The sequence below is a fragment of the Nesterenkonia sp. K-15-9-6 genome (genome assembly GCF_052656005.1).
Genome location: NZ_JBQYEY010000024.1, coordinates 1 through 50,554 on the forward strand (window position 1 = coordinate 1; position 50,554 = coordinate 50,554).

44 protein-coding genes and 1 pseudogene are annotated in these 50,554 nt (G+C 70.4%); 17 read left to right on the plus strand and 28 right to left on the minus strand.

Features of this window, described 5'->3' with window-relative positions; translation table 11 throughout:
* Positions 1-418: 418 nt before the first annotated feature.
* Together SD455_RS13315 and SD455_RS13320 are read right to left on the minus strand one after the other, a co-directional pair.
* On the minus strand, positions 419-1,705 hold the full coding sequence (locus SD455_RS13315) for an adenylosuccinate synthase (protein ID WP_445508405.1): 1,287 nt from the start codon (positions 1,703-1,705) through the stop codon (positions 419-421).
* Positions 1,706-1,892: 187 nt separating this feature from the next.
* Positions 1,893-2,546 (minus strand): thymidine kinase, encoded by a 654-nt coding sequence (locus tag SD455_RS13320; protein WP_085437562.1) that lies wholly within the window; start codon positions 2,544-2,546, stop codon positions 1,893-1,895.
* Between the two features lie 159 nt (positions 2,547-2,705).
* Here SD455_RS13320 and SD455_RS13325 point away from each other — a divergent pair, with 159 nt between their 5' ends.
* From SD455_RS13325 to SD455_RS13350, 6 genes are read left to right on the plus strand one after another with little or no spacing between them, the layout of a single operon-like run.
* Positions 2,706-3,449, plus strand: a complete 744-nt coding sequence (locus tag SD455_RS13325; RefSeq protein ID WP_070158760.1) for a GntR family transcriptional regulator — start codon at positions 2,706-2,708, stop codon at positions 3,447-3,449.
* Positions 3,446-4,696 carry an anhydro-N-acetylmuramic acid kinase gene (locus SD455_RS13330; protein WP_445508406.1) on the plus strand — a complete coding sequence of 417 codons (1,251 nt, stop codon included), beginning with the start codon at positions 3,446-3,448 and terminating at the stop codon, positions 4,694-4,696. The genes SD455_RS13325 and SD455_RS13330 overlap by 4 nt, the downstream gene beginning before the upstream one ends.
* An 18-nt stretch (positions 4,697-4,714) precedes the next feature.
* Positions 4,715-6,238, plus strand: a complete 1,524-nt coding sequence (locus tag SD455_RS13335; RefSeq protein WP_445508407.1) for a sodium:solute symporter — start codon at positions 4,715-4,717, stop codon at positions 6,236-6,238.
* A complete protein-coding gene (locus SD455_RS13340; protein WP_445508408.1) occupies positions 6,235-7,176 on the plus strand; it encodes an N-acetylmuramic acid 6-phosphate etherase in 942 nt (313 codons plus the stop codon). The genes SD455_RS13335 and SD455_RS13340 overlap by 4 nt, the downstream gene beginning before the upstream one ends.
* Positions 7,173-8,234: a BadF/BadG/BcrA/BcrD ATPase family protein gene (locus SD455_RS13345; RefSeq protein WP_445508409.1), complete on the plus strand. Its 1,062-nt coding sequence runs from the start codon at positions 7,173-7,175 to the stop codon at positions 8,232-8,234. The genes SD455_RS13340 and SD455_RS13345 overlap by 4 nt, the downstream gene beginning before the upstream one ends.
* Complete coding sequence (locus SD455_RS13350; protein ID WP_445508410.1) at positions 8,225-11,164, plus strand: FAD-binding and (Fe-S)-binding domain-containing protein; 2,940 nt, start codon at positions 8,225-8,227, stop codon at positions 11,162-11,164. The genes SD455_RS13345 and SD455_RS13350 overlap by 10 nt, the downstream gene beginning before the upstream one ends.
* Positions 11,165-11,335: 171 nt before the next feature.
* On the opposite strand, the gene SD455_RS13355 is transcribed toward SD455_RS13350, so the two are convergent.
* From SD455_RS13355 to SD455_RS13370, 4 genes are all read right to left on the minus strand, one after another.
* Positions 11,336-12,841: a lipase family protein gene (locus SD455_RS13355; protein ID WP_445508411.1), complete on the minus strand. Its 1,506-nt coding sequence runs from the start codon at positions 12,839-12,841 to the stop codon at positions 11,336-11,338.
* Between the two features lie 135 nt (positions 12,842-12,976).
* Positions 12,977-13,402 carry a DUF3151 domain-containing protein gene (locus tag SD455_RS13360; RefSeq protein ID WP_070161401.1) on the minus strand — a complete coding sequence of 142 codons (426 nt, stop codon included), beginning with the start codon at positions 13,400-13,402 and terminating at the stop codon, positions 12,977-12,979.
* A 29-nt stretch (positions 13,403-13,431) separates the two neighbouring features.
* A complete protein-coding gene (locus tag SD455_RS13365) occupies positions 13,432-14,124 on the minus strand; it encodes a response regulator (RefSeq protein ID WP_070161392.1) in 693 nt (230 codons plus the stop codon).
* Positions 14,112-15,470 carry a sensor histidine kinase gene (locus tag SD455_RS13370; protein ID WP_445508412.1) on the minus strand — a complete coding sequence of 453 codons (1,359 nt, stop codon included), beginning with the start codon at positions 15,468-15,470 and terminating at the stop codon, positions 14,112-14,114. Before SD455_RS13370 ends, SD455_RS13365 begins: the two co-directional genes overlap by 13 nt.
* 203 nt (positions 15,471-15,673) lie before the next feature.
* On the opposite strand from SD455_RS13370, the gene SD455_RS13375 reads away from it, so the two are divergent.
* Together SD455_RS13375 and SD455_RS13380 are read left to right on the plus strand one after the other, a co-directional pair.
* On the plus strand, positions 15,674-16,756 hold the full coding sequence (locus SD455_RS13375) for an ABC transporter permease (RefSeq protein WP_445508413.1): 1,083 nt from the start codon (positions 15,674-15,676) through the stop codon (positions 16,754-16,756).
* A 46-nt stretch (positions 16,757-16,802) separates the two neighbouring features.
* Complete coding sequence (locus SD455_RS13380; protein WP_083277659.1) at positions 16,803-17,594, plus strand: ABC transporter ATP-binding protein; 792 nt, start codon at positions 16,803-16,805, stop codon at positions 17,592-17,594.
* Between the two features lie 56 nt (positions 17,595-17,650).
* On the opposite strand, the gene phnE (SD455_RS13385) is transcribed toward SD455_RS13380, so the two are convergent.
* The 6 genes from phnE (SD455_RS13385) to SD455_RS13410 form a co-directional block, all read right to left on the minus strand.
* On the minus strand, positions 17,651-18,616 hold the full coding sequence (phnE, locus tag SD455_RS13385; RefSeq protein WP_070161386.1) for a phosphonate ABC transporter, permease protein PhnE: 966 nt from the start codon (positions 18,614-18,616) through the stop codon (positions 17,651-17,653).
* Positions 18,613-19,641: a phosphonate ABC transporter, permease protein PhnE gene (phnE, locus tag SD455_RS13390; protein ID WP_170922642.1), complete on the minus strand. Its 1,029-nt coding sequence runs from the start codon at positions 19,639-19,641 to the stop codon at positions 18,613-18,615. Before phnE (SD455_RS13390) ends, phnE (SD455_RS13385) begins: the two co-directional genes overlap by 4 nt.
* On the minus strand, positions 19,638-20,510 hold the full coding sequence (gene phnC, locus SD455_RS13395) for a phosphonate ABC transporter ATP-binding protein (RefSeq protein ID WP_445508414.1): 873 nt from the start codon (positions 20,508-20,510) through the stop codon (positions 19,638-19,640). Before phnC ends, phnE (SD455_RS13390) begins: the two co-directional genes overlap by 4 nt.
* A gap of 114 nt (positions 20,511-20,624) precedes the next feature.
* A complete protein-coding gene (gene phnD / locus SD455_RS13400) occupies positions 20,625-21,611 on the minus strand; it encodes a phosphate/phosphite/phosphonate ABC transporter substrate-binding protein (RefSeq protein ID WP_070161382.1) in 987 nt (328 codons plus the stop codon).
* Between the two features lie 331 nt (positions 21,612-21,942).
* The gene (locus tag SD455_RS13405) at positions 21,943-22,782 is read right to left on the minus strand and encodes an HAD family hydrolase (protein ID WP_070161380.1); all 840 of its coding nucleotides are present in this window, start codon (positions 22,780-22,782) and stop codon (positions 21,943-21,945) included.
* 10 nt (positions 22,783-22,792) lie between these two features.
* Complete coding sequence (locus SD455_RS13410) at positions 22,793-23,524, minus strand: aspartate/glutamate racemase family protein (RefSeq protein ID WP_445508415.1); 732 nt, start codon at positions 23,522-23,524, stop codon at positions 22,793-22,795.
* Between the two features lie 129 nt (positions 23,525-23,653).
* On the opposite strand from SD455_RS13410, the gene SD455_RS13415 reads away from it, so the two are divergent.
* Complete coding sequence (locus tag SD455_RS13415; RefSeq protein WP_445508416.1) at positions 23,654-24,826, plus strand: LysR family transcriptional regulator; 1,173 nt, start codon at positions 23,654-23,656, stop codon at positions 24,824-24,826.
* Positions 24,827-24,979: 153 nt separating this feature from the next.
* Here the strand turns inward: SD455_RS13415 and fbaA are convergent, their stop codons facing one another.
* Entirely contained in the window at positions 24,980-26,002 is a 1,023-nt protein-coding gene (gene fbaA, locus SD455_RS13420) for a class II fructose-bisphosphate aldolase (protein WP_070161376.1), read from the minus strand.
* A 198-nt stretch (positions 26,003-26,200) separates the two neighbouring features.
* On the opposite strand from fbaA, the gene SD455_RS13425 reads away from it, so the two are divergent.
* Positions 26,201-26,980: a GntR family transcriptional regulator gene (locus SD455_RS13425; RefSeq protein ID WP_070161374.1), complete on the plus strand. Its 780-nt coding sequence runs from the start codon at positions 26,201-26,203 to the stop codon at positions 26,978-26,980.
* A 20-nt stretch (positions 26,981-27,000) separates the two neighbouring features.
* On the opposite strand, the gene SD455_RS13430 is transcribed toward SD455_RS13425, so the two are convergent.
* Both SD455_RS13430 and SD455_RS13435 read right to left on the minus strand, forming a co-directional pair.
* Positions 27,001-28,293 (minus strand): MFS transporter, encoded by a 1,293-nt coding sequence (locus tag SD455_RS13430; RefSeq protein WP_083277656.1) that lies wholly within the window; start codon positions 28,291-28,293, stop codon positions 27,001-27,003.
* Positions 28,294-28,449: 156 nt separating this feature from the next.
* Positions 28,450-30,213 carry a PucR family transcriptional regulator gene (locus SD455_RS13435; protein WP_445508417.1) on the minus strand — a complete coding sequence of 588 codons (1,764 nt, stop codon included), beginning with the start codon at positions 30,211-30,213 and terminating at the stop codon, positions 28,450-28,452.
* 143 nt (positions 30,214-30,356) lie between these two features.
* Here SD455_RS13435 and SD455_RS13440 point away from each other — a divergent pair, with 143 nt between their 5' ends.
* Genes SD455_RS13440 through SD455_RS13450 form a run of 3 tightly spaced genes read left to right on the plus strand, consistent with a single transcriptional unit; the run spans position 30,357 to position 34,509 of the window.
* On the plus strand, positions 30,357-31,853 hold the full coding sequence (locus SD455_RS13440; RefSeq protein WP_070161162.1) for a sodium:solute symporter: 1,497 nt from the start codon (positions 30,357-30,359) through the stop codon (positions 31,851-31,853).
* The gene (locus tag SD455_RS13445) at positions 31,850-33,550 is read left to right on the plus strand and encodes a thiamine pyrophosphate-binding protein (RefSeq protein WP_070161164.1); all 1,701 of its coding nucleotides are present in this window, start codon (positions 31,850-31,852) and stop codon (positions 33,548-33,550) included. Before SD455_RS13440 ends, SD455_RS13445 begins: the two co-directional genes overlap by 4 nt.
* Complete coding sequence (locus tag SD455_RS13450) at positions 33,550-34,509, plus strand: NAD(P)-dependent oxidoreductase (RefSeq protein ID WP_445508418.1); 960 nt, start codon at positions 33,550-33,552, stop codon at positions 34,507-34,509. The genes SD455_RS13445 and SD455_RS13450 overlap by 1 nt, the downstream gene beginning before the upstream one ends.
* A 104-nt stretch (positions 34,510-34,613) precedes the next feature.
* On the opposite strand, the gene SD455_RS13455 is transcribed toward SD455_RS13450, so the two are convergent.
* Complete coding sequence (locus SD455_RS13455; RefSeq protein WP_085437548.1) at positions 34,614-37,061, minus strand: ATP-binding cassette domain-containing protein; 2,448 nt, start codon at positions 37,059-37,061, stop codon at positions 34,614-34,616.
* Between the two features lie 132 nt (positions 37,062-37,193).
* Positions 37,194-38,072 (minus strand): helix-turn-helix domain-containing protein, encoded by an 879-nt coding sequence (locus SD455_RS13460; RefSeq protein ID WP_445508419.1) that lies wholly within the window; start codon positions 38,070-38,072, stop codon positions 37,194-37,196.
* A 94-nt stretch (positions 38,073-38,166) separates the two neighbouring features.
* On the opposite strand from SD455_RS13460, the gene SD455_RS13465 reads away from it, so the two are divergent.
* On the plus strand, positions 38,167-38,820 hold the full coding sequence (locus SD455_RS13465; RefSeq protein ID WP_085437546.1) for an NAD(P)-dependent oxidoreductase: 654 nt from the start codon (positions 38,167-38,169) through the stop codon (positions 38,818-38,820).
* 24 nt (positions 38,821-38,844) lie between these two features.
* Here SD455_RS13465 and SD455_RS13470 read toward each other — a convergent pair whose 3' ends face one another.
* From SD455_RS13470 to SD455_RS13500, 7 genes are read right to left on the minus strand one after another with little or no spacing between them, the layout of a single operon-like run.
* Positions 38,845-39,696, minus strand: a complete 852-nt coding sequence (locus tag SD455_RS13470) for a carbon-nitrogen hydrolase family protein (protein ID WP_311026226.1) — start codon at positions 39,694-39,696, stop codon at positions 38,845-38,847.
* The gene (locus tag SD455_RS13475) at positions 39,693-41,045 is read right to left on the minus strand and encodes a benzoate/H(+) symporter BenE family transporter (protein WP_445508420.1); all 1,353 of its coding nucleotides are present in this window, start codon (positions 41,043-41,045) and stop codon (positions 39,693-39,695) included. The genes SD455_RS13470 and SD455_RS13475 overlap by 4 nt, the downstream gene beginning before the upstream one ends.
* A gap of 9 nt (positions 41,046-41,054) precedes the next feature.
* A complete protein-coding gene (locus SD455_RS13480) occupies positions 41,055-41,573 on the minus strand; it encodes a flavin reductase family protein (RefSeq protein WP_445508421.1) in 519 nt (172 codons plus the stop codon).
* A 21-nt stretch (positions 41,574-41,594) separates the two neighbouring features.
* Positions 41,595-41,939, minus strand: a complete 345-nt coding sequence (locus tag SD455_RS13485; RefSeq protein ID WP_445508422.1) for a cupin domain-containing protein — start codon at positions 41,937-41,939, stop codon at positions 41,595-41,597.
* A gap of 15 nt (positions 41,940-41,954) precedes the next feature.
* Positions 41,955-43,448 (minus strand): 4-hydroxyphenylacetate 3-hydroxylase family protein, encoded by a 1,494-nt coding sequence (locus tag SD455_RS13490; protein ID WP_445508423.1) that lies wholly within the window; start codon positions 43,446-43,448, stop codon positions 41,955-41,957.
* Positions 43,449-43,455: 7 nt separating this feature from the next.
* Positions 43,456-44,136, minus strand: coding sequence for a DUF2848 family protein (locus SD455_RS13495; RefSeq protein WP_445508424.1), 681 nt, complete (start codon positions 44,134-44,136; stop codon positions 43,456-43,458).
* 52 nt (positions 44,137-44,188) lie between these two features.
* Positions 44,189-44,827 (minus strand): GntR family transcriptional regulator, encoded by a 639-nt coding sequence (locus tag SD455_RS13500; RefSeq protein ID WP_070161178.1) that lies wholly within the window; start codon positions 44,825-44,827, stop codon positions 44,189-44,191.
* Positions 44,828-45,091: 264 nt separating this feature from the next.
* On the opposite strand from SD455_RS13500, the gene SD455_RS13505 reads away from it, so the two are divergent.
* A complete protein-coding gene (locus SD455_RS13505; RefSeq protein ID WP_311026233.1) occupies positions 45,092-45,484 on the plus strand; it encodes a DoxX family protein in 393 nt (130 codons plus the stop codon).
* A gap of 10 nt (positions 45,485-45,494) precedes the next feature.
* On the opposite strand, the gene SD455_RS13510 is transcribed toward SD455_RS13505, so the two are convergent.
* Positions 45,495-45,893 carry a YciI family protein gene (locus tag SD455_RS13510; protein ID WP_445508425.1) on the minus strand — a complete coding sequence of 133 codons (399 nt, stop codon included), beginning with the start codon at positions 45,891-45,893 and terminating at the stop codon, positions 45,495-45,497.
* Between the two features lie 73 nt (positions 45,894-45,966).
* Positions 45,967-46,767, minus strand: a complete 801-nt coding sequence (locus SD455_RS13515) for a class I SAM-dependent methyltransferase (RefSeq protein WP_445508426.1) — start codon at positions 46,765-46,767, stop codon at positions 45,967-45,969.
* Positions 46,768-46,927: 160 nt separating this feature from the next.
* On the opposite strand from SD455_RS13515, the gene SD455_RS13520 reads away from it, so the two are divergent.
* Positions 46,928-47,650: a class I SAM-dependent methyltransferase gene (locus SD455_RS13520; protein WP_445508427.1), complete on the plus strand. Its 723-nt coding sequence runs from the start codon at positions 46,928-46,930 to the stop codon at positions 47,648-47,650.
* 21 nt (positions 47,651-47,671) lie between these two features.
* Here the strand turns inward: SD455_RS13520 and SD455_RS13525 are convergent, their stop codons facing one another.
* Complete coding sequence (locus tag SD455_RS13525) at positions 47,672-48,280, minus strand: TetR/AcrR family transcriptional regulator (protein WP_445508428.1); 609 nt, start codon at positions 48,278-48,280, stop codon at positions 47,672-47,674.
* A 190-nt stretch (positions 48,281-48,470) separates the two neighbouring features.
* Here SD455_RS13525 and SD455_RS13530 point away from each other — a divergent pair, with 190 nt between their 5' ends.
* Entirely contained in the window at positions 48,471-49,082 is a 612-nt protein-coding gene (locus SD455_RS13530; protein WP_445508429.1) for a hypothetical protein, read from the plus strand.
* A 134-nt stretch (positions 49,083-49,216) separates the two neighbouring features.
* Here the strand turns inward: SD455_RS13530 and SD455_RS13535 are convergent.
* A pseudogene (locus SD455_RS13535) lies at positions 49,217-50,554 on the minus strand (hypothetical protein); the annotation flags it as partial.

The following is a 50,554-nucleotide window of genomic DNA, read 5'->3' on the forward strand; positions in this document are numbered from 1 at the left end:
GGCAGCGCATAAGCACCGACCGAGATCGTCGATGCCGCACCGACCGCGAGAGCACGTTTCAGAACGCCTCTCCATGGAGACCGAGGTCTCCCCCTTCGTACAGACCGGGGATTCCCCCCGCTTGTGTCGTGCGTAGATTCCGCGTCCATTGGAGTGTCCTATTCATTGACGAAAACCGTGGACCGGCGCAGGTGCGATGCATCACACCTCGCCATCCCCCTAGCCAAGACGAGGCGGGGTGGAGTGTCAAGGGTTTCGTCAGCTGACGAGCAGGAAATCCAAGGATTCACGGGCGAATCACTCGGCCGGTCGGAGCAGAGCCGCGCAGGCGGGCACGCCGACCCTGTGACGCCGAAGAAAGCAAGCCCTACCGGCCGGGCGGCGCTGCCTCGTAGAGGGAGCCCCGCCTCGACGCGGATCAGTCGATCAGGTCACGCACGGCGATGACCTCATCCCGGCCCGGGCCCACGCCCACACCGGAGATCCGCGTGCCGCTCATCTTCTCCAGGGCCAGCACGTAGTCGCGGGCGTTGACCGGGAGATCATCCAAGGTCCGAGCTCCGGAGATGTCCTCCGTCCACCCGTCGAAGTGCTCGAAGATCGGCTTGGCGTGGTGGAACTCCGTCTGCGTCATCGGCATCTCGTCATACCGCACGCCGTCGACGCCATAGGCCACGCACACCGGGATCCGCTCGATGCCGGTCAGGACGTCCAGCTTGGTGAGGAAGTAGTCGGTGAAGCCGTTGATGCGGGAGGCATGCCGGGCCATGACGGCGTCGAACCACCCGCAACGACGCGGGCGACCGGTGTTCACGCCGAACTCCCCTCCGGTCTTCTGCAGGAACTCGCCCCACTCGTCGAACAGCTCCGTGGGGAACGGACCCGCGCCCACCCGGGTGGTGTAGGCCTTCACGATGCCGATGGACCGGTTGATGCGCGTGGGACCGATGCCGGTCCCCACCGAGGCGCCGCCGGCCGTGGGGTTCGACGACGTCACGAACGGGTAGGTGCCGTGGTCGACGTCGAGGTAGGTCGCCTGGCCGCCCTCCATGAGCACGACCTTGCCCTCGTCGAGCGCGTCGTTGAGCAGCAGCGTGGTGTCCACGACCATCGGACGCAGGCGGTCCGCGAAGGACAGGAAGTATTCGGCGATCTCATCGACCGTGATGGAACGCCGGTTGTACAGCTTGACCAGCAGTTCGTTCTTCTGCCGCAGAGCGCCGTCGATCTTCTGGCGGAGGATGGACTCGTCGAAGATGTCCTGCACCCGGATCCCAAGGCGGCCCACCTTGTCCATGTAGGTGGGTCCGATGCCGCGGCCTGTGGTGCCGATGGCCCGCTTGCCCAGGAACCTCTCGGTCACCTTGTCCATGGTCTGGTGATACGGAGCCACCAGGTGCGCATTGGCGGAGATCCGCAGGCGGGAGGTGTCCGCGCCGCGGGCCTCCAGCCCTTCGATCTCCTCGAAGAGCGCCTCCAGGTTCACCACCACGCCGTTGCCGATCACCGGCACCGCGTTCGGGGAGAGGATGCCGGCCGGCAGGAGCTTCAGCTCGAACTTCTCCCCGCCGACGACCACCGTGTGGCCCGCATTGTTCCCACCATTGGGCTTGACCACATAGTCGACGCGCGAGCCGAGCAGGTCCGTCGCCTTGCCCTTCCCCTCGTCTCCCCACTGGGCACCGACGATCACGATGGCTGGCATGTCGCTCCTTCAGGGTCCCGGCTCTGCGTCGGGACGTCTCGACGTCAGTGCCGTCTCCTTGCGCCGACGACACCGTCGGAAAGTCTACCAACGCGGGTATGACAGCCTGATGACGCCGTCGCGACGCTCCGCAGCCCTCAGTCCTGGACCGCTGCCTCTGCCCTGGCCCGCGACGCCGACGCCTGGTTCAGCCCAGCCGCCCTCCGGAGGCCTCCAAGTAGCAGCCCGCGCACAGCGACTCGTACCAGACATCCTCCCCGTCGATGGCCACCTGGTCACCGTCGAAGATGATCCTGTCCCCCGCCCGGCGGGTGTTGAAGACCGCCTTGGCGCCGCAGCGGCAGATGGTCTTCAGCTCTTCGAGGGAGTGCGCAATGTCCATCAGCCGGGCCGAGCCGGGGAAGGATCGGGTGCGGAAGTCGGTGCGGATCCCGTAGGCCAGCACCGGGACACCGTCCAGCACTGCGATCCGCAGCAGATCGTCCACCTGTTGCTCGGTGAAGAACTGGGCCTCATCCACCAGCAGGCACGCCACCGGCTTCACACCCCGGCGGAGCGCACGGGACTCCGCGTCGTCGACGCCGTCCAGCAGGGTGCCGGGAGCGTTGGCCTCCGCATGCTGGCGGAACAGCTCCCGCAGGGCGGCCCGAGGAGGGACCAGGAAGTCCACCGACCGGGTCACTCCGAGCCGGGAGACGATCTCGTCGGCACCTTTGGTGTCCAGCTCCGGCTTGGCGAGCAGCACCCGCTGCCCGCGCTCCTCATAGTTGTAGGCCGCCTGGAGAAGGCCGGTGGACTTCCCGGAGTTCATCGCTCCGTACCGGAAATAGAGCTTGGCCACCTTCGTCCTCTCTGATGCGGCTGCGGGCCCGCTCATTCTACGAGGGCCGCTCCCGCAGAGACCGTACCCACCGTCGCCCTGCCTCGCGGCAGAGTCCTCAAGGACAAAAGTTAGTCCAGTGGTCTTGATTCTGAGGGTGGCCTGTGTCTCAATGGACCCGTGACCAAATACCATGCAGTTCGCGACCAGCTCCTGGACCGCCTGGACGGCATGGCCGCCGGCGACCAGTTCCCCCCGGAGCGGGACCTCGCCCAGGAACTCGGCGTCTCCCGGATGACGCTGCGGCGAGCCATCGACGAGCTCGTCGCCCGCGGAGCGGTGCGCCGACGCCACGGGTCCGGCGTCTTCGCCCTGGGGCCGAAGCTCGACCAGGCCCTCGTCGCCAGTTCCTTCACCGAGGACATGCGCGCCCGCGGGCTCACCCCCGGCGCCCACACGCTGTCCCTCGAGGTCTCCCCCGCGGGACCCCGGATCCGGCGGCAGCTGCAGCTGGACGAGGGCGAGGAGATCGTGACCATTTCGCGGCTGCGCCTGGCGGACGACGAGCCGATCGCCCTGGAGGATCTCACCGTGCCCCGCACGCTGCTTCCGCACCTGCGTGCCGAGCACCTGGAGAACCGCTCGTTCTACGAGCTCCTGCGGGAGCAGCACGGCATCCACGTGGCCCACAGCGTACAGACCATCGAACCCACCGTGCTCGACGACGAGGAGGCGCGACATCTCGACGTGCCCGTCCACACGCCGGCCCTGCTGTTCGAACGGACCTCGCGCAGCGCGGACGGCACCCCGATCGAGTTCGTACGATCGGTCTACCGGGGCGACCGGTACAAGATCCGCACCGAGCTGACCGTGCCCGCCGCACCGGACACCGCAGAGGACGCCGGCGGCGGGAGGCAGCCATGATCATCGCCGGGCTCATGGCGGGTACCTCTGCCGACGCGCTCGACGTCGCCCTGGTGGAGTTCCGAGCAGAGGAGGAGCCCACCGCCGACGAGCAGACCGGCGGCCTCTCGCTCACGATGCGCCTGCTCGCCTCCCGTGAAGTGCCCTTCGAGCAGCAGCTGGCCCTGGACATCCTGCGGCTGCTCGAGCCCGCAGACGTCCCCCTCCAACTGGTCAGCAGCGTGGACGCCCGCCTGGGCCAGACCAGCGCCGAGGCGGTCAGCACCCTCTGCCGGGACGCCCAGACCAGCTGCGACCTCGTCGTCTCCCACGGCCAGACCGTCCGGCACGACGTCGTCGACGGGGTCGTCACGTCCACCCTGCAGCTGGGCCAGCCCGCGTGGATCGCCGCGGCCACCGGCCTGCCCGTGCTGTCCGACGTCCGGGCTCGTGACGTCGCCGCAGGCGGGCAGGGCGCACCGCTGGCGAGCATCCTCGACCATCTCCTGCTGGCCGGAGGGCGCACCCCCACGGCGATGCTGAACCTCGGAGGCATCGCCAACATCACGGTGGTCTCCCCCACCGCGGAGACGATCGCCTTCGACACCGGGCCCGCCAACGCCCTGATCGACCTGATGGCCCGCCGTATCACCGGCGACCCCCGCGGCTTCGACCGCGACGGCGCCCTCGCCGCCCAGGGGACCGTGGACCCTGTGCTGCTGGCGGACCTGCTCTCCGATCCCTACTACACCCTGCCCGCACCGAAGTCCACGGGCAAGGAGCACTTCCACGCCGACTACCTGGACCGGCATCTCAACCGCCGCCGGGCCGCCGGCACCGCCCCGGACGACGTCGACGTCATCGCCACACTGACGACGCTGACCGCCCGCACCGTCGCCCAGGCCTGCCGGGCCCACGGGGTCCGCGACGTCGTCGCCTCCGGAGGCGGGACGCGGAATCCCACGCTGATGACGCAGCTCCGAGCCGAGCTGCACACTGAGCTGCACTCGGGGCCGCACACCGGGCCGGACGCCGGCGTCGAGCTCCGCACCACGGACGAGGTCTTCGGTCTCCCGGAGGGTGCCAAAGAGGCCTGCCTGATGGCATTGCTCGGCTGGCTCAGCTGGCACGGCCTCCCCGCCACCCTGCCGAGTGTCACGGGAGCGGCCCACCGCAGCATCGCGGGCCGTCTCACTCCGGGCCGCCGGCCGCTCCACCTTCCTGCCCCCTCGCCCCTGAGGCCGACGCGCCTCCGCGTGGTCGGATGACCCTGAAAGAGAGCTGACATGCAGACCATCGACCTCCTGGTGATCGTGGCCTATCTGGCCGCCACCGCCTGGCTGGGCCTGAAACTCAGCGGACGCCAGTCAGGACTGAAGGACTACTTCGTGGGCGGGCGCAATCTGCCCTGGTGGGCCGTGTGCCTCTCCGTGGTGGCCACCGAGACCAGCGCCCTGACCGTCATCGGCATCCCGGTGATGAGCTACCTGGGCGACATCAACTACCTGCAGCTCGGCCTCGGGTACATCCTGGGCCGCATCATCGTGGCCTTCTTCATGCTGCCGAGGTACTACGACGGCGAGATGGTCACCGCCTACGCCTACCTGGGCAAGAGATTCGGCCAGTCCACACAGACCACCGCGGGGATCACCTTCCTGTTCACCCGGCTGCTCGCCGACGGGATCCGGGTGCTGGCCGCCGCCATCCCGGTGAACATGATCTTGCAGGGCCTGGGGCTCAACACCACCTACTTCACGATCATCGTCGTCCTGGCGGTGGTCACGATCCTCTACACTTTCATCGGCGGCATCAAGGCCGTGGTGTGGGTCGACGTCGCCCAGATGTTCCTCTACGTCGCCGGCGGAGTCCTCGCGATCATCATCATCACCGCCGCCACCGGAGGCGGCTGGCTCGGTGACGCCGCCGAGGCGGGGAAGCTCACCATGATCGTGCTGGAGGGCAATCCGCTCTCCAACAACGCCTCCTTCGTCGCCTCCCTGCTGGGCGGCATGGTCTTCGCCATGGCCTCCCACGGCTCCGACCAGCTGGTGGTCCAGCGGCTGCTGGCCTGCCGCACCAAGGCGGAGGCGCAGAAGGCCATCATCGTCTCTGGCGTCGTGGTGTTCGTGCAGTTCGCGATCTTCCTGCTGGTCGGGCTGGCGCTGTGGGGCTACTACGAACACGCCTCGCCGGAGTCGCTCGGCCTGACCCGCGACGACGAGATCTTCCCGCTGTTCATCATCGAAGGTCTTCCCCCGGGCATCTCCGGCCTCCTCCTGGCCGGCATCATCGCCGCCGCCATGTCCACCCTGTCTTCGTCGCTGTCCGCACTCTCCTCCTCCACGGTCACCGACGTCTACGCCCGCTTCCGCAAGACCCCGGTGACGGACCAGGAGGGCCTGAAGGTCGGGCGCTGGGCGACCATCGGCTGGGGGCTGGCCTTCATCGCCCCGGCCGCTGTGTTCCAGTCCGACGAGGGGAACATCGTGGTCCTCGCACTCGGAGTCGCCGGCATCACCTACGGCGGGCTGCTCGGCGCCTTCGTCTTCGGGATCCTCAACCGGCGGGCGCGCGCTGCGGACGCCAACATCGCCTTCCTCGCCGCCGTCGGGGTCAATGCGTTCTTCTTCGTGATGGAGAAGTACGTCACCGGCGAGGTGTGGGTGGCCTGGCAGTGGTACCCGCTGCTGGGTGTCCTGGTGACCTTCGCCGTCGGGGGCACGCTGTCCCTGCGGCACCCCGCCCGGCCGAAGCTGCCGGCGGCCCCCGGCCAGCAGCACAACGATCAGGAGAGGACCCCCGGACGATGACCGCTGACGACGCCGACGCCATGCCGGACCGTCCCCTCCCGCCCACGGAGCGGCGCAGTCCGCGCAGCCGCCACCTCGACGAGCTGGACACCCTGGGAGTGCTGCAGCTGCTGACCGCCGAGAACGAGGCGGCCGTCCAGGCCGTCACGGCGGTGCTGCCACAGCTGGCCGAGGTGGTCGACGCCGCCGCCGCACGGATGCGCCGCGGCGGCACCGTCCACTACTACGGGGCCGGCACCTCCGGACGGCTCGGAGTGCTCGACGCCAGCGAGCTCAAGCCGACCTTCAATCTGGAGCCGCACCGGGTCGTGGGGCACATCGCCGGCGGACGGGAGGCCCTGGTGGAGGCCGTGGAGAACGCCGAGGACTCCGCGGAGGAGGGCCGGCGGGACGCCTCGCAGCTGGGCCCCGACGACGTCGCGATCGGTCTGGCGGCCAGCGGCTCCACCCCCTATGTGGGCGGGGCCCTTCAGACCGCCCGCGCGGCAGGGGCCCACACCGTGCTGGTCTCCAACAATCCGCACGCGCCGCTGGCAGGCTCAGCCGACGTCCACCTGACTCTCGACACCGGACCCGAAGTGGTGACCGGCTCCACCCGGCTGAAGGCCGGCACCGCCCAGAAGCTCGTGCTCAACGGGTTCTCCACGGCACTGATGATCGCTCTGGGCCGCACGTGGCAGAACCTCATGGTCTCCGTGGTGGCCACCAACGCGAAGCTGCGGGACCGCACCGTGCGCATCCTGTGCGAGGCCGTGGGCCTCGAGGAGGCTCCCGCACGGGAGCTCCTGGAGCACGCCGGCGGAGACCTCAAGTCCGCCATCGTCAGCTCGCTGGCGGACGTCCCGGTCACGCGGGCCTCGGCCCTGCTCGACGCCCATTCCGGATCGGTGCGGGACGCGATCGCCGCCGGTCTGCGGCCCGAGGAGCGCGGCTCGTGACCGCCTTCCCCTCAGAGGCCGGGGTCCTCGGCCTGGACATCGGCGGATCCGGAAGCCGGATCGCCTGGGCCGGACTCGAACCCGGACCGCGAGAGGTCCTGACAGGCCCCCGGGTGCGGGTCAGTGCCTCGGGAAGCTCCGTCCCCCAGCTGGCGCGGGAGCTGCTCGACACCGCCGCACGCACCTGGCCCGAGCGCATGCGCGCCCTGCACGGCGTCGGCGTCGGCGCCACCGGTGTGGCCTCGCTGGTGAGGGACCCCGCCCGCCTGGCGGCCCAACTCACCGGAGAGACCGCGTGCCCCGCGGCTGTGGCCGTGGACGCCGTCACGGCACATCTGGGAGCCCTGGGCGGAGCGGGCGGCGCCGTCGTCGTGCTGGGCACCGGGGCGATAGCCGTCGGGCACCCCGGCCAGGATGCGACGGGGCTGCATCCCCCGCAGTGGCGCCGTGTGGACGGATGGGGCCACCTGCTCGGAGATCGCGGCGGCGGAGCCTGGGTGGGCAGGCGCGGCCTGGAGCTGGCGATGCGCACCCACGACGGCGTCGACGCCCCAGACGCGCACGACCCTCCGCAGCGGCGTGCCGGAGAGGCGCTGCTCGCCGCGGCGCGGAGGCGCTTCGGGGAGCCGGCCACCTGGCCCGGGCAGCTCTACACCCGCGAGGATCGCGCGGGCGTGCTCGGTGAGTTCGCCCGCGACGTCATCGAGCTGGCCGACGGCGGCGACCCGGCTTCGGACCAGCTTCTGCGGCAGGCTGGGAGGGAGGCCGCGCAGAGCGCCCTGGCCGCACTCGTCACCGACGGCGACCTCCACGACGACGGCGCCCCCTCCTCCGATGTCACCCCCTCCCCCTCCGTCCCCGCTGACGTGGTGCTCACCGGAGGGCTCGCGCGCGCCGGCGGCGCGCTGACGGACGGCTTCGCCGCCAGGATCACCGAGCACTCCCGCACCGTCACGGTCCGTCAGGCGGCAGGCGACCCCCTGGACGGTGCGCTCACACTGGCCCGGCTCGCCGCAGGCGACCGCCTCTCACCCCAGGACGGTGCCGTATGGATCTGAGGGGAACCCCGGAACTCAGCCCCTCCGCCCGCCGTCGTCTGCTGGCCGACCTCACCGGCGCCGTCGGCAGGGACAGGGTCCTGGACCGGGCGATCGATCGACATTCCCGGGCCCATGACGCCTCGCACTACCTGCTGGTGCCCCTGGTGGTGGTGATCGCGGAGAGCATCGAGGAGGTCGCCGCCGTGATGGCCGTCGCCGCCGCGCACCACGTGCCGGTGACCTTCCGCTCCGGGGGCACCAGCCTCTCCGGCCAGGCCTCCGGGGCCGGCATCCTGGTGGACACCCGCCGGGGGTTCCGCCGCATAGAGGTCCTCGACGACGGCGAGCGCGTGCGCGCCCAGGCCGGTGCCACACTGCGGGCGGTCAACACGCATCTGGCCCGCCACGGACGCGCTCTGGGCCCGGACCCCGCCAGCGAGGCCGCCTGCACGATCGGCGGCGTCATCGCGAACAACTCCTCGGGGATGGCCGCCGGGATCGAGCACAACTCCACACGGACTCTGGAGTCACTGGTGGCGGTGCTGCCCTCCGGAACGGTGGTCGACACCGCCGCCGAGGACAGTCTGCTCCACCTGCGCCGCCACGAGCCCCGGTTGGTGGCCGACCTCGAACGGCTGCAGGATCGGATCCGTCACGACCCCGACGCCGTCGCGGAGATCCGCGAGCGCTTCTCCCTGAAGAACACCATGGGATACTCGCTCGACGCGTTCTGCGAGGCCGAGGGTCTGCTCCAGCTGCTGAACCGGCTGCTCATCGGCTCGGAGGGCACGCTCGGCTTCGTGGCCGACGCCGTGTTCCGCGCCGTGCCGGTCCAGCCGGCTGCGGCGACCGGCCTGCTGATCTTCGACTCCGTGGACGCCGCCGCCCGGTCCCTGCCCGATCTGGTGGGCACCGGGGCGAAGGCGCTGGAGCTCATGGACGCCGAGTCCCTGCGGGTGGCCCGGCGCCTCCCCCAGGCGCCGTCCGCCGTGGACGGGTTCGAGGTCCGGGACCATGCCGCGATCCTCGTGGAGTATCGGGGAGACGATCCCGCCGAACTGGACGGCGTCCTCGGCACCGCTGCGCCCGTGATCAGCGCCCTGCCCACCGTGCGGCCTGCTGAGCTGAGCCGAGACCCGGCCGCGCGCGCCGCGCTGTGGAGCGTCCGCAAGGGCCTGTACGCAGCCGTCGCCGAGGCCCGCCCTCCGGGCACCACCGCGCTGCTGGAGGACGTGGTCGTGCCGGTGGAGCGCCTGGCAGCCGCCTGCCGGGAGCTGGCAGGGCTCCTGGCCGAGCACGGTTACACAGACCCGGTGATCTTCGGACACGCCAAGGACGGCAATCTCCATTTCATGATCACCGAGGACACGGAGGACCCCGCGGACCTGGCCCGTCTGGAGGCCTTCACCGAGGACCTGGTGCGGCTCATCCTGCGGCACGGCGGCAACCTCAAGGCCGAGCACGGGACCGGGCGCGCGATGGCGCCGTTCATCGACCGTCAGTACTCGGCCGCCCTGGTGGAGGTGCTGCACGGCGTCAAGCGCGCCTTCGACCCCGCCGGGGTGCTGAATCCCGGCGTGGTGCTGACCGCGGACACCCGAGCCTACCTGCAGGATCTCAAACCCGTGGACCGGGTGGACGACGAGGTCGACCGCTGTGTGGAGTGCGGATACTGCGAGCCGGTCTGTCCCAGCCGGGACCTCACCCTGACCCCGCGGCAGCGGATCGTGGTGCGGCGGGCGCGCGCCCGGGCGGAGGCCGACGGGGATCTCGCACTCGTCGCCGCGCTGGACGAGCAGCAGCAGTACGAGAGCATCGACACCTGCGCCGTCGACGGCCTCTGCGCCTCCGCCTGCCCGGTGGGGATCGACACGGGCGCGCTGGTGAAGCGCCTGCGCGGTGAACGTCGCGGGCGGCTCAGCGCGGGCCTGTGGAGGGCCGCCGCCCGGCACTGGGACACCGCCACGGCGGCAGCGGGCCGCACCCTCGACGCCGCGGCTCATGTGCCTCCCGGACTGATCACCGCCCCCAACCGTGCCGCGCGCGCCCTCATCGGTCCTGACACCGTCCCCCTGTGGTCCACGGACCTGCCCTCCGGGGGCCGACGGCGCAGCCTGCTGACGCCCCCGGCTGACGACGGAGAGGCCGACGGCGGGGCACGGGGCACCGGGGAGGGTGACGCCGCCGTCGGCCAGGCGGCGGCGATCTTCCTGCCCAGCTGCCAAGGCGCGATGTTCGCCCCCGCCGGATCCGCAGGCACCGAGGGCTCCGGCGTGCAGCAGGCCGTGTCCCGGCTGTGCGCCGCGGCCGGCCTGCGGCTGCTCGTGCCCGAGGAGATCGACACGCTGTGCTGCGGCACCCCGTGGTCCTCCAAGGGCTTCACCGCCGGACAGGACGTGATGGCAGAACGGGTGCTCACAGCCGTGGCCGCCCTGCAGAGGCCTGAGGCCGGCACCGTCGGACATCCGCCCGTGATCGTGGATGCGACCTCCTGCACCGAAGGTGTCCAGACGATCATGACCGACGCCAGGGCACGGCAGGACCCCCGGGCCGTGTCCGTGGTGGACGCGGTGAGCTTCGTGGTGGAGCACGTGCTGCCGCGGCTGACCGTGGATCCGAGGCGCAGGGTCGAGTCGCTGACCCTCCATCCGACCTGTTCGTCGCAGAAGGCCGGGGTCTCTGCCGACCTGCAGACGCTGGCCGAGGCCGTCGCCGTCGAGGTGCATGTTCCGGCCGACTGGGGGTGCTGCGGCTTCGCCGGTGACCGCGGGATGCTCCATCCGGAGCTCACGGCGTCGGCGACTGCCGCCGAGGCGCGGGAGGTGCGGCAGCTCGACGCCGTCGACCACGCGTCCTGCAACCGGGCCTGCGAGATCGCGATGACCCGGGCGACGGGCCGCGTCTACCGGCACCTTCTCGAGGTGGCCGCCGATGTCCTGGCGGTGTGAGCGAACCGGCGTCGCGTCGGGAGCTCACCGACTACTGCCGCCAGACCTTCGCGACCAAGCCCGGCTGGCAGGGACTCTGATCTCCCCCGACAGGGTCATCCCCCAGCCGGGGAGGGCTCCGACCGCACCGCCGGGAGGTCGGAGCCCTCCTCGCCCGCGCTGACGGAAGCCTCAGAGCCGCCAGCAGCTGCTCACCGGAGTGACTCCGTTCAGCGTCGCCGCCGTGAACAGCGCCACACCCGGCATGCTGGCCACGTGCCCGCCCACATGGGTGGGCGCCACGTTCGATTCGAACGTCACCCTCGCCCCCTCGCCGCACCACCGCTGCGCCAGGCCACGGCCGGTGGAGTAGGGGATGACGTCATCGAGCAGCGAATGGTTGATCTGCACAGGCACGTCCGGGGCGCGACCGTCCCCGATACGCTGCGCCGCCAGCGCCGAGGCGAAGGGCTCATCCTGGATGAGCTCGGTGAAGGCGCGGCCGTCCACGGTCAGCGTGGCCGTGTCCACGAACATGTGACTGATCAGCGCGGAGACCGTGCACTGGCCGGAGGCCTGCTCCAGCCGGGCCAGCCCTTCGTCATTGAGGAACTCGGCGGGGTCCAGCCCCTCGGACTCCACCAGCCCGCCGAGCGCAAACAGGAGGAACGCGTTGTACAGGCTGCTGTCGATCATGTCCCCGACCTCAAACAGGTCTGCCGGCACCGCCCCGGCCGCCCCGGAGATCAGGTTCAGCTCCGGCGCGTGCTCATGCGCCGACTCCAGGGCCGCGGCCGCCGCGCCCCCGCCCTGCGAATAGCCACGGATGTGCACGGGGCTGTCCGGACCGAGCGCCACACCCTCGGCCTCCTGGGCCGCGCGAGCGGCGTCGAGCACCGCATGGGCCTGGTCCACGCGGTTCATATAGGTGTGCATGCCCTCGGTCCCCAGCCCGATGTAGTCCGGCATCACGACGGCGTAGCCCGCCTCCAGCGCCGCGGCCACACCCAGGCCCTCATACTCGGTGCCGGCGGCCAGCTGCCGGCTCGGGGCGCACTGATCGCCCAAGCCTTGGGTGCCGGGCGCGTGGACGATCAGCGGTCGCTGCGGATCGTCGCCGCCGCGGCGCGGCTCCAGGACGGTGGCGACGGCGGCGCGGGCCTGCCCGTTGGAGTCGGTCGTGCGGTACATGATGCGGGTGACCTCGGCGTCGTGCTCGATCAGCCCGACGGGGTCCAGGTAGAAGGTGGCGGGCTGCTGACGGACCAGCGCGCCGTCCTGGTCGGGGAGGTCCTGCGGCACGGCGTAGAAGTCCTCGTCAGTTCCCTGCGCCAGATCCTCCAGGGCGGCGGCATAGTGCACGTCCTCCTCGGTCAGGTCCGCTGAGGACCCGACGGCGGCTTCGGCCTCCTCGACGGTGACGTCGTCGGGGACCTGCTCAGCGGTCAGGTCGGCGGGGCCGGCGTCGTCGGCCTCCTGCCTCTGCTGCCACAGCTGCTCCAGCTCCGCGAGGTCCTCCTCGACCGCGAGCTGCTCCGGCTCGGCGGAGGCCGCAGGCATCACTGCCAGCACCAGCACCGCGGCGGACAGCGCGGCACCTGCCCCACGGGCCAGGCGCCTCCCTCCCCGGGGCGGGGAGACAGCGGGCGGTCCGCCGGGTGTCCGGCGGCGGGGGCAGGGCGTCACAGAGTTCGTCATCGAGCCTCTCCATCAGTGCGGGATCAGAACCGGACCACTCATTACTCGCGGGTGTGACCCGCGAGTAATGAGTGATCCGCATCACACACTACTGGGAGGGGTGAATCCTGGGAAGACCCCTGCCGACTGAGGCCCTCAGCGCGGCAGCTGGGCGATCTGCTCCGGCGCGGAGGGGTCGCAGTCCCGCAGGAATGTCTGGATCCGACGGATCTCCTCCGTCTCGCCGATGGCCGTGGCGGCCTGCCCCAGCGCGGCCAGCGACCGCAGGAAGCCCCGGTTCGGCTCATGGGACCACGGCACCGGGCCGGAGCCGCGCCAGCCGGAGCGGCGCAGCGCATCCAGGCCCCGGTGATAGCCGACCCGGGCGTAGGCGTAGCCCTCCACGGTGTACCCCTGGGACAGCGCGTCCTCTGCCAGCAGCGCCCAGACCAAAGACGACTCAGGGTGCTTGGCGGCCAGGTCCACGGGCTCCTCACCGGCGGCGAGTGACTCCGTGACCTCGGGCTCGGCCGGCAGCAGCGTGGGCTCCGGCTCCATCAGGTTGCGTCCGACGATGCTCATGGCCGCCATCCTACGCGGCTCCCCAGCCCTCACGCGCGGATGATCCCCCGCTCTGACGCCACCCGAACCGCCGCAGTCCGATTGTCCGCTCCAAGCTTCTGGTAGATGTGCACCAGGTGCGTCTTCACCGTCGCCACGGAGATGAACAGTTGGCGAGCGATCTGCTGGTTGGACAGCCCTGTGGCCAGCAGCTCCAGCAGCTCCACCTCACGGGTGCTCAGCGAGGTGCTGTCATCCCGCATTCTGCCCATCAGCCGGGCGGCGACGGCGGGAGCCAGTGCCGTCCGCCCCGCGGCCGCATCGTGGACCGCTCGATGGATCTCCTCCGGAGCCGCGTCCTTGAGCATATATCCGCTCGCCCCAGCCTCCACCGCGGCCAGAATGTCGGCCTCCGTGTCGTAGGTGGTCAGGATCAGCACCGGAAGTCCGGGGCACTGCTGCCGCAGCTGACGAGTCGCCGCAACCCCGTCCATACCCTCCCCCATCTGCAGATCCATCAGCACAAGGTCAGGACGGAGCCCTTCCGTGACGAGCCGCGCGACGACGTCGAGGGCCGCTTTCCCGTCCGCCGCCTCAGCCACCACTCGGATCTTCGGATCCTCACTGAGCATCGCGCGCAGACCCGCTCGGACCACCGGGTGATCATCGACCAACACTGCGCTCAGCCCGTCACCGGGCTGAGCACCGCCCTCGACTCCGGGACTCTGCCTCACTCCGTCCATCGCTCCACCTCCCCTGGCAGCTCCTGAGGCTGCGGGGGCTCCTGCCCCAGGGGAATGCGTATGGACACCGCCGTTCCCGAGCCGGGGGAAGACTCTACGTGCAGCTGGCCGCCCTGGGCCGCGACACGGTCGCGCAGCGCCCCGAGGCCGACGCCGGTGCCCATGGGGCGCTCGGCGCCGGAGGCAGGGGGCACCCCGACCGTCGCGTGCTGATCGAAGCCGACGCCGTCGTCGACGACGTCGACGAGCAAGGCCTCCTGCAGGAACGTCAGCGTGACGGCGGCCGTGTCAGCCTGGGCATGCCGCAACACATTGGCCAGGGTCGCCTGCACCGCCCGCAGCACCAGCATCGCCTGGCTGCCCGCGACGGGTCGGAGACCTCCGCTGACGCGTAGTCGGCACCGCAGGCCCTGTCCCTGTGCGGCCGCCTGCGCTTCGATCTGCCGGCAGGCACGGCGCAGCTCGTCGAGGAGGCCCGGATCCTGCAGCTCACCGGACTGCAGCACGGCGACGAAGCGTCGAGCCTCATCCAGGTTCTCCCCTGCGGTGCGCACCACCGTGCTCAGCTGGTCCCGGGCCTGCTCAACGGAGCCTGAGTCGAGATTGGAACCTGCGGCACGACTCATCAGGACGATGCTCGCCAGCCCCTGAGCGAGCGTGTCATGGATCTCACGGGCCAGCCGCTCCCGCTCGACGAGCGCGCCCGCCTCCCGCTGGGCGGCGACCAGTTCCTGGCGAGCGCGCTGCAGGTCCTCCATCGTCTCCCGAAGCGCGCGGTTCTCCTGATCCATGATTCTGTAGGCCTGCGCCATCAGCCCGGCACAGACGGCTCCGATGATCGGTCCGATCACCGTGGCGGGATGGTCTCCTCCGGGCTGGTTCCAGAGCGCGAGGACGACGGCACCCGTGAGTCCCGCGACGGCGACGACGGCCCATGGGACGCGCAGCAGGTGCAGGTGCAGGAAGAACAGCGGGAAGGCGACCCAGGCGAAGTCTGCGCTGACGGTCAGCAGCCCACCCCATAGGCCGGTGACCACGAACAGCCACACCAGCGTGCCGCCCTGTCCGAGCGCTGAGTCCGTCCGCAGAGGTCCGGTGCTCGACGACGCGGACGTCTTCGCCTCCGAGACGCGCCGTTCCACGAACGTACCGGCCACGTAGACCGCCGCGAACACCAGCGTCAGCGCGGCTCCGGTGACGCGGATTTCGACGGAGTGAGGACCGTCCAGCAGTCGGATGAGCCCGATGACGAGGAGCACCGCCACGCTGGTGTGCAGACCCACGCGCAGGCTGCGCAGGATCACCACACCACGCCCTGCCCGTGGATGCTCATCCGGCCTCAGCATCCCCCCATCGTATGCGGGCGAAGACATCAGGGCATCAACCGAACGGTTGACCGGCACCTCCACCTTTCGGAGGCCGAGGCTCCACCACCCAGGCGATGGGGAACCCGCACTCGCGAAGGAGAGTGGAGGAAGACACGGCGGATGCCCTCCGCCCCGACCGACCAGCGAGGTCGGAACACCCCTGACGATGATCGGAGATCCTGATGTATCTGGCACTTCGCGAAGTCCGCTTCGCCCGCGGGCGCTTCGCACTGATGGGCACAGTGGTCGCCCTGATCACGCTGCTGCTGGTGATGCTCACCGGGCTGACCTCCGGACTGGCGCGACAGAACGTCGCCGCGATCGACTCGCTGCCGGCGGATCGGATCGCCTTCGGGGATGACGAGCGCGAGCCCAGCTACACAGAGTCCTCCGTCGACGCTGAGCAGCTGGAGACATGGAAGCAGGCCGAAGGCGTGGCCCACGCGGAGCCGCTGGGCATCAGCCAGACCACGGCCGAGGCCGGGAACGCGGTCTCAGTGGCCGTCATCGGACTCGCCGAGGACTCCCGAATGACGCCAGACGGCGAGGCGGCACCGAGTGTGGATCAAACGGTGGTCTCCGAAGAGATCAGCGAGGACCTGGGGCTGACAGTCGGCGATCCGGTGACGGTCAACGGCCAGGAACTCACGGTCAGCGCCGTGACTCCTACCCAGTGGTACAGCCACACCCCGGTGATGTGGACCGCACTGGCGCAGTGGCAGGAGCTCTCCCCTCGCGGCGATGCCGATGCCGTCGGCACCGTCCTGGCGATCACCGCACAGGACGACGCCTCCCCGACCCTCGATGAGCAAGCGGTGGATGACGCCGCCGGCACGTGGAGCATGACCCCCACAGAGAGCTTCGACGCGCTGGCGTCCTACTCCTCCGAGAACGGTTCGCTGACGCTGATGCAGGTCATGCTCTATCTGATCTCCGGTCTGGTGATCGCGGCGTTCCTCACCGTGTGGACCGTCCAGCGCACCCGGGACATCGCGGTGCTCAAAGCTCTCGGAGCCTCCACCGGCTATGTGCTGCGCGATGCTCTGGCGCAGGCCGCCGTGGTGCTCACTCTCGGTGCGAGCATCGGTGGTCTCGCCGGGTGGGCCGGCGGTCTCGCCACCAGCGGGGCAGCGCCTGTCGAACTCACCATGCTCACGACTCTGGCGCCCGCGGCCGGAGTCCTCCTCACCGGGCTCGCCGCCGCCGTTCTCGCTGTCCGCCGGGTCACCCGGGTGGACCCCCTCCTCGCACTCGGCGGCAGCTGATCCGCGCCCGCACTGTCCATCACCCTTCCACCTCATAGGAACACGCATGCCCACATCACCATTCACCTCGGACCAGACGGCATCGGCCGTTCCCTCTGACACCAGCTCCCGCACCGTCCCGGCACACGCGCCGACAGCCCTCGAGCTGGACGGTGTGACCCTCACCTACCCGGACGGCGCAGGGACGCTCACCGCTCTGGACGAGGTCTCGCTCCGCGTCGGCGCGGGTCAGATGCTCGCCCTCGTCGGTCCCTCCGGGTCCGGAAAGTCCAGTCTGCTCGCCGTCGCGGCCACTCTGGTCCAGCCTCAGCACGGTGTGGTGAGCATCGCCGGACGCGATGCCGCCCAGCTCAGCCGCCGAGGCCGCGACCGGCTGCGGCGCGACGAGATCGGCATGATCTTTCAGCAGCCCAACCTGCTGCCGTCGCTGACGTCGCGTGAGCAGCTCATCATTGCTGAAGACATGAGGGGCGGTGCCCGTCGGTCGGCCGCGGCCAGGGCCGACGCCCTGTTGGAGGAGGTCGGCCTGACCGACGCCGCCGGACGGAGACCTCATGAGCTCTCCGGAGGAATGCGCCAGCGTGTCAACATCGCTCGCGCCCTGATCGGCTCGCCGTCGGTGCTGCTGGTGGACGAACCGACGGCCGCTCTGGACCACGACCGTTCTCTGACCGTGGTGCAGCTGCTCGCGAGACTGACGGCCGAGCATCAGGTAGCCACCGTGATGGTCACCCACGACACCGAGTACGTGCCGGTGGCCGACGCCGTGGCCACGATGCGTGACGGCGCTCTGTCCCGCCCCGAACCGACCGACACCGGAAAGACCTCATGGAACTGAGCTCCTCCAGCCCTGGGCCTCAGCTGGGCGACCGGCGAGCATCCCGTGGGGTCTCCTCAGGTCGGAGGAGTGCCGAGCACAGGACCGTCACCGGAGTCATCAGCACGCACCGACGCCCTCACCTGCTTCTTCGGCGCCCCGTGGATGACCCGGTGACGGATCCAGGCCGAGATCTGGTCGATGATGATGGTGACCACGATGATCACCACCAGGGTGATGCCGATGCGGTCCCAGGCACGCACGTTGAACAGGGCCGAGAGCAGGGATCCGATGCCGCCTGCCCCCAGCACACCGAGGATCGCCGAGGCCCGGATGTTGACCTCGAAGCGGTACAGCCAGATGGCGATCACCTCCGGCATCACCTGCGGAAGCACCGCCCAGCGGATCATCTGCAGCTTGGTGGCCCCGGCGGCGCGCGAGGACTCCAGCGGCCCCGGATCCACCCCCTCGATCGCCTCCGAGATGAGTTTCGACAGGGTCCCGATGGAGCTCACTCCCAGGGCCAGCGCGCCGGCCAGCGGCCCGAGGCCGAAGATCGGCAGCATCACCGCGATGGCGAACACGATCTCCGGGACCGCGCGGATCACCGAGAGGATGAACCGCACCACCGCATACAGGGGCAGCGGCGTCATGTTCCGCGCGGCCAGAAAGCCCATGGGCAGGGAGAACAGCGCCCCCACCACGGTGCCGATCCAGGCGATCTGCACCGACTCCAGCATGTCGGAGAATGCCGTGGTCCACGCCGCCTGCACCTCCGGGGTCAGCGGCTGGAAGACTCCCTGAACCATCAGCGTGGAGTAGTTGAGGAAGTTCGCGGGGAAGTCGGCCAGCCGAGAGAAGTTCGCCCCCGTGGTGGAGATGGCCGCGATGAAGAGGATCCCGAAGGCCAGCATCCCCAGGTTCCACCCCAGCTTGGAGGGCTTCACCGGACGGGCGTCCAGACGATCCGGGGCGAAGCGAGGACCGTCGTCTGCGCCGGAGGAGCTCCGCGACTGTCCGCCGGGTTCGTGGGAGTGGCTCATGTCAGCCTCCGTCGGATGGTCAGGGACAGGAAGTCCACGGCCAGCACCACGACCACCAGGGCGATCATGATCGCCGAGATGTTCTCATAGGCGAAGCGCGAGAGCTGCACGCTGATGATCGAGCCGATGCCTCCCGCGCCCACGATCCCGAGCACCACGGAGGCGCGGATGTTCAGCTCGAAGACGTAGAGGCTGTAGGACAGGTATCCGGGGAGGATCTGCGGCACCACAGCCACCCGGTCGCGCTGCAGCAGGTTCGCCCCTGAAGCGTCGGCGGCCTCCAGCGGACCGCGGTCCACGGCGTCGATGGTCTCACCGGTCAGCTTGGCGATGATGCCGATGTTGAACATCACCAGCGCCAGCACACCGGCCATGGGTCCGGCGCCCCCGGCGGTGCCGCCCAGCATCGCCACGAACAGCAGGCCGTACCCGATGTCCGGGATGGACCGGATCACCGAGTTCAGCGCCTTCACGAACTGGGAGACCCCCGTGTTCGGGCTGGAGACCGGGGAGGCCAACATGGCCAGCAGCAGGCCGATGCAGCACCCCACGGTGGTGGCGACCACCGCCATGGCGAGGGTGACCAGCCACGCGTCGGAGACCCGCCAGATGAATGCCCAGTTCGGGTTCAGGAATCCCTGCAGCACCGGTTCGGCGCGGTGCAGGTCCTCCCACAGCGGGGACAGCGTGAATCCGATTCCGGAGCCGCCCCACCAGGTCACCCCGATCACGGCCAGCGCGCCGAGGATCGGCAGCGTGCCGGTGCGGGTGCGCCAGCCCAGGACCAGCACGGCCACCAGCGCCAGGGCGCCCAGCGCCGGATACAGCGGCACCCGACCCACACCGATGTCGAGGACGAGCGTGGACGAGGAGGTGGCCAGGAAGAACAGGATCAGCAGGACGACGACGGCGGCCAGGCCCAGGTAGCCCGTCACACTGGGACGCGGCTTCTCCGGTCGGTCCGCTCCGCCGGAGGCCGGAGGTCCCCCGGGTGCGGAGGGCGGCGCAGTGACGGTGACGCTCACCGGCCAGCACGCTCCGCCGGTGAGGCGGCCGATCCGCCGCCCTCGACCTCAGGTCCTTCCTCGGGTCCGTCCTCGGCGACCAGGGCCTCGTCCACGCTCACCGGAGCGTCGGGGGCGACGTCCTCAGCCGTCAGGGACCGCTGGTAGACGCCCTCGATGGCAGCATCGGTGGCGGCCTCCACGGGGCCGTCGAAGACGACCTCCCCGCCGCGCATGCCGATCACCCGGTCTGCGTACCGGCGCGCCATGTCCAGGTGGTGGAGGTTCACGATGGTGGTGATCCCCAGTTCCCGGTTGATGCGTCGCAGGTCCTGCAGCACCTGGTGCGCGGTGGGCGGGTCCAGGGAGGCGACCGGCTCGTCGGCGAGGATCACCTCGGGATCCTGGGCGAGCACCCGGGCGATCGCGACCCGCTGCTGCTGTCCCCCGGAGAGCGCGGAGGCCCGGTTGTAGGCCTTCTCCACGATGCCGACGCGCTCCAGCGACTGGAAGGCGATCTCCTTGTCGGCCGCCCTGTACCAGCCCAGCAGCGAACGCCAGGAGGAGGTCTGGGACGACCGACCCACCAGCACGTTGGACAGCACGGAGATCCGGCTGACCAGGTTGAAGGACTGGAAGATCATGCCGACCCGGGAACGCAGGCGGCGCAGCTGCCGGCGGGAGGAGGGGTCGACGACCTCGTCGCCGACGGTGAGGGTGCCCGAGGTGTAGGGCACCAGGCCGTTGATGGTACGGATGAGGGTCGACTTTCCCGCGCCGGACAGGCCGACGATCACGACGAACTCTCCGGCCTCGATGTTGAGGTCGACCTTCTTGAGGCCTGGGAAGCCGCCGGGGTAGACGACATCGACGTTCTCGAATCTGATCATGGGGTTTCCTGTGGACCGTGTCGCGGGAGGCCCCGACCGGCGGTGCGCCGGTCCGGACCTCCCGCGACACGGGGACGACGGCTGGCGACGTCGCCCGGACGGGGTCGGATGGGCTTACTCGTCGCCGAAGTTCGCGGCCACATCACGGGCGGCGTCGAGAGCGTCGATGTTGGCCTCCACGAGGTCGTCGATCTCATAGACGTCGAAGAGGACCTCCTGACCCTCCTCGGACTCGGTGAGCGCCAGGAAGCCGTCGGTGATCTGCTGCTTCTCCTCGTCGCTGAGGTCAGCGGCGAGGGCGATCCCGTCATTGGGGATGTCCTCGCTCCAGGCGAAGACGACGACCTCGTCGCCGACGTCCTCCTGCTCCTCCACCACGGACTCCCGGGCGTCGTCGAAGCTGACCCCGATGCTGATCTCGCCGTTGTAGACGTTGAGCACCGAGTTCGGGTGGCCCCCGGCGAACTGGGCGTCGATGTCGCTGAGCGGGTCGAAGCCGTTGAGCACCTCCAGCTGGGTGGCCGGGTAGTAGTAGCCGGAGGCGGAACCCTCATCCACGAAGGAGATGGTCTCGCCCTCCTCGATCAGCTCGAGCGCCTCCTCCCCGACCGGTCCGGACTCGGCGGTGTCGGTGCCGTTGCAGAACAGCATCTCGTAGCCCTGGCCGGTCTCCGCCATGACGGGCTCGTCCAGGCAGTAGGTATCCGGATCATTGGTGAACCACTGGGTGACGTAGGTGTCGGAGCCGTAGCGCACGGACTGGAGCACGGCCTCGGCATCGGCCTGGTCGATGGCCTGGACCAGCGCGATCGGGCCGAACATGCCGATGTCGGCCTGCCCGGTCTGCATGGCGGTGACCAGTCCCGCATAGTTGTCGGTGATGTACGGCTCGACATCGCGGTCCAGCTCCTCGGCGAGCAGCTCCGCCAGCGCGTCGGCGTCCTCGACGAGCTGGTCCATGTCCTGCGAGGGGACCAGGCCGAGCACGAGGGCGTCCCCGTCTCCGCCGTCGCCGCCGTCATCGGAGTCCGCGACGCAGCCGGCCAGAGCGAGCGTGAGCACGCCGCCGACGGCGAGTGCGGAGGTGGTCTTGATGCGCATGAGTGATTCCTTGTCGATCATGATGCCGGTGGCTGCCGGACCTGCACATCGATAGAGACCCCCAGTGCACCGTCCGGCAGGCTCCTCGTCCCGAGCCGCGGCACCGCGTGCCTGAGCCTCGTGTCGAGAGCCTCATCCGGGCACGCCGCACCTGACGCGGGGCGCGAGTCTGATCCTCACTCTAGAGCGGAGAGATGGGCCTCACAAGCCACGGAAGGGGCGTTTGATCAGGTGTCACACAGTGTTCACATGCCTGGCGGAAGCCCGTGATGCCGCTCACGACGTCGGCATGAGCGGCATCACGTGACCTGCGAGTAGGTATCGGGGCTGGTCAGCGCCTTGCGCGCGCTCGCGCCCAGGACCTGATGATCGGCGCGGCATCGGCGAAGTCCTGGACGCGATGATCCGGCTCTCCGAGTCCGGTGGCGAATCTGTCGATCAGCAGCGTGGTGCCGCCCAGGGCCGCGAGGTGCTCATGATCGTTGCGCCAGATGTCCCCCACCGAGAGGATCTCCTGCGCCGGCACGGGCTCCTCCCCGCCGATCAGCTCCCCGGCCCGACGCAGGACCTCCGGCATGCCGAAGGGCTTCCGAGAATCTGTGATGACGGCGTCGAAGGCCTCGGTGAGCCCGAGCGTCTCGAGCCACGGGCCGAATGCGGCGGCGGGGGCGTTGGTGGCCAGCACGACGCCGGCCTCCGCACGGACCTCGTCGAGCAGCTCGGCCAGGCCTGCGGGCGCGTGGACATCGGTGGTGCCCAGCCCGCGGGCCAGGAGGTCCTCCCGTCCGCCCAGGAAGGCCTGGCCGGCGTCGGCGTCGCTGAGGCCCCGCTGGCGGGCCAGCAGCTGGACCAGCTGATAGCCGTCCTGGACCGGCCAGGAGACCGGGTGGGCGCTGGGGGCTCGATGCGGCTCCGCACCCCGTTCGACCGGTTCCTGGTCCACGCCGCGGGGGAAGCCGGTCTCATCGAAGGCGATGTCGGCGGCGAGCAGGTCCTCGACGGCGAGGGCATGCGCGACGGCGGCCTCCACGCCTCCCTCCTCCCCCCGGGCGGCGAGGATCGCGTCCACGCGGCGAGCATAGGCGAGCACGGGGTCGTCGCCGAGGCAGACGGTGCCGTCGAAGTCGAGGAGCAGCAGGCGGCGGCGCGGTGTGGAGGGTGTCGTCGTCACAGGCCTCAGCCTAGCCCGCGACGGGTGCGGCCCGGGAGGCGGCGGGGAGCTCGCCGCGGAGGCAGAAACGGCTCAGGACCGAGACGTGGGCGTCCACCGAGTCCAGCGCGGGCATCGGCGCCTCGGCCGGCGGGATCAGGATGCCGATCTCGGTGCAGCCGAGCACGACCGCATCGGCGCCGCGGGCCTGCAGCGCCGTCATCGCCGCGAGGAAGTCGCTCCGCGCCGGATCGGTGAAGGAGCCCTGGGTGAGCTCGTCGAAGATCCATCGGTCCAGCGTCCGGCAAGTCTCGGGGTCGGGCACGACGACGTCGATCCCGTGGGCTGCGAGCCGGGCGCGGTAGAAGTCGTCCTGCATGGTGCGGGCGGTCCCCAGGATGCCAAGCGTCCCATGACCCGCGAGGCGAGCCTCCTGAGCGACGGCGTCGGCGATGTGGATCAGCGGCACGTCCACGGACGCCTCCACGGCAGGGGCGACTTTGTGCATCAGGTTGGTGGCGATGGCGAGCGCCTCCGCCCCACCGGCGACGAGCCGCTGCGCTGCGGCGGCGAGCACATCTCCGGCCGTCTCCCAGCGGTCGGCGACCTGGAGGGCGCGGATCTCGGCGAAGTCGGCGGAGTCGATGAGCAGCGGAGCCGAGGCGTGGCCCCCACGAGCGTCAGCGACAGCCATGTTGAGGCCGCGGTAGTACTGCACGGTGGAATGCCAGCTCATGCCTCCGAGCAGACCGATGCGATGCATGATGAATCCTTCCCTGTGGATGCCCCGGGCGGCGCAGGCCACACACGCCCTGACGACATCACCATCATGTTTCCTTGGGGTGATGAACGGTAGACCCAGTCGTGATGCCCCAAGGCATAAGCTGGACTTATGGAAGACTCCGAAGGGATCGCCGCGGCCCATGACAATCACCAGAACAGGAATGGCGCCGCCGACTCGACCAGCCCCGCGACCCGCCCGCTCGCCGTCGACCTGGGCGACGAGTTCACCGACGCGGAGCTGGACCCCGAGGCGCTGCGGGAGCAGGTCAGCCCGGACTATGACCTTCTCCCCGAGGTCGATGCCCCCGGATCGGCTCCCCGTGGCGACCGGATCGGCCGCCACGGCCGCCATCATCACGAGCATCCTGCGCCCCGCCGGGGCGAGGAGGAGCAGCTCGATCTGCGCAAGCTGCTGCTGTTCGAACGCGCCGTCTCCGCCGGCAGCCTCAGCGCCGCCGCCGTCGAACTCGGCTGGTCTCAGCCGGCGGTCTCCCAACAGCTCAGCACCCTCGAGCACTCCCTCGGCACCCGGCTGCTCACCCGCACCACCCGTGGCGTGGTGCCCACCCCGGCCGGCCGTATCCTGCTCGGCCGCGCCGAAGCCATCCGCGCCCAGGCGCGCGGCGCCCTCGAGGACCTGCGCTCCGCCGTCAGCCCCGTGGACCAGACGCTGCGCATCGCAGCCTTCCCCTCTCTGCTCGGAGGCGCGCTGGCGCCGTCGTTGGAGCAGCTGGTCGGCGGAGGCGGAGGGGGCTTCGAGGTCCTCGAGCACGAGCCCCCGGAAGCCCTCGACCTTCTGCGCCGCGGGCGGGTCGACGTCGCCCTGATCTTCCGCCACGGGCCCGGCGAGGCGATCCCCTCCGGCCACCGGGCAGTCGTGCTGGGCGTGGACCGGCACGCGCTGATCCTCCCGCGCCGGTGGGGGCTGGACCGGGATGTCCGCGAGCTCGCCGACGCCGAAGACCTGCCCTGGGTCGCCGGCTGCCGCCGGTGCACCCAGCATCTGACCCAGGTGTGCGAGGCCGCCGGCTTCACTCCGGCCATCCGTCATGTCACCGATGACCCTCAGGCCATCCAGGCACTCGTGGCCCATGGGCTCGGGGTCGCCCTGATCCCCCGTCTCGCCCTGCGAACCCCCGGGGCCACCGGCTTCGCGGACCGGCTCGACGTCGTCGATCTTCCGCAGCTGGTCCCGCGGGAGATCACGGCCGTGCACCCGGAGAGCTGGACCGGCACAGCCCGCCTCGACGAGCTGATCTCCGCCCTGCGCGGCCGGCTCTGAGCGGCCCCCGCGACGCGGAGGCCCCGAAGGAAAAGCCCCCTAAGGAGAAGCGCCCGGGCGCACGGGAGGGCCCGCCACCTGACGGTGACGGGCCCTCCCGAGGTGCCGCCGCGCCGAGAGCCCTCGACGACGGTCAGCCGATCCGGACGCGACTCAGCGCAGGGTCTTGCCTGCCGAGCCGAGCCGCTGCGCGGCCTCGACGATGCGGGCCGCCATGGACTCCTCGGCCTTGGCGCCCCAGACGCGCGGGTCGTAGGTCTTCTTGTTTCCGACCTCGCCGTCGACCTTCAGCACGCCGTCGTAGTTCGAGAACATGTGCCCGGCCACCGGACGCGTGAACGCGTACTGGGTGTCGGTGTCGATGTTCATCTTGATCACGCCGTAGCTCACGGCGTCGGCGATCTCCTGCTCCGTGGAGCCCGAGCCGCCGTGGAAGACCAGGTCGAACGGGCTGTCCTTGCCGTACTTGGCGGCGGTCTGATCCTGGATCTCCTTGAGGATCTCCGGGCGCAGCTTCACGTTGCCCGGCTTGTACACGCCGTGCACGTTGCCGAAGGTCAGCGCGGTGATGTAGCGCCCCTTCTCACCCAGACCCAGGGCCTCGATGGTGGCGGTGGCGTCCTCGACCGTGGAGTAGAGCTTCTCGTTGATCTCGTTCTCCACGCCGTCCTCCTCACCGCCGACGGCGCCGATCTCGACCTCGAGGATCTGCTGGGCCGCGGCGGAGCGGGGCAGCAGCTCCGCGGCGATGCGCAGGTTCTCCTCCAGGGTCTCGGCGGAACCGTCCCACATGTGGGAGTTGAAGATCGGGTCACGCCCGGCCTTGACCTCCGCCTCGGAGGCCTCGAGCAGCGGCAGCACGAAACCGTCCAGCTTGTCCTTCGGGCAGTGGTCGGTGTGCAGGGCGATGTTGACCCCGTAGTTCTTGGCGACCTGCTTGGCGAAGGCCGCGAAGCCCAGCGAGCCGGCCACCATGTCCTTGATGCTGGCGCCCGACCAGTAGGCGGCGCCGCCGGTGGACACCTGGATGATGCCGTCCGACTCGGCCTCCGCGAAGCCACGGATCGCGGCGTTGAGGGTCTGCGAGCTGGTCACGTTCACTGCCGGGAACGCGTAGCCGCCGGACTTGGCGGCGTCGATCATCTCGTTGTACTTGTCCGGTGTAGCGATGGCCACGGGCGAACTCCTTCGAGTCGTGGGTCAGAGGGTCTCCCGATCCATCCTAGCCGCGCAGACCCGCACGGGGAGCGGCACAGCTCACATCGGTCGCGGGTATACCGGGTAACCTGCTGAGGCGACCGCCTGTGACGCCATGACCGTCACCTCGGGGATTCCTGGTACCGCACTGAACAACGCCTGTATAGAGTGAGACCCATGACACACCTTGCCTCCGGATGGGACCCCCATGACGACGACTTCGCCGTCCCGCTGACCCGAGGGGAGGCGGTCGCGCAACGTCTTCGGGAGGAGATCCTGACCGGGCAGCTGCCTCCCGGGGCTCCCCTGCGAGACGCCGAGCTCGCCTCACGGCTCGGGGTCAGCATCACCCCGGTGCGCGAGTCGGTGGCCACGCTCATGGCCGAGGGTCTGGTCGAAGCCCTGCCCAACAAGCGACGTCGGGTCTCCGTGCTCACCCAACGGCAGGCCGAGGAGCTCAGCGACCTGCTCGGCACTCTGCTGATCATCGCCGTCGAACGCCTCCCGCTGCCGATGGACGACGATGCGGAGATCTCGGAGAGCCCCGTGGGCGCCGTCGCCGCCGCCGCGCGCCTCATGGCGCAGGCATGCCGGTCAGACACCCGAGACACCGCGGAATCCTCCTACCGCACCTTCGCCTCCACGCTGTTCCGCGCGACCGGCCACACCGAGCTGATCAGGGTCGCCGTCCCGACCCTGCGGCGCACCCTGAGCATGTTCCGGCAGTTCCCGGTGGAGGGCCTGCTCCCCACATGGGCTGCGGCGCTGGACGAACTCGCTGACCACCTCGACGACCTCGAGGGCGCCGAGGACCGGTCACAGGCCGAGGCCGCGAGGAAGGCCGCCACCGAGCGGACCGCTCAGCTGGTGCGAGACGTCCTGGCCCTGGTGCACGACACCAGTGAAGACGACGGTGCGGCCTCCGCGGCAGCGGCCGACGCCGCCGACGACGACTGACCTCGCCCGAGCTGCGCAGGTCAGCGACCGATCGACTCCGTGGCCGCCATGCGCCAGTTGACCATCGCCGCCCCCAGCACCACGGCCGCCGCCAGCAGCGGGGCGAACAGCGCCGTCGAGGTGCCCACGTGCTCGCCGATCTGGCCCACCAGCGCCGAGGCAGAGGACTGCCCGACCACGATCCCCGTGGTGGCCACCGTCATCGCAGTGGCGGCACGTCCCCGCGGACTGCGGGCCGAGACCAGACTGAACACCGTCACCAAGGTGGGCCCCAGCCCGATGCCCAGCAGCCCCAGAACCGCCAGCATGCCGCCGAGTCCGGTCACCCATGGCAGCATCGCGGTGCCGACGAGCATCAGCCCGGCGAAGATCAGCCAACGCGCCCGCAGCGAGAACCGCTCCGGAAACAGTCCGGCACCCAGGGCGAAGGCCGCCGAGCCGATCCCCATCACCCCGTAGACCAGACCCGCACTCTCGCCGTGGCCGGCGTCGGTCATGAAGGAGGTCAGGGAGGTCAGCACTGAGCCGAAGAACAGCCCGATCCCGAGCGCGCCCACCAGCACGGTCAGCAGGGATCCGTGGAACAGCTCCCGCACCGGGGCGACGAGTTCCGGCTCGCCTCCCGAGGGGCGCACCTCCTTCGCACTGCGGTGCAGGGCGAAGGAGGTCACGAAGACCAGGGTCAGCAGCGCCGCCCCGACCACAGGGGCCGCCGGGCTCACCAGCGCGGCCAGCAGTCCCACGATCATCGGCCCGAAGACGAAAGTGACCTCGTCGGCGGCGGACTCATAGGCCATCGTGCGGCTCAGGGTGCGGTTCTGACGGGCCGCCGGCAGCCGACGCAGAATGATGGCCACCAGCCGGGTGCGGGACATCGGCGGGATCTGCGGGGTGGTCGCTCCGATCAGCAGCGCTGCCACCAGCACGGCCCAGTCCGGCAGAGGCGAATAGGCCACCCAGGCCATGGCCAGCAGCGTCACAGTGCTGGCCAGCCCGACCACGAGCACCACGAGCCGCTGGCCCCAGCGGTCCGCGGCCGCACCCACCAGCGGGGCGCACAGGGCCGTGCCCAGGCCCACCATCGCGGAGGTCAGGCCGCCCAGCCCGAGGGAGCCGCGGGCGGAGACCACCAAGGTGAGCACCCCGACGACCATCATCGCGTAGGGGAAGCGCGCGATCAGGGCGATCGGGAAGAAGGACGGGCCGGCCGCACGGACCAGGGTGGGTCCGTCATCAGGGGGAAAGACCGGGACGTCGCGCCCGGAGGACTGGTCCTGGGAGCCGTTCCGGCGATCGGAGTCGAGAGTCGTCATCGTCGCGCACCTCCTGCAGCGCACACATGGAGCAGTGCCGCCTTGGCGTGCTCCACGATGAGCATCACCAGGTAGATACACAGACTGGTCAGAGTCGAGCCACGCAGGGATTCCCGCGCAGGCCGACAGAACAGTGTACAGGACCTCCCCGCACGCTCAGTCGCGGGAGCCGCTGTTCTCCGGACCCAGGGCATCCAGTGCGGCGAGCAGGTCTGCCCGGTGGCGCGCGTCGTCGAGGTCCACCTGCAGCACGCGGGCCGCGGTGCCGACCACGCGCCGCACGGTGTTGCGATGGAGCCCCAGCTCCCGCGCGGCACCGTCCCATCTGCCGTGATGCAGCAGCCAGCAGTGCAGCACCTCCAGGCACTCCTCTCGGCGGCCGTCGTCGAGCGTCCGCAGCGGAGAGAGCATCCGGTCCGCCAGCGCGGCCCGAGCCTCCTGCGGCACCGCCGCCGCCCACCGCCCCGGCGTGCGCGCCGCAGCGGCGTCCTCCGCCGTGAACTCCGCGGCGGTGACCGAGACGCCCCGCGCCTGGGCCACCGCGGTCAGCGCCACGGCCTCATCCATGGCGACTCCGAGCCGACCCACGGGCTGGGCACGGCTGACCGCCACCACCCACCCCTGGTCCTCACAGAGCCGCAGACGACGGCGAGACGGCGGGGTCGCCACCAGGGCGCGCAGATGCCGCCCGTCGCGGTCGGCAAGGCCCGCTGAGACGAGGGTGGACCACCAGGCCAGCTCCTCAGGACCGTCCACGGTCACCTCCTCCGAGACCCCGGGCGGGACGGTGCGTGGTGCGGCGACCACGGCGTAGGCGCAGCCGTCGGCGTCGACGCCGAGCACCTCCCTCAGGAGCTCCGCCGTCTGGTCCTCCGCGGTCTGGCCCTCCGCCGTTTCGCCGGACTCCGGCGTACGCCATGTGCCGCCCCGGGCGGCCTCCCCCGACACCGCACGGGCCGGTGCCGTCGCACCGCGCCCCTGCTGCAGGATCAGGCGCATGGTGAGCTGGTCGACCGCGGCGCTGCGCCGACCGGGGGCCCGCAGGATCAGCTCCAGCAGGTCGCCTGCCAGCATGAGCAGGGTCAGGTCGTACTGGGTCAACGGGCGCGGGGCCACCATCAAGACGACCGGGGACGCGGCCGACGCCGGCGCCGGGCCTCGGAGCCTCAGCCTCACCGCTTCGGGCGTCGACGAGCGCGGATCGTCCTCGTGAGCCTGGAGGGCGGTGAAGCGGAGGCGCTCCCGCCCCGCCTCAGGGCGGGAGGCACGCTCCAGCTGCTCCTCACCCACGCCGGGTGGCAGCGTCCCGGACTGCTCGATCAGCCGTCTGCCTCGCAGCTGCACTGCGGTGCCGGTGGCCTCCGCCAGGCGATCCAGGATCTGCCGGACCGGACGTGAGCCGAAGGCCGAGGTGACCATGGAGATGACGCCCCGGCTCGCGGCGGCGGCCTGGGCGACCCGCTCCGACTCCAGCAGCGATGCCAGCGCGACTGTGAGCCGGATGAACGGCACGTCCTCGGGCAGGGCGAGCAGCGGCAGATCATGGGCCTTGCAGGCTGCGATCAAGGCCGGAGGGACGTCGTCGTGGACCGGCATGATCCCGAACAGCAGGGCCGCCACCCCGCCCTCGCGCAGCCGCGCGACGTACTGGTCCACGCTCGCCGGGTCCTCGGGCAGCCCCAGCCCCGTGACCAGCAGCAGCTCATCTCCCGCCAGGTAGCGCCGCGGGTCGTCGAGTTCGATCACCGGCGCCGAGGCCACCGGGATGCGCCGGACGGACCCGGGATCCTGCGGGTGGAGGCAGCGGATGCGCAGCTCCCGCTCATCGAGGAGCCGGCCCAGCTCGACCGTGATGCGACCGCGCCGGTGCTCCTCAGAGCGCAGCTGCTCGATATAGGGCAGCTCGTCCGCGGGCGTCATCGGGTCATTCTATCCCGGCAGACGCTAGAACAGGATGTTTCGTCCCAGGACGTCTGTGATGCGTCGCACTAGCATGACACCAGGCGCGCCGACGGGGGCCTCCCGGCGGCGCACAGCCTCGAGACGCTGCAGGAGACACCCTCATGATCCTCGACATCGCGGTGATCGCCGTCTACACCGCCACCATCCTCGGAGTGGGCTGGTGGGGCCTGCGCCGGTCCACCACCAAGAGCGACTACCTCGTGGCCGGACGCCGTCTGGGGACGTTCATGTACTCCGCGGCGATGTCCGCCATCGTGCTCGGCGGAGCCTCCACCGTGGGCGGCATCGGCCTGGGCTACAGCTTCGGCGTCTCCGGAGCGTGGCTGGTCACCGCCATCGGGCTGGGGATCCTGCTGCTCTCGGCGCTGTTCGCCCGGCACATCGTCAAGCTGCGCGTCTACACCGTGATGGAGATGCTGGACCTGCGCTACGGGCCGTCCTCCCGCGTCGTCCCGGCCGCGGTGATGTTCCTGTACACGTTCATGCTCGCAGTGACCTCCACCTTGGCCTACGCCACCATCTTCCACGTGCTGCTGGGCGTGCCGAACTGGGCGGGGATCCTCATCGGCGGCAGCGTCGTGGTCATCTACTCCACGCTGGGCGGCATGTGGTCGATCACGATGACCGACGTGATCCAGTTCGTCATCAAGACGATCGGCATCCTGCTGCTGCTCGCCCCGGTGGCGGTCATCCATGCCGGCGGCTTCGCCGAGATCCGCGAGCGCGTGGGGGACTCCTTCTTCTCGCCCACCGCGATCGGCGGCGCCACCATCGTCACCTACATCATCACCTATACGCTCGGACTGCTGATCGGCCAGGACATCTGGCAGCGGGTGTTCACCGCCCGCACCCCGCGCATCGCCATGATCGGCGGCAGCCTGACCGGGGTGTACTGCATCGTCTACGGGATCGCCGGCGCGGTGATCGGCATGTCCGCCCGCGCCATCTGGCCGGATCTGCCCAACCCGGACGAGGCCTTCGCCACGATCGTCCAGGACGCGCTGCCCACCGGCCTGCGGGGCCTCGTGCTCGCCGCCGCCCTGGCGGCCCTGATGTCCACGGCCTCGGGGGCGCTGATCGCCGCCTCCACCGTGCTGACCACCGATCTCATCCCGTACGCCCGCCACCTGCTGCAGCGCGGTGCCGCCCCGGATCCGGCCGAGACGCGGGACCAGGAGGACGTGCGGGGCTACCGCGGCGCCACCCTGCTGCTGGGAGTCGCCGTCATCCTCGTGGCCACCATGGTCACCACAGTGGTGGGCGCGCTGGCCATGGCTTACAACGTCCTGGTCGGCGGTCTGCTCATCGCCATCCTGGGCGGCCTGGTCTGGCGCCGCGGAACCCGTCAGGGCGCCACCTGGTCCATGGTGGTCGGCACAGTGGGCGTCATCGTCACCATGGCCGTCACCGACATCCTCGCCAATGAGCCGATCTACGTGGGTCTCGGCGCCAGCCTGGTGACCTATGTGGTGGTCAGCCTGCTGACTCCGCCCACCTCCGAGGAGGTCCACCGGGAATGGGTCCGCCGGCTCAGCCGCAGCGACACCACCACGATGAGCGAGATCCCGCCCCACGATGAAGGAGCACCGACCCGATGACCTCCCTGGACCTTCCCGCCGGCACCCCCGGCACGCTGGGCACCCGCATCGGGGGCGACGTCGTCCTCGAGTCCCTGCAGGCGCTCGGGGCCGAGGGTGTGGTGGGGCTGCCCGGCCAGCACGCCCTGGGGCTGTTCGACGCGCTGCGCCGCTCCGAGCTGCCCTGTCTGGCCGCCCGAGTCGAGAACAACGCCGGCTTCATGGCTGACGGTCTGGCCCGCGTCACGGGGAAGCCCGCACCGCTGCTGCTCTCCACGGGCCCGGGTGCGCTGACGTCGCTCGCCGCCCTGCAGGAGTCGGCGGCGTCCTCGGTGCCGGTGCTGGCGATCAGCGCCCAGGTGCCGGTCGCGGGCCTGGGCGGTGGGCGCCACGGGTACCTCCATGAGCTGCCGGACCAGTCGGCGTCGTTCCGAGGGGTCGTGAAGAGCACCTTCACGGTCCGGCGGATCTCCCAGATCCCCTCGGCCCTGGCCGAGGCCTGGACGACGGCGGCCTCCGCCCCCCAGGGGCCCGTGCTGGTGGAGATCCCGCAGGACGTCCTGTTGGAGACGGCCGAGCCGTCCGTGCCGCCGGTGGTGGACCTGACCGCGACGCCGACGGCCCCTCCTGCGCGCGAGGAGCTGGTCCAGCAGGCGGCGGACCTGCTGCGCGGCGCCGAGAACCCGGTGATCCTGGCCGGCGGCGGAGTGGTCCGCGCCGGCGCAGGAGAGTCTCTGCGTCGTCTCGCCGAGGCGCTGCCGGCCCCGGTGGTCACCACGTTCAGCGGCAAGGAGGCCCTGGCCTGGGACCATCCGCTCAACGCGCGCAGCTGGATGGAGGACATCGCCACCACGGAGTTCCTGGAGTCCGCCGACGTGCTCCTGGTGGTCGGCAGCGGCCTCGGGGAGCTCTCCAGCAACTACCACACCTTCGCACCCCGCGGCCGGGTCATCCATGTGGAGGCCGACCTCGGCAAGGTCACCGCCAACCACACGGGGCTCGGCGTCCACGCCGACGCCTCCGCCGCCCTGTCCGGGATGGCCGCCGCCGTCGAGAGCTCCGGTGCGCCGGACCCGGGGCGACGCACTCGAGCCGAACAGCGCGTCACCGCCCTGCTGGCCACCGTGGCCCGTCGGCTCGAGGGCCAGGGGCTCGAGAGCGAACGCGCGCTGCTGTCCGGCCTCCGGCAGGCCGCTCCGGAGGGCACCGACACGTTCTGGGACATGACCATCGCCGGGTACTGGGCCTGGTCGGCCTGGGACCCGCGGGATGGACGCTTCGTCTCCGCGCAGGGCGCCGGCGGCCTGGGCCATGCGCTTCCCGCCGCGGCCGGGGCCTCCTTCGCGCGCCGGCTGCGTGGTGAACCGTCAGCCGTGCTGGCCGTCTCCGGCGACGGCGGGGCGCTCTACGGCATCGCCGAGCTCGCCGCCCTGGCCCAGCACCAGCTGGACGTCACCTGGCTGATCGTCGACGACGGCGGCTACGGCATCCTGCGGGAGTACATGGAGTCCGCCTTCGGGACCGCCACGGCCACCGAGCTCGCCCGCCCGGACTTCTGCGAGCTGGCCGCCTCCTTCGGAATCCCGGCGGAACGGGCGACCACGGACGAAGCGCCGGATGCGGTGACCCGGGCTCTGGCCGCCGGTGGTCCCCGTGTGGTCGTGGTCCCCGCCCGGCTGGGGCTGTTCGCCCCCACACACCTGGACCGGCTCGGCTGATGTGCGGTCAGCGCCTGGTCCTGTTCACCGACCAGACCGACCTCGACCCGCAGCCGGCCCGAGAGATGCTGGCGCGCCACAGCATCGGGAGCATCCTCGCCGGCCCCGAGGGCCCGCTGGCGGCGGCGCAGGCGACCACCGGCCCCGTGGAGGGCCTGGTGGTGGGCTACGCCGACGTCGACGCCGGCCTCCTCGACGCGCTGCCGGCGCTGCGCGTCATCGCGACCAGCAGCACCGGGCTCGACATGATCGACCTGGAGGCGACCCGAGCTCGGGGGGTCCCGGTGGTGCCCCTGACCGATGCCTCGACGGAGGAGGTCGCCACCCACGCGGTCGCGCTGATGCTGGCCGTGGAGCGGCAGCTGCTGGCAGGGGCCCGCACTGTGGCCGCCGGCGGGTGGACGCAGGAGGCCACCGGGCTGACTCCCGCCCCGCGACGGCTCAGCGACCTCACCGTGGGCCTGCTCGGATGCGGGCGCATCGCGCGGCGCGTCGCGGCGCTGCTGCGGCCGCTGGTCGGAGAGATCATCGGCCACGACCCCCACCAAGACTGTCCGGAGATCCATCAGGTCGGCGTGGAGGAGCTGCTGCGCCGCAGCGACGTGCTCAGCCTGCATGCGCCGCTCACGCGGGAGACCCGCGGGCTGCTCGACGAGGAACGGCTTGCTCTGCTCCCGCACGGAGCCACCCTGATCAACTGCGCCCGCGGCGAACTGGTGGATCCCGACGCTCTGCTCTCCGCACTGGACTCCGGCCGGCTGCGTGGGGCCGGGCTCGACGTCCTGCCTGGTGAGCCGCCGTCGCCGTCGTCGCCGCTGCGCCAGCACCCGCAGGTGGTGTGCACCCCGCACACGGCGTTCTGGTCGGCGCCGGCCCTGGAGACCTACAGCCTGCAGCCGGCACGCACCGTGCTGGAGCACCTCACCTCCGGGAGCCTCCCCGCTCACGCGGTGCTGTGACCCGTTCCGGACCCGCCGGACAGCTCGGCCCCTACGGGGCGCGGGAGGCTCACCTTCCCGGAGGTGGGACGGGTGAGCCTCCCGCAGACCGGCTGAGCCCTGGTTCAGTCCCCCACATAGTCAGCCAGATGCTGACCGGTGAGTGTGACGCCGGCGCCGTCCCGGGCCGCGGCGACCAGATCGGACGGGGTGCCTTCGAAGACCACCCGCCCGCCGTCGTGGCCCGCCCCAGGCCCGAGGTCGATGATCCAGTCCGCATGGGCCATGACCGCCTGGTGGTGTTCGATGACGATCACGCTCCGCCCGGAGTCCACCAGCCGGTCCAGCAGCCCCAGCAGCTGCTCCACGTCGGCCAGATGCAGACCCGTGGTGGGCTCGTCCAGGATGTAGGTGCCGCCGTCGTCGGCCATGTGCACCGCCAACTTCAGACGCTGCCGCTCACCGCCGGAGAGCGAGTTCAGCGGCTGCCCCAGGGTCAGGTAGCCCAGACCGACGTCGGCCAGCCGCCGCAGGATCTTCTGCGCGGCCGGCAGCCGCGCCTCACCGTCGCTGAAATGCTCCAGCGCCTCATCCACGGACAGGTGCAGCACCTCGCTGATGTTCCGCCCGCCCAGCGTGTACTCCAGCACCGCGGCCTGATAGCGCCGGCCTTCGCACTCCTCGCAGGGAGTCTCCACCGTCTCCATCACCCCGAGCTCGGTGAAGACCACCCCGGCGCCCTTGCACGTGGGGCATGCTCCCTCCGAGTTGGCGCTGAACAGCGCCGGTTTGACCCCGTTGGCCTTCGCGAAGGCCTTCCGGATGGGCTCCAGCAGGCCCGTGTAGGTGGCCGGATTGGAGCGCCGAGAGCCTTTGATCCCGGCCTGATCGACCACGACCACGCCCTCCCTGCCGGCGAGGTTCCCGTGGATCAGGGAGCTCTTGCCGGAGCCCGCCACCCCGGTGACCACGGTGAGGATCCCCGTGGGGACGTCGACGTCGATGCCGGTCAGGTTGTTCTGCTCGGCTCCGCGGATCTCCAGCACCCCGTCCCGCTGCCGGACCGACTCCTTGAGCCGGGCACGGTCGTCCAGGTGACGCCCGGTGAGCGTGTCGGAGGCACGCAGCCCCGGCACGTCACCCGTGTAGACGATCTCACCGCCGGCGGACCCCGCCCGGGGCCCCAGGTCCACGACGTGGTCGGCCACCGCGATGGTCTCCGGCTTGTGCTCCACCACCAGGACGGTGTTGCCCTTGTCCCGCAGGCGCAGCAGCAGGTCGTTCATCCGGGCGATGTCATGCGGGTGCAGCCCGATGGTGGGCTCGTCGAAGACGTAGGTGACGTCGGTCAGTGCGGAACCGAGGTGGCGGATCATCTTGGTCCGCTGGGCCTCACCGCCGGAGAGTGTGCCGGCGGGCCGGTCCAGGCTGAGGTACCCGAGTCCGATCTCCACGAAGGAGTCCAGCGTCTCCCCCAGGGTGGTCAGCAGCGGGGCCACGGACGGCTCGTCGAGGCCGCGCACCCAGGCGGCCAGGTCGGAGATCTGCAGGGCGCAGGCCTCGGCGATGCTGATGCCCGCGATCGTCGACGATCGGGCGGCCTCGGTGAGCCGGGTGCCGTCGCAGGCCGGGCAGGTGGTGAAGGTGACCACCCGGTCCACGAAGGTCCGGATATGGGGCTGCATGGCCTCACGGTCCTTCGAGAGCATGGATTTGCGCACCTGGGGCACCAGCCCCTGGTAGGTCATGTTGATCCCGTTGATCTTGACCTTCTCCGGCTCCCGGTGCAGGAGGTCGTGGCGCTCCTGGTCGGTGTAGTCGCTGATCGGCTTGTCCGGGTCGAAGAAGCCGGACTCGGTGTAGAACTTCACCGACCAGCCGCCGACCTTGTAGCCCGGCACCGTGATGGCGCCTTCATGGAGGGATTTCGTCTCGTCCACCAGCTGGGTGACGTCGATGTCGCTGACCTGGCCGCGGCCCTCGCACTGCGGACACATGCCGCCGGTGATCTGGAAGTCCCGGCGTTCCTTGACCTTCTTGCCCTCCTTCTCGAAGGTCACGGCTCCGGCGCCGCTGATGGAAGCCACGTTGAAGGAGAACGCCTGCGGGGAGCCGATGTGGGGCTCGCCGAGCCGGCTGAACAGGATGCGCAGCAGCGTGTTCGCGTCGGTCGCGGTCCCCACCGTCGAGCGCGGGTTGGCGCCCATGCGCTCCTGGTCCACGATGATCGCGGTGGTCAGGCCCTCCAGGTGGTCCACGTCCGGGCGCCCCTGGGAGGGCATGAACCCCTGCAGGAAGGCGCTGTAGGTCTCATTGATGAGCCGCCGGGACTCGGCCGCGATGGTGCCGAAGACCAGGGAGCTCTTGCCGGATCCGGAGACTCCGGTGAACACGGTCAGCCGTCGTTTGGGGATCTCCACACAGACGTCGCGGAGGTTGTTCTCCCGGGCTCCGGTCACCCGGATGATGTCATGGGTGTCCGACGGCGCAAGCGCGTCAGCTCCTCGGGACGCGGGCGGAGATGTGGGCGTGGCGGTGGTGGTGCGAGCGGGGGTGGGCGACGTCGTCGTCATAGGTTCTCCTGGGGAGCACCGGTCGCGCGTCCCGAACGGGTGAACGCCGGTGACGCGCGATCATGGGCAGGTGCACAGCAGTGTAGTGCTCCCCCATGACGGCTTCATCAGGACGGCTCCATCAGGACGGCTTCATCGGTCCGCCCCCGACGTGTGACCGTGTGCGGCACGGAACTCGCTGGGCGTGTGTCCCGCCTGCCGCCGGAACCATGCCGTGAAGTTGCTGGGGTCATCGAACCCGATGCGGTCTCCGATGCTGTGCACCGGGAGGTCTGTCTGGACGAGGAGCCGACGGGCCTCCAGCAGGAGGCGCTCGTCGATGACCTTCTTGGGCGTGACGCCTCGGGCCAGCCGAGACGCCCGGGCCAGCGTCCGGGGAGACCAGCCCAGCGCGGCGGCATAGTCGGAGACGTCATGCCAGTCCGCGAAGCGTCGTTCCACCAGCCTCCGGAAGTCCCGGAAGGCCGGCGGAAGCTCGGCGAAGTCCTCCTGGCCTCGGTGCCAGGACACCAGCTGGATCAGCAGGGCCGAGAGAGCGTGCCGCAGGGCGGATCGCTTCAGGGGGCGCGACATCGCACCGTCTGAGGCGAGGTCGCGCACTGCGGTGCTGAGCACGGCGAGACGCGCGGGGTCGGTGTCCTGCGCATCCCACCAGTGGGGCCCTTCCGGAGAGTCGGCGGAGGTGAGCCGGGTGGTGTCCGGGTCCAGGAGCCCGCCAGGGAAGAGCAGCACGGTCCCCTCCAGACGCGTGGGATCCTCCCACAGCTGGACCTGTCCGGGACGCACCCAGAGCACCGTCCCGGGCGCGAAGCGGTGCTCGGCGAAGTCCACCATGTGCCGGGCAGCGCCGTGCTCGATGAGCATCACCTGGTGGAATCCCATCCGCTGCGGCCGATCGAACAGACCGGGCGAGGCCCGGCCCAGCAGGTCATCGACGGTGTGGACCTCCACCTCGCCCGCCTGGCCCGCAGGAGGACGGTAGGCGACGTCCTCAATCGCATCGTGTCCCATATTCACCATGATATGTCCACTTCTCACCGGGACCTTGCACCCGGTGAGGAGTAGATTCACCAAAGTCAGAGACACCGACCCGGACAGGAGAACCATGGCTCACATCGCCGTCATCGGAGGCACCGGCCACGCAGGCTCACACATCGCCGCAGAGGCCGCCCGCCGAGGCCACCACGTCACCACCGTGTCCCGCAATGGATCGGACCGGACTGCTCCCACCGACGCCGCGGGGCAGATCCACCACATCGCCGGCTCCGCCGCCGACGCTGAGCTGGTGGCCCGGTTGGCCACCGACCATGACGTCATCGTCCTCGCCCTGCCGGCGGCCGGGGAGCCCGGTCTGTCCGATCATCTGCGTACGGTTCTGCCTGCCGCGGCGCGCGGAGGAAGCCGCGTCGCCGTCGTCGGAGGCGCCGGCGGCCTGCGAGTCAGCCCGGACGGGCCGATCCTGATGGAGACCGCCGACTTCCCTCCGGAGTACCGTCCCGAGGCGACGGCCCACCGGGAGGCACTCGACGTGCTGCAGCAGGACACCTCAGGGGCGCGCTGGTTCTACCTCTCCCCCGGAGCGATGTTCGGGGCGGAGCTGCAGATCCCGTCGACAGGTGAGTACCGCACCTCGGACGAGGTCCTCCTGACGGACCCGGACGGCCGATCCCAGATCAGCGGGGCCGACTATGCCCTCGCCCTGGTCGACGAGATCGACCGCCCTGCTCACGAGAACCGCCGGTTCCACGCGGCACAGTGACGGAGTGCTCCCGGCGGGAGGGGGTCAGCTGCGCACTGGATCCGCAGATCTCATGCCAGCGGCCTTCTCCCCCTGGGCGCCGTTCGCCAGCACGGGCAGCACCTGGCGCGTGGACACCACGACGGTCGGGTCCACGGTGGCGAGGATCAGCTCATTGCCGGTCCCCGCGACGGCCAGCTCCTGTCCGGCCGGACCGATGACCGCCGAGTGCCCCACGCCCGTGGGGGCGCCCTCCACCGGTTCCCGACCCACCACCCAGGGGTCCGGCTGATCGCAGGCCACCACATGGCAGGTCGCATCCAGCGCCCGGGCACGCACCAGGGTCTCCCACTGCCGGATCTTCCCCTCACCGGCGCCCCAGGAGGCGGAGACCACGACGGCGTCGGCCCCCTCCCGTGCGTAGTGCTGGAACAGCGCGGGGAACCTCACGTCGTAGCAGGTGGCCAGCCCGAGCGTGACACCGTCGAGGCGGATCAGCTGCGGCGTGGCGCCGGGTTCGACGGTGTCGGACTCGCGGAAGCCGAAGGCGTCGTAGAGGTGGATCTTGTCATAGGTGACGTCCACGCCCCGGCCCACCGCGAGCAGGGTGTTGCGCACCCGCGGGCGGCCGGCCCCCGACGCCGTGCCGGGGGTGAACATGCCGGCGATGATCAGCACCCCATGGCGGCCGGCGATGCTGCGCACCTCTTGGGCCCACGGGCCGTCGGTCTCTTCGGCGATCGGCACCAGCGGGTTCCCGAAGGCGCAGTGCATGGCCTCCGGGAACACCACGGCGTCGGCGCCCTGCTGGACTGCCCGTGCGGTGTAGGTCCTGATGAGCTCCAGGTTCACCTGCGGGTCCTCGGTGCTGAGCACCTGGGCGACGGCGATCTTCACGCGGCCTCCTTCTCCTGGTCGGTGGCGCCCTGCGGGCGCCGGAAGTCATCGAACTCGAGCAGCAGGGACACCAGCAGGCCGCCCAGCAGCGCCCAGAACGGGGCGGAGATCCCCAGGATGGTGACGTTGGCGAGCCCGATGATCATGGCCACGAGAGCGCCCAGGCGGAACGTCGACGTCGCGAACGCGCCGCGGAACGCGGTCAGCAGCACCCCCAGCATGGCCAGACCCGCCAGAGCGGTGATCAGGGCCGCGGGCAGCGTGGTCACCAGGGTCACGGCGACGGAGGCGAAGAGCCCGAAGGTCACGAAGATCGTGCCGTTGACGAGCACCGACGCGTAGCGGTCGCGGCGCAGGCGTCCTGCCTCCGGGGACCCGCAGATGGCAGTCATCGGGCCGGCGATGGAGGCATTGTGCCCGCCCATCCAGGCCACGGCCAGGCTGGCGGCCCCGCTGATCACGGTGATGCTGTTGACCGGTGGCCGGTAGCCCTCGGCGATCAGGACGCCCATGGACTGGATGTTCTCCGCCTGGATGACCAGGGCCAGCGGGATGCCGACCCCGAGCATGGCGAACAGGTTCCACTCCGGGGCTGTGAGCTCCGGGGTGACCCAGGTGAAGCCGTTCCCGCTGGAGTCCATGCCGCCGGTGATCAGCACCGCCGCCACGCCGAAGACCAGCGCCCCGACCACCCCCGGCACCTGCCGCACGAAGCGGCTGAGCAGCACGTATCCGAGCAGCGCGGCGGCCACCACGATCGGAGCGGCGGCGGTCGCGTCGACCACATTGACGGCGTAGCGGATCAGCACCCCGCCGATCATCGCCATGAGGATCGGCATGGGGATCCAGGCCACCAGCACCCGGACCCACCCCGTGAGTCCCAGCACCAGCACCAGGACGCTGGCCACCAGATAGGCGCCGATCATCTCCGCCAACGAGTAGGACTCGAGGCTGGAGACCACCAGGGCCGCCGCCGGGATGGACCAGGCGCCGACGATGGGCTGCTTGTAGTACAGGCCCATGATGAAGGAGATCAGGCCGCCGACCACGTAGACGGCGGAGATCCAGGCGACCGTCTGCCCGGGGGTGAGCCCCGCGCTGTCGGCGCCGTCGACGATGATCAGCGCGGGACCTGTGCAACCGAACACCGCGGAGACGATGCCGGCGCCCACGCTGGAGATGTTCAGGCTCCGACGCAGGGAACGGATGCTCTCCCGCGGGCCGGGCCCCCGTTCGATGAGCCGATCGGACTCCAGGACGCCGTCAGCGATGTGCTCGTCGTCGGTGTGCCCGTCGTCGACGGCGGCACCGGCGTCGCGTGCGGAGGGTGAGCTGTTCGTGGAGGTCATCTCATGTCCTCACGCGTACCACGGCACGGGCTCATGGCCGAAGTCCTTGAACGCGCCGAACCGGCCGGCGTTGAAGCTCAGCCCGCTGCCGTCGCGGTCCCGGCAGTGCTCCACCTGGCCGAAGAAGACCCGGTGGTCACCGATGGTGTGCTTCTCCACCACACGGCAGTCCAGCTGGGAGAGCGCGTCCCGGATGACGGGCAGCCCGGAAGGGGTGGTGTCGAAGCTGCCGTCGGCGAAGCGTTCGCCTCCCCGGGAGGCGAACTGACGCGCCACGGCCTCCTGTTTGCTGCTCAGGATGGACAGGGCGTACCGGTCGCTGGTCTCGATGGCGTCCCCGGTGCGGGTGTCGAAGTTGAGCGAGATCATCACGATGGGCGGGTCCAGGCTGATGGAGGTCAGCGAGTTGATCGTCATCCCGGCCTGCTCCAGACCGTCGTCGGCGGTCACCACGGCCACTCCGGTGAGGAAGCGGCCGATGCAGCGGCGCATCGCCAACGGTTCGGGCTCGGCGGTGAATGGGGTCATCTGCAGTGGCATGTCAGTCCCTCACTGGTAGTAGCGGACTTCGAACATCTTGGCGCCCTCTTCGGACACCCACGGTCCGTGCTCCATGCCGGGCGGGCGAGTGGCCCAGTCCCCGGCGGAGAAGACACGGTCCAGGCGCAGGTCCCGGAAGGAGCCTTCGAAGATGAAGACCTCCTCCCAGAACTCGTGGGTCAGGGCGCCGTTGGGCGAGGTGTCGGTCCCGGGCTCGAACTTCAGGATCCGGGTGACGGCGTCGCTCTCGGAGTCCTGGGCGAGGATCGCCTCGCTGAGGCCGTCGATGTGCGGGGCGCAGTCCCGGAACTCGACCGAGGCGGTGGGGGTGAACTCGAATTCTGGTTTGGCCATGGTGGTCTCTCCTGTTCAGGTGGTGGCGCCGAGCGCGGCGGGGCGGAGGTCGGCGTCGTCGTGCTCGAGGCTGTAGGAGCCCAGGAAGGAGTCGAGGTCCTCCAGCAGCTCCGGGTAGCCGAAGTTCTGATACGTGTAGACGCCCTTGACCACGAACGGCGCACCGGCGTAGAAGAGCTCGTACTGCTGGTGGCGGCCGGCGAACTCGGAGCCGATGACGTCCCAGGCCAGGCGGAACAGCTTGATGCGCTCCTCGCTGGAGACGTCGGGAGAGGTGATGTAGCGCTCGACGTCGCCGCGGGTGGTCTCGCTGAGCATGTCCTGGTGGCTGGCGGGCATCTGCAGCACCCCTCCGCCGACCAGGTCCCGGAGGATCTGGATGACTCGCGGGTAGAGCTCGGCCTGCAGCCCCATGGCGCCGTAGAGGGCGCGCCGGCCGGGGACCATCATTCCGCTCTCGTCAGGCTCCGCGGTGTACTCGGCGGCCAGCAGGGAGGACTCCACGGAGGTGACCAGCGCGGCGAGCTCCCCGAGCTTCTCCTGGACGCCCGGAATCTTGTCCGTGCCGTTGACCTGGGAGACCTTGCGGGCGATGGAGGCGATGAACTTCAGCTTCTCGGCGAAGCGCGTCTGGGCCTGCCAGTTGCCCAGCGCGTGGGCGCCGGTGGCGAAGAACTGCGCGCGCAGGATGGCGGGGTCCCGGTCCACGAAGACGCGGTCCCACGGGACCAGCACGTCGTCGAAGACCACGAGGGAGTCGGGCTCGTCGAAGCGGGTGGTCAGCGGGTAGTCGAAGGCTCCGGTGGTCGACGGCGCGTACGGACGCCGGTTGATCAGCTTCAGCCCGGGAGCGTTGACCGGCAGCGCGAAGCTCACGGCGAAGTCCGAGTCATCCGGACCCAGCGGCTTGATGCAGGTCACCAGGATCTCGTCCGCGACGGCGGCGCCGGTGGCCAGCATCTGCGAGCCGCGGACCACCAGACCCTCCTCGGTCTCGTCGACGACGCCGACCTGGATGTAGTCCCCCTCCCAGCCGGAGGCCGTGGTGGCGCGGGAATGCTGCGGCGGGATGATCGCGTAGGAGACGAAGAAGTCCTCCTCCAGGACCCGGCGATAGTAGCGGCGCACGTTCTCCGCGAAGGGGCGGCCTTCGACGTCGAAGACGTGGGAGTTGGCGGCGAAGGCCGCCAGGAAGGAGCCCACGTGGTCCGGGCTGCGGCCGACCCAGCCGTGGGTCTGGCGCGCCCAGGTGGTGGTGGCCTGGCGCCGGGCCGCCAGCTCCTCGCGGCTGCGGGGGATCCCCAGCGCGCGGTTGGCGGTGCCGCCGGTCTCCGGGGATTCGTACTGCATGCCCCGGGCGGGGTCGGCGGAGGTGTCGTACAGGGAGGCCATGGTCCGTGCGACGGGCGCGAAGGCGGGGTGCTCAGCGACGTTGCTGACCACCTCGCCGTCGAGGTGGATGGTGCGGCCGTCGTCGAGGCTGGCGAGATAGTCCGTGCCGGTTCTCATGAGCAGATCACTTCTCCTTGGTGATGGTGTAGCGGTGGGTCAGCTCCGGGGCGTCGTCGCCCGCGGAGCCCGGGGTCTGGATGCGGCAGGTCAGCTCCCACTCCGTGGCGCACCGGAACGTTCCTGCACGCAACGGAATCGTGCCGCCGAAACAGATGTAGTCGCCGCCGTCGAGCTCCAGCTCCTGCTCCATGAGCGGCAGGATCTCGCGGGGCTCCCGCAGCGACTCGAAGCTGCCCACCTGGTAGAGCTCGCCGTCGGCGTGGCACTGGGCGGCCACTGCCGCGAGCGTGAAGCTCTCCAGGTCCCCGAGGGGAAGCACGTGGAGTCCCATCGGTTTGGGGCAGGCACGCTTGGAGCGCCCGATGTCCTCGGTCTCCAGCTGTCGGTCGGTGTGGTCGGACCCGAGCCCGAGGTAGTAGCGGCCCTGATGGCGGATGTAGACGGGCTCCACCTCTCCCGAGGTCCGGTCCGAGGAGACCTCCACAGACTGAGCCGTGGTCACAGACTCGGCCGCGATGCGGTAGAACATCGGTGTCCTCGGCGGCGGAGGGACGCCGATGCGGGCGAGCTCCTGGATGTGATGGTCCACGGCGGCCTGGTCGCGGGCCGTGTAGCCGGCCACGACGGCGTCGAACGCGTCGAGCTGGAGGTCATGCCCTGTTCCGGGCACATGAAGAGTCAGCACTGATGGTTCCTTCTCAGCAGGTGGCGATGGTTGGGAGCAGACGGACCGCGGGTCAGCGGCCGTCAGTGAGCACGCGTGCGGTGGAGCTCAGGTGGCGGCGGGTGGCCTCGGCGGCGGCCTCGGGGTCGGCGGAGGCGATGGCGTCCACGATCGCCCGATGCTCCCCGATCACGGCCTCGATGCGGTTGGCCGCTTCGACGGCCTGGACGCCGAGCCGCAGCTGCTTGTAGCGGTGGGCCTCATAGAGGTCCTCGAACACGGAGTTCCGGCCCCGCTGGACGATGGTCCGATGGAAGGCGACGTCGAGCCGGACGAACTCCACGGGGTCCCCCGCAGCCTCCTCCTGCGCGGCGAGCAGGTCCCGCAGCGGCGTGACGTCCATGCCCTGGGCGATGGCCTTCCGCGCCGCCCAGATCTCGATGACCTCCCGGACCTCCATGAGAGAGTCCAGGTCCGCCTGTTGGAGGGCGGGCACGACGACGCCGCGATTGGGCAGTCGGCGGATCAGCCCGTCCCCCTGGAGTCGGAGGAGCGCCTCCCGGATCGGAGTCCGGGAGAAGTCCGAGCGGCGAGCCAGCTCGCTCTCGGAGAGGTGCGCCTCCTGATTCCAGGGCAGGGACGTCACCTCCTGGCGGAGCCAGCGGTAGGCCCCGTCGACAGCTGTCTCGACCTGCTCGGTGAAGATGGACATGACACCCCTTCCGTGGTCTGTGTCACACATGATCGTAGACGACCTGTATACAGGTCGTCAACAGGGCGTGGTCATCGAGGTGGAGCCAGCGCCGACTCCCCTGCCAGACCACACCTGCCGCCGGCACGAAAGGCTCGCACTCGGTCTCGGGCTCGGGCTCGGTCTCGGGCTCGGGCTCGGGCTCGGGCGATGTCACAGATCCGATGCGCGCCCCGTCCTCAGGATGGAGGCCCGCGCCCCGGGTCACGGATGAGAGGACACCTCATGGAGATCGCGCTGTGGATCGTCACCGGCTTCCTGGCCGTGGGATTCCTGGTCGGCGGCATCGCGCTGCTGGCACTGCCGCGTCAGCGGTACCGGGCCCTCGGAAGGAATCAGCACTGGGTGGACATGTTCGACACCGGCACGCTGAAAGGCCTGGCGGCCCTCAAGGTGCTGGCCGCCGCGGGACTCGCACTGCCGACGACTCTCGGCATCGCCGCCTGGCTGGCGCCTCTGAGCGCACTGGGCCTGATGATGTACATGACCGGCGCCACGGCCGTGCGCGTCGTGAGACGCGAGTGGGGCTACGCCCTGGGCGATCTCACCTTCATCGCCCTGTCCGGGTTCGCCGCCTGGGGCTGGGCGTTCGGACCTGGCGCCCAGCTCAGCTGCTGAGGCCAGCCGGTCAGCCCTCGCCGGCGGCGGCGCCCAGCGCGGGACGCAGTTCGAGCCACTCTCTGACGGGCCTGCCGCCGGCGCCGGGGGCGTGGGCCAGCTCTGCAGCGATCTCGCGGGCGCGGCTCTCGTCGGCGACGTCGATCAGCATCCACCCGGCGATGAGGTCCTTCTCCTCGGGCAGCTCGTCACCGACCACCGGCGCCCCCTGATCATCGGAGCTGACCCATGTGCCTTCGGGTGCCAGGGCCAGGCTATTGACGTACTCGCCCGTCTGCTGGAGGCGCTCGGCCAGACGCTCCATGAACTCGACGTGGTCGGCGACCTCCTCGGGCGTCCAGTCCCGCATGGGCACGTCGTTGGCCGCCGCAGGTGCGCCCCGGTAGTGCTTGATCAGCAGATACTTCATCCTCATCCTCTCTCCGACCGCACGGTCACGCGTGACCTCGACCCTAGGGGGAGCGCCGACCCCAGGGAACACCTCACGCCCACCCCACACCGATCAGCGTGGTCGCGTCGAGCTCAGCAGCCCCTGCCCGCTGCAGGGACGCCAGGTACTCCTGGCGGACGCGCTCGGTCTCGTCCTCACTGAGGCCAGTCAGCATCCCGGCGAAGCCGGAGCCGGTGATCACCAACCACGCGAGGGACTCGGAGAGCGAAAGACGCAGCTCAGACTCGGTCACCTCGACGTCCCGGAGCCCGCGGTCCGCGAGCCAGGGGCCGAAGGTCTCGGACGTGTTGACCTCGTCCAGGAGATGGCGTGGCCGGGAGGGGAACTCCTGTCCGGTCACGCCCGCGATCGCCTGCGCCAGATGGCGACCGGAGGCTTCCATGGAGCCGCGTCGCCAGATGGTGACAGCGGCACGACCGCCGGGACGGAGCCTCTTCACCAGATGCTCGGTCCCGGCGGTCATGTCGGAGAAGAAGAAGATCCCCAGGACGCACTGGACGACGTCGTATCCGCTCCGGCCCCAGGACGTCACATCCGCGACCGCCGACGTGATGCTCTCCAAGCCGTCGGCCTGCCGCTCGAGGTCGGCCAGGAGCGGAGCGGCGAGGTCGACAGCGTCGACGTGACCGCCGGGACCCACGCGTCGTGCCGCTGGCAACGCGGACGCCCCGTTGCCGCAGCATGCATCGAGCACCAGCTCGCCCTCCTGCGGCGCGGAGAGTTCTACGGTGGAGGCGCCGATGGGCCTCCAGAGATGCTCTCCGAGTCGGTCGAAGTCGCTGGTCGAGCTCGCATCGGAGAAGGCGCGCGTGATGCGCTCACGGGAATCCATGCGACTCATGCTAACGATTCTCATGAGAGGAGTCTCGGGTGGGCGCTCACGGCGCGGAATCGCCCCCGCCTGAGCGTTGTTGATCCTGAGGGCCACCACGGAAGCGCCGGGCCGCGGTGGGGCACGATGGCCACCACCGACCACAGAGAGCGGAGAGATCGTGACGCGACAGTTCGACGCCGAGTACTGGGAACAGCACTACCAGGAATCACCGGGGCCCTACCCGTCACAGACCGCCATGAGCTCAGGCCCGGGGGACCCCAATCCGCATCTGGTGCGTGAGATCTCTCCGCTGTCACCGGGGAGCGCCCTGGACGCGGGCTGCGGCCACGGGATCGAGGCCGGATGGCTCGCGGAGCAGGGATGGAAGGTCACCGGCGTCGACATCTCCCGGACGGCACTGGACCGGGCCGCACGGATCCTGCGCGCCCGCGGCATGGATCCGCGTGTGGAGCTCATCGCCGCCGATCTGACCACCTGGGTACCGGAAGGGCAGTACGACCTGGTGACGACCCACTATGCGCATCCCACGATTCCGCAGCTGGACTTCTACCGACGCGTCTCAGGGTGGGTGGCGCCGGGAGGCACGCTGCTGATCATCGGCCACCTGCACGGCGAGGGCGACGCTCACGAACACGATGCTGACGCACACGGCGCTCCCGGACACGACGCTGACGCACACGGCACGGCCGAGCACGATGCTCCCGGCCACCGGGGGAATCCACCGCTGGAGGCGCAGGTCCGGGCCGCCGACGTCGCCGCCCTGCTGGACGAGTCGTCCTGGCGGATCGAGACCGCAGCGGAGATGAGCCGGACGACTCTGCGCGGACAGGACAGCGTCACGCTGCACGACGTGGTGGTCCGGGCCATCCGACTGAGCTGAGCGGCCGGGATCTGCGGCGCGTCAGCCGTGCAGGAGGATCCCGCGGGACAGCTGTTCGAAGGCCCGCACGGCGAGCTCGGCGGGCGGCTCGGAACACCCGGCGTCGGCGGCCCAGTGCTCGAATCCGATCCGGACGGCGTCGGTGGCCGCTGCGGCCATCAGCCGCGCGGCCAGCGGATCCACCTCCGGCACGAGGCCGGTGATGACCTCCTGCAGTCGTTCCTCGGAATCGCGATTGACGCGGTCCCAGACCGCCAGGAGGGCGTCGTCCTCGGCGGCCGCCCGCAGCAGGCCCCGCATCATCCGCCGCGTGGAGTCCTCGGCGCCGCCGTCGACGTCCAGCAGCGCCCTGATGACCTGCGGGATGGCGGTCCGCGGGTCACCTGGCCCCGTGTCCGCCAGGGCCTGGCGCCACTGGTCGGCACCGACGCTGAGCAGCGGCGCCACCGATTCCTCCTTGGTCCGGAAGTACCGGTAGAAGGTGCGCAGAGAGACCCCCGCACCGTCGGCGATCCTCTCCGCGGTGACCGCCGAGACGCCGTCGGCCGCGAACAGCCGAGCCGCGGAGCGGGCGATGTCCAGCCGGGTGAACTCCTTGCGACGCTGTGTCAGGGTGGTGGAACTGGTCACATCCAGCAGAGTACGGGAATCACGACCGACGTGCACACGTTGCCATGATGGCACGCTGTGCCACTTAGGCAGGATGTGCTCACCGGAGGCGGATGCCCGCTATGCCCGGTGAGGCCGGACGCCTGGGACCCACGTCCCACCGGCCTGCAGTCGAATCCCGCGCATCGCGCCGCGGAGAAAGGATCACCCCATGCCCACAGGATCGACCCTGTCCCCCGCGACCACGACCCCCGGGCCGCGCAGCGCGCTGGCCGCCGGCGCCATGGTGCTGGCGCTGCTCGCCACGGGATGCGCCGCAGAAGACGACGGCGCCACAGACACCCCCGGTGACGAGGACACCGTGCAGGTGGAGGCCCCCGAGGACGAGACCGACGTCGAGGATGACGCTGAGGCCGAGTCCCAGGAGACCGATACAGAAGAGACGGAGACTGAGGAGACGGAGGCCGACGGCGCCTCCGACGTGTCGGTGGAGACCGTCGGCGAGAGCCCACACGCCTTCGTGACCGGTCAGGCTCCGGAGGGCCCCGCAGTGGACGTCTCCGGTGAGCTGATCATCGGGCCGGGCGGCTACATGGCGCTGGCTCAGGACGGTCAGCCCCAGGTGCTGGTCTTCGACGAGGACGCGGAGTTCTCCTTCCGCGACGGCGCGCCCTCTGTGACGACGCCGGAGCACGGCACCATCGAGGTGGGCGAGGAGGTCGAGTTCAGCGGAGTGGAGCACCCGCTGGACGACATCGACGGGATTCCGTCGGAGCGCCTGGGCGGCGCCGACCAGCAGGTCCTCTTCGTCACCGGTGACTGAGGGGTCCAGCCGTGTCACCGTGAGCTGTGCATGACGCACGTCGGCCCTGTCGCAGCAGTGTTCACCTGCGTCGCGACAGGGCCGACGTATATCTGAAGGCGCCCGCGAGAGTCACCCGCGGCGCCGCAGCGGCCTCAGCTGCTGCGACCGGGGCGCCAGCCGAAGAAGTACAGGATCCAGCCGAGGGCACCCAGCAGGAACAGGCCGACAGTGGCCCAGGCACCTGTGGGCACTCCGGCGATCCGTTCCATGGCGCGCGCCTCGCCTGCCTCGGCGTCGTCCGCGGCGTCTGTCTGATCGGCGGACGGTGCCGCTCCGGTCTCGACCGCGGTCGGGGACTGCCCTCCTTCGCCGGCCTCCAGGGCCTCCGCACCCGCGCCGGGGATCTCGGAGGACCCCGCCGAGGAGCCCCGGAAGCGGTCTTCCAGCGCTGTGGGGGGAGCACCCCGGTCCAGCGCGCTCGCGGACCCGCCGTCTCGTGGGGCGGGCCCTGGGTCGAAGGTCACAGGTTCGTCGCCGCGCGCCACCGGGAGCTCACCGTCGTCACTGGGCGACCAGTCCTGGTCTGAGCCTCCAGCACCGCCGCCGCTCCGAGGAGCGCGGGGAGCCTCGGCCCGTGCCGACCCCTCCGACGGGTCGGCAGAGTCAGCGCTCTCTTCGGACGTCGAGCTGTCCGAGTCCGACTCCGACTCATCATCGGAGCCCCGCGGGGAGGGCTCCGACGTCGGGGACGGGGACGGGGTGGCCTCCGCCTGCTCCTGGGCATCACGCCGCTGCTCCAGCAGCGCCCTGATGTCTGCGCGGGACATGCCCTCGTTCCGGTCATCGGCTGCGGAGCTCTCCGAGTCATCGCCACGGTCGGATCCACCGGGTGTCTCGGGACGCTCCTGGACCGGTTCGCGGTCTTGGGAGCCGGGGGTCTGTCCTCTCTGGCCTGATGAGGATGAGGGCGCCTCGGTTCGAGAGTCTGAGGCTTCAGAGCTCTGCTGCCCCTGTTCCCGCTCGGAGCCGCTCGACTGCCGCTCCGAGCTGGATCGCCCACTGGCGTCGGACTGCCCTGACCCGCCTGTGCGGCCTGTCTGGCCTGTGCGGTCAGCGCCGCGTTCGGGCGACGGGGGTGTGCTCGTGTCGGTTGTGCTGCCGACATCGGGCCGGTCGCCACCGCTGCCTCGGCCGCCGGTCTCAGGCCGCTCGCTCTGCTGCTGACGGGGCTGCCCACTGGGCGTCTCTGGGCGCGGCTGGGGATCAGCGGGGCGTTCCTCGGGCTGCACCGGCCGCTCCTCCGGAGCGCCTTCGGGATCGGCCGGGCGCTCATCCGGATCGACGGGACGACCCTCGGGCTGCACCGGCCTGCCCTCCGGCTGACCACCATCGTCCTCGTCGGAGTCATCGTCCTCGTCGGAGTCATCGTCCTCGTCGGAGTCATCGTCCTCGTCGGAGTCATCGTCCTCGTCGGAGTCATCGTCCTCGTC

Coding starts and splice junctions, on each gene's coding strand:
- SD455_RS13315 (WP_445508405.1), bottom strand. CDS start 1,705: ATGCCAGCCATCGTGATCGTCGGTGCCCAGTGGGGAGACGAGGGGAAG.
- SD455_RS13330 (WP_445508406.1), top strand. CDS start 3,446: ATGATCATCGCCGGGCTCATGGCGGGTACCTCTGCCGACGCGCTCGAC.
- SD455_RS13335 (WP_445508407.1), top strand. CDS start 4,715: ATGCAGACCATCGACCTCCTGGTGATCGTGGCCTATCTGGCCGCCACC.
- SD455_RS13340 (WP_445508408.1), top strand. CDS start 6,235: ATGACCGCTGACGACGCCGACGCCATGCCGGACCGTCCCCTCCCGCCC.
- SD455_RS13350 (WP_445508410.1), top strand. CDS start 8,225: ATGGATCTGAGGGGAACCCCGGAACTCAGCCCCTCCGCCCGCCGTCGT.
- SD455_RS13355 (WP_445508411.1), bottom strand. CDS start 12,841: ATGACGAACTCTGTGACGCCCTGCCCCCGCCGCCGGACACCCGGCGGA.
- SD455_RS13360 (WP_070161401.1), bottom strand. CDS start 13,402: ATGAGCATCGTCGGACGCAACCTGATGGAGCCGGAGCCCACGCTGCTG.
- SD455_RS13365 (WP_070161392.1), bottom strand. CDS start 14,124: ATGGACGGAGTGAGGCAGAGTCCCGGAGTCGAGGGCGGTGCTCAGCCC.
- SD455_RS13370 (WP_445508412.1), bottom strand. CDS start 15,470: ATGCTGAGGCCGGATGAGCATCCACGGGCAGGGCGTGGTGTGGTGATC.
- SD455_RS13375 (WP_445508413.1), top strand. CDS start 15,674: ATGTATCTGGCACTTCGCGAAGTCCGCTTCGCCCGCGGGCGCTTCGCA.
- SD455_RS13380 (WP_083277659.1), top strand. CDS start 16,803: ATGCCCACATCACCATTCACCTCGGACCAGACGGCATCGGCCGTTCCC.
- phnE (WP_070161386.1), bottom strand. CDS start 18,616: ATGAGCCACTCCCACGAACCCGGCGGACAGTCGCGGAGCTCCTCCGGC.
- phnC (WP_445508414.1), bottom strand. CDS start 20,510: ATGATCAGATTCGAGAACGTCGATGTCGTCTACCCCGGCGGCTTCCCA.
- phnD (WP_070161382.1), bottom strand. CDS start 21,611: ATGCGCATCAAGACCACCTCCGCACTCGCCGTCGGCGGCGTGCTCACG.
- SD455_RS13410 (WP_445508415.1), bottom strand. CDS start 23,524: ATGCATCGCATCGGTCTGCTCGGAGGCATGAGCTGGCATTCCACCGTG.
- SD455_RS13415 (WP_445508416.1), top strand. CDS start 23,654: ATGGAAGACTCCGAAGGGATCGCCGCGGCCCATGACAATCACCAGAAC.
- SD455_RS13425 (WP_070161374.1), top strand. CDS start 26,201: ATGACACACCTTGCCTCCGGATGGGACCCCCATGACGACGACTTCGCC.
- SD455_RS13430 (WP_083277656.1), bottom strand. CDS start 28,293: ATGACGACTCTCGACTCCGATCGCCGGAACGGCTCCCAGGACCAGTCC.
- SD455_RS13435 (WP_445508417.1), bottom strand. CDS start 30,213: ATGACGCCCGCGGACGAGCTGCCCTATATCGAGCAGCTGCGCTCTGAG.
- SD455_RS13440 (WP_070161162.1), top strand. CDS start 30,357: ATGATCCTCGACATCGCGGTGATCGCCGTCTACACCGCCACCATCCTC.
- SD455_RS13445 (WP_070161164.1), top strand. CDS start 31,850: ATGACCTCCCTGGACCTTCCCGCCGGCACCCCCGGCACGCTGGGCACC.
- SD455_RS13450 (WP_445508418.1), top strand. CDS start 33,550: ATGTGCGGTCAGCGCCTGGTCCTGTTCACCGACCAGACCGACCTCGAC.
- SD455_RS13455 (WP_085437548.1), bottom strand. CDS start 37,061: ATGACGACGACGTCGCCCACCCCCGCTCGCACCACCACCGCCACGCCC.
- SD455_RS13460 (WP_445508419.1), bottom strand. CDS start 38,072: ATGGGACACGATGCGATTGAGGACGTCGCCTACCGTCCTCCTGCGGGC.
- SD455_RS13465 (WP_085437546.1), top strand. CDS start 38,167: ATGGCTCACATCGCCGTCATCGGAGGCACCGGCCACGCAGGCTCACAC.
- SD455_RS13475 (WP_445508420.1), bottom strand. CDS start 41,045: ATGACCTCCACGAACAGCTCACCCTCCGCACGCGACGCCGGTGCCGCC.
- SD455_RS13480 (WP_445508421.1), bottom strand. CDS start 41,573: ATGACCCCATTCACCGCCGAGCCCGAACCGTTGGCGATGCGCCGCTGC.
- SD455_RS13485 (WP_445508422.1), bottom strand. CDS start 41,939: ATGGCCAAACCAGAATTCGAGTTCACCCCCACCGCCTCGGTCGAGTTC.
- SD455_RS13490 (WP_445508423.1), bottom strand. CDS start 43,448: ATGAGAACCGGCACGGACTATCTCGCCAGCCTCGACGACGGCCGCACC.
- SD455_RS13500 (WP_070161178.1), bottom strand. CDS start 44,827: ATGTCCATCTTCACCGAGCAGGTCGAGACAGCTGTCGACGGGGCCTAC.
- SD455_RS13505 (WP_311026233.1), top strand. CDS start 45,092: ATGGAGATCGCGCTGTGGATCGTCACCGGCTTCCTGGCCGTGGGATTC.
- SD455_RS13510 (WP_445508425.1), bottom strand. CDS start 45,893: ATGAAGTATCTGCTGATCAAGCACTACCGGGGCGCACCTGCGGCGGCC.
- SD455_RS13515 (WP_445508426.1), bottom strand. CDS start 46,767: ATGGATTCCCGTGAGCGCATCACGCGCGCCTTCTCCGATGCGAGCTCG.
- SD455_RS13530 (WP_445508429.1), top strand. CDS start 48,471: ATGCCCACAGGATCGACCCTGTCCCCCGCGACCACGACCCCCGGGCCG.